The 52,230-nt window shown below is 34.2% G+C and carries 45 protein-coding genes and 1 pseudogene; 21 read left to right on the forward strand and 25 right to left on the reverse strand.

The features are described from left to right. Together HNS40_RS12820 and HNS40_RS12825 are read right to left on the reverse strand one after the other, a co-directional pair. Positions 1 to 3,166 (reverse strand): DUF11 domain-containing protein (locus HNS40_RS12820; protein WP_172281409.1); only part of this gene is annotated, 3,166 nt, incomplete at its 3' end. A gap of 315 nt (positions 3,167 to 3,481) precedes the next feature. Continuing rightward, positions 3,482 to 4,210 (reverse strand): LytTR family DNA-binding domain-containing protein, encoded by a 729-nt coding sequence (locus HNS40_RS12825; RefSeq protein ID WP_172281411.1) that lies wholly within the window; start codon positions 4,208 to 4,210, stop codon positions 3,482 to 3,484. Between the two features lie 828 nt (positions 4,211 to 5,038). On the opposite strand from HNS40_RS12825, the gene HNS40_RS23595 reads away from it, so the two are divergent. Continuing rightward, positions 5,039 to 7,510 (forward strand): helix-turn-helix domain-containing protein, encoded by a 2,472-nt coding sequence (locus tag HNS40_RS23595; RefSeq protein ID WP_172281413.1) that lies wholly within the window; start codon positions 5,039 to 5,041, stop codon positions 7,508 to 7,510. A 4-nt stretch (positions 7,511 to 7,514) separates the two neighbouring features. Here the strand turns inward: HNS40_RS23595 and HNS40_RS12835 are convergent, their stop codons facing one another. The 3 genes and pseudogenes from HNS40_RS12835 to HNS40_RS23605 form a co-directional block, all read right to left on the reverse strand. Beyond that, on the reverse strand, positions 7,515 to 8,651 hold the full coding sequence (locus tag HNS40_RS12835) for an efflux RND transporter periplasmic adaptor subunit (protein WP_172281415.1): 1,137 nt from the start codon (positions 8,649 to 8,651) through the stop codon (positions 7,515 to 7,517). Between the two features lie 3 nt (positions 8,652 to 8,654). Continuing rightward, positions 8,655 to 9,920, reverse strand: a complete 1,266-nt coding sequence (locus HNS40_RS23600; protein ID WP_305847160.1) for a TolC family protein — start codon at positions 9,918 to 9,920, stop codon at positions 8,655 to 8,657. 18 nt (positions 9,921 to 9,938) lie between these two features. Further along, positions 9,939 to 12,991, reverse strand: a pseudogene (locus HNS40_RS23605) (efflux RND transporter permease subunit); the annotation flags it as partial. 239 nt (positions 12,992 to 13,230) lie between these two features. Between HNS40_RS23605 and HNS40_RS12845 the strand changes: the two are divergent. Beyond that, the gene (locus HNS40_RS12845; RefSeq protein ID WP_172281417.1) at positions 13,231 to 14,028 is read left to right on the forward strand and encodes a transporter; all 798 of its coding nucleotides are present in this window, start codon (positions 13,231 to 13,233) and stop codon (positions 14,026 to 14,028) included. Here the strand turns inward: HNS40_RS12845 and HNS40_RS12850 are convergent. From HNS40_RS12850 to HNS40_RS12860, 3 genes are read right to left on the reverse strand one after another with little or no spacing between them, the layout of a single operon-like run. Further along, positions 14,025 to 14,606, reverse strand: coding sequence for a chemotaxis protein CheB (locus tag HNS40_RS12850; protein WP_172281419.1), 582 nt, complete (start codon positions 14,604 to 14,606; stop codon positions 14,025 to 14,027). The two genes, HNS40_RS12845 and HNS40_RS12850, sit on opposite strands and share 4 nt — an antisense overlap. After that, positions 14,606 to 15,427, reverse strand: a complete 822-nt coding sequence (locus HNS40_RS12855) for a protein-glutamate O-methyltransferase CheR (protein ID WP_172281421.1) — start codon at positions 15,425 to 15,427, stop codon at positions 14,606 to 14,608. Before HNS40_RS12855 ends, HNS40_RS12850 begins: the two co-directional genes overlap by 1 nt. Before the next feature lie 6 nt (positions 15,428 to 15,433). After that, positions 15,434 to 19,144 carry a Cache 3/Cache 2 fusion domain-containing protein gene (locus HNS40_RS12860; protein ID WP_172281423.1) on the reverse strand — a complete coding sequence of 1,237 codons (3,711 nt, stop codon included), beginning with the start codon at positions 19,142 to 19,144 and terminating at the stop codon, positions 15,434 to 15,436. Positions 19,145 to 19,312: 168 nt separating this feature from the next. Between HNS40_RS12860 and HNS40_RS12865 the strand changes: the two genes are divergently transcribed. Together HNS40_RS12865 and murB are read left to right on the forward strand one after the other, a co-directional pair. Continuing rightward, the gene (locus tag HNS40_RS12865; RefSeq protein ID WP_172281425.1) at positions 19,313 to 19,915 is read left to right on the forward strand and encodes a hypothetical protein; all 603 of its coding nucleotides are present in this window, start codon (positions 19,313 to 19,315) and stop codon (positions 19,913 to 19,915) included. A 31-nt stretch (positions 19,916 to 19,946) separates the two neighbouring features. Continuing rightward, positions 19,947 to 20,963, forward strand: a complete 1,017-nt coding sequence (murB, locus tag HNS40_RS12870; protein WP_172281427.1) for a UDP-N-acetylmuramate dehydrogenase — start codon at positions 19,947 to 19,949, stop codon at positions 20,961 to 20,963. Between the two features lie 28 nt (positions 20,964 to 20,991). Here murB and HNS40_RS12875 read toward each other — a convergent pair whose 3' ends face one another. The 3 genes from HNS40_RS12875 to HNS40_RS12885 are packed head-to-tail and all read right to left on the reverse strand — an operon-like array spanning position 20,992 to position 22,369. Continuing rightward, the gene (locus HNS40_RS12875; protein WP_172281429.1) at positions 20,992 to 21,612 is read right to left on the reverse strand and encodes a hypothetical protein; all 621 of its coding nucleotides are present in this window, start codon (positions 21,610 to 21,612) and stop codon (positions 20,992 to 20,994) included. A gap of 20 nt (positions 21,613 to 21,632) precedes the next feature. Beyond that, positions 21,633 to 21,812: a (2Fe-2S)-binding protein gene (locus tag HNS40_RS12880; protein WP_256367542.1), complete on the reverse strand. Its 180-nt coding sequence runs from the start codon at positions 21,810 to 21,812 to the stop codon at positions 21,633 to 21,635. Between the two features lie 41 nt (positions 21,813 to 21,853). After that, on the reverse strand, positions 21,854 to 22,369 hold the full coding sequence (locus HNS40_RS12885; protein WP_172281433.1) for a shikimate kinase: 516 nt from the start codon (positions 22,367 to 22,369) through the stop codon (positions 21,854 to 21,856). Between the two features lie 229 nt (positions 22,370 to 22,598). Here HNS40_RS12885 and rpsF point away from each other — a divergent pair, with 229 nt between their 5' ends. The 5 genes from rpsF to HNS40_RS12910 all read left to right on the forward strand — a co-directional run bounded on the left by rpsF (position 22,599) and on the right by HNS40_RS12910 (position 24,829). Beyond that, positions 22,599 to 22,955, forward strand: a complete 357-nt coding sequence (gene rpsF, locus HNS40_RS12890) for a 30S ribosomal protein S6 (protein ID WP_172281436.1) — start codon at positions 22,599 to 22,601, stop codon at positions 22,953 to 22,955. Between the two features lie 37 nt (positions 22,956 to 22,992). Then, a complete protein-coding gene (gene rpsR, locus HNS40_RS12895) occupies positions 22,993 to 23,259 on the forward strand; it encodes a 30S ribosomal protein S18 (protein ID WP_172281438.1) in 267 nt (88 codons plus the stop codon). A 12-nt stretch (positions 23,260 to 23,271) separates the two neighbouring features. Further along, entirely contained in the window at positions 23,272 to 23,721 is a 450-nt protein-coding gene (rplI, locus tag HNS40_RS12900) for a 50S ribosomal protein L9 (protein ID WP_172281440.1), read from the forward strand. Between the two features lie 66 nt (positions 23,722 to 23,787). Continuing rightward, complete coding sequence (locus tag HNS40_RS12905) at positions 23,788 to 24,534, forward strand: RNA methyltransferase (RefSeq protein WP_172281442.1); 747 nt, start codon at positions 23,788 to 23,790, stop codon at positions 24,532 to 24,534. Positions 24,535 to 24,598: 64 nt separating this feature from the next. Next, positions 24,599 to 24,829, forward strand: a complete 231-nt coding sequence (locus tag HNS40_RS12910; RefSeq protein WP_172281445.1) for a hypothetical protein — start codon at positions 24,599 to 24,601, stop codon at positions 24,827 to 24,829. A 62-nt stretch (positions 24,830 to 24,891) separates the two neighbouring features. Here the strand turns inward: HNS40_RS12910 and HNS40_RS12915 are convergent, their stop codons facing one another. The 6 genes from HNS40_RS12915 to HNS40_RS12940 all read right to left on the reverse strand — a co-directional run bounded on the left by HNS40_RS12915 (position 24,892) and on the right by HNS40_RS12940 (position 30,708). Next, positions 24,892 to 25,629: a tol-pal system YbgF family protein gene (locus HNS40_RS12915; protein WP_172281448.1), complete on the reverse strand. Its 738-nt coding sequence runs from the start codon at positions 25,627 to 25,629 to the stop codon at positions 24,892 to 24,894. Continuing rightward, positions 25,626 to 26,213, reverse strand: a complete 588-nt coding sequence (locus HNS40_RS12920) for an RNA polymerase sigma factor (RefSeq protein ID WP_172281450.1) — start codon at positions 26,211 to 26,213, stop codon at positions 25,626 to 25,628. The genes HNS40_RS12915 and HNS40_RS12920 overlap by 4 nt, the downstream gene beginning before the upstream one ends. An 86-nt stretch (positions 26,214 to 26,299) precedes the next feature. Continuing rightward, positions 26,300 to 27,355 carry an endonuclease gene (locus HNS40_RS12925; protein WP_172281453.1) on the reverse strand — a complete coding sequence of 352 codons (1,056 nt, stop codon included), beginning with the start codon at positions 27,353 to 27,355 and terminating at the stop codon, positions 26,300 to 26,302. An 8-nt stretch (positions 27,356 to 27,363) separates the two neighbouring features. Next, positions 27,364 to 28,578 (reverse strand): alanine dehydrogenase, encoded by a 1,215-nt coding sequence (locus HNS40_RS12930; protein ID WP_172281456.1) that lies wholly within the window; start codon positions 28,576 to 28,578, stop codon positions 27,364 to 27,366. Between the two features lie 27 nt (positions 28,579 to 28,605). Next, complete coding sequence (gene tsaE / locus HNS40_RS12935) at positions 28,606 to 29,034, reverse strand: tRNA (adenosine(37)-N6)-threonylcarbamoyltransferase complex ATPase subunit type 1 TsaE (protein WP_172281458.1); 429 nt, start codon at positions 29,032 to 29,034, stop codon at positions 28,606 to 28,608. A 99-nt stretch (positions 29,035 to 29,133) separates the two neighbouring features. Then, entirely contained in the window at positions 29,134 to 30,708 is a 1,575-nt protein-coding gene (locus HNS40_RS12940) for a bifunctional response regulator/alkaline phosphatase family protein (protein WP_216663735.1), read from the reverse strand. A gap of 171 nt (positions 30,709 to 30,879) precedes the next feature. Between HNS40_RS12940 and HNS40_RS12945 the strand changes: the two genes are divergently transcribed. The 6 genes from HNS40_RS12945 (at position 30,880) to HNS40_RS12970 (ending at position 37,008) form a co-directional block, all read left to right on the forward strand. Then, positions 30,880 to 32,127 carry an HD domain-containing protein gene (locus HNS40_RS12945; protein ID WP_172281460.1) on the forward strand — a complete coding sequence of 416 codons (1,248 nt, stop codon included), beginning with the start codon at positions 30,880 to 30,882 and terminating at the stop codon, positions 32,125 to 32,127. A gap of 59 nt (positions 32,128 to 32,186) precedes the next feature. Then, positions 32,187 to 33,221 (forward strand): UDP-3-O-(3-hydroxymyristoyl)glucosamine N-acyltransferase, encoded by a 1,035-nt coding sequence (gene lpxD / locus HNS40_RS12950; protein WP_172281462.1) that lies wholly within the window; start codon positions 32,187 to 32,189, stop codon positions 33,219 to 33,221. Between the two features lie 91 nt (positions 33,222 to 33,312). Next, complete coding sequence (locus tag HNS40_RS12955) at positions 33,313 to 34,704, forward strand: bifunctional UDP-3-O-[3-hydroxymyristoyl] N-acetylglucosamine deacetylase/3-hydroxyacyl-ACP dehydratase (RefSeq protein ID WP_172281464.1); 1,392 nt, start codon at positions 33,313 to 33,315, stop codon at positions 34,702 to 34,704. A gap of 12 nt (positions 34,705 to 34,716) precedes the next feature. After that, entirely contained in the window at positions 34,717 to 35,502 is a 786-nt protein-coding gene (gene lpxA / locus HNS40_RS12960) for an acyl-ACP--UDP-N-acetylglucosamine O-acyltransferase (RefSeq protein ID WP_172281466.1), read from the forward strand. Positions 35,503 to 35,511: 9 nt separating this feature from the next. Beyond that, a complete protein-coding gene (gene efp / locus HNS40_RS12965; RefSeq protein ID WP_172281468.1) occupies positions 35,512 to 36,081 on the forward strand; it encodes an elongation factor P in 570 nt (189 codons plus the stop codon). A gap of 3 nt (positions 36,082 to 36,084) precedes the next feature. Beyond that, a complete protein-coding gene (locus HNS40_RS12970) occupies positions 36,085 to 37,008 on the forward strand; it encodes a UDP-3-O-(3-hydroxymyristoyl)glucosamine N-acyltransferase (RefSeq protein WP_172281470.1) in 924 nt (307 codons plus the stop codon). A 13-nt stretch (positions 37,009 to 37,021) separates the two neighbouring features. Here HNS40_RS12970 and HNS40_RS23720 read toward each other — a convergent pair whose 3' ends face one another. From HNS40_RS23720 to HNS40_RS12990, 4 genes are all read right to left on the reverse strand, one after another. After that, a complete protein-coding gene (locus tag HNS40_RS23720; protein WP_172281472.1) occupies positions 37,022 to 38,389 on the reverse strand; it encodes an O-antigen ligase family protein in 1,368 nt (455 codons plus the stop codon). 76 nt (positions 38,390 to 38,465) lie between these two features. Then, positions 38,466 to 39,422 carry a hypothetical protein gene (locus HNS40_RS12980; protein ID WP_172281474.1) on the reverse strand — a complete coding sequence of 319 codons (957 nt, stop codon included), beginning with the start codon at positions 39,420 to 39,422 and terminating at the stop codon, positions 38,466 to 38,468. 116 nt (positions 39,423 to 39,538) lie between these two features. Next, complete coding sequence (locus HNS40_RS12985; RefSeq protein ID WP_172281476.1) at positions 39,539 to 40,564, reverse strand: hypothetical protein; 1,026 nt, start codon at positions 40,562 to 40,564, stop codon at positions 39,539 to 39,541. A 92-nt stretch (positions 40,565 to 40,656) separates the two neighbouring features. Then, entirely contained in the window at positions 40,657 to 42,114 is a 1,458-nt protein-coding gene (locus tag HNS40_RS12990; protein WP_172281478.1) for an oligosaccharide flippase family protein, read from the reverse strand. Positions 42,115 to 42,202: 88 nt separating this feature from the next. On the opposite strand from HNS40_RS12990, the gene HNS40_RS12995 reads away from it, so the two are divergent. From HNS40_RS12995 to tal, 6 genes are all read left to right on the forward strand, one after another. Beyond that, on the forward strand, positions 42,203 to 43,330 hold the full coding sequence (locus tag HNS40_RS12995; RefSeq protein ID WP_172281480.1) for a glycosyltransferase family 1 protein: 1,128 nt from the start codon (positions 42,203 to 42,205) through the stop codon (positions 43,328 to 43,330). Between the two features lie 10 nt (positions 43,331 to 43,340). Next, positions 43,341 to 44,612, forward strand: coding sequence for a phosphoribosylamine--glycine ligase (purD, locus tag HNS40_RS13000; RefSeq protein WP_172281482.1), 1,272 nt, complete (start codon positions 43,341 to 43,343; stop codon positions 44,610 to 44,612). Positions 44,613 to 44,679: 67 nt separating this feature from the next. Continuing rightward, positions 44,680 to 45,684: a hypothetical protein gene (locus tag HNS40_RS13005; protein ID WP_172281484.1), complete on the forward strand. Its 1,005-nt coding sequence runs from the start codon at positions 44,680 to 44,682 to the stop codon at positions 45,682 to 45,684. Continuing rightward, on the forward strand, positions 45,659 to 46,258 hold the full coding sequence (locus HNS40_RS13010; RefSeq protein WP_172281486.1) for a ribonuclease HII: 600 nt from the start codon (positions 45,659 to 45,661) through the stop codon (positions 46,256 to 46,258). The genes HNS40_RS13005 and HNS40_RS13010 overlap by 26 nt, the downstream gene beginning before the upstream one ends. A gap of 86 nt (positions 46,259 to 46,344) precedes the next feature. After that, positions 46,345 to 46,812, forward strand: a complete 468-nt coding sequence (locus HNS40_RS13015; protein WP_172281488.1) for a DUF4268 domain-containing protein — start codon at positions 46,345 to 46,347, stop codon at positions 46,810 to 46,812. 255 nt (positions 46,813 to 47,067) lie between these two features. Further along, complete coding sequence (gene tal, locus HNS40_RS13020; RefSeq protein ID WP_172281490.1) at positions 47,068 to 48,024, forward strand: transaldolase; 957 nt, start codon at positions 47,068 to 47,070, stop codon at positions 48,022 to 48,024. A gap of 51 nt (positions 48,025 to 48,075) precedes the next feature. On the opposite strand, the gene HNS40_RS13025 is transcribed toward tal, so the two are convergent. The 4 genes from HNS40_RS13025 to HNS40_RS13040 all read right to left on the reverse strand — a co-directional run bounded on the left by HNS40_RS13025 (position 48,076) and on the right by HNS40_RS13040 (position 52,106). Continuing rightward, positions 48,076 to 50,034: a histidine kinase dimerization/phospho-acceptor domain-containing protein gene (locus HNS40_RS13025; RefSeq protein WP_172281492.1), complete on the reverse strand. Its 1,959-nt coding sequence runs from the start codon at positions 50,032 to 50,034 to the stop codon at positions 48,076 to 48,078. A 154-nt stretch (positions 50,035 to 50,188) separates the two neighbouring features. After that, entirely contained in the window at positions 50,189 to 50,569 is a 381-nt protein-coding gene (locus HNS40_RS13030; protein WP_172281494.1) for a hypothetical protein, read from the reverse strand. A gap of 115 nt (positions 50,570 to 50,684) precedes the next feature. Beyond that, positions 50,685 to 51,686, reverse strand: a complete 1,002-nt coding sequence (locus tag HNS40_RS13035; RefSeq protein ID WP_172281496.1) for a T9SS type A sorting domain-containing protein — start codon at positions 51,684 to 51,686, stop codon at positions 50,685 to 50,687. Positions 51,687 to 51,794: 108 nt separating this feature from the next. After that, complete coding sequence (locus tag HNS40_RS13040; RefSeq protein WP_172281498.1) at positions 51,795 to 52,106, reverse strand: hypothetical protein; 312 nt, start codon at positions 52,104 to 52,106, stop codon at positions 51,795 to 51,797. Positions 52,107 to 52,230 lie beyond the last annotated feature (124 nt).

Genomic DNA, 52,230 nt, shown 5'->3' on the forward strand with positions numbered 1-52,230 from the left:
TTGGTGTTGCCTCATCTACCGACTTAACGATAACTAAATCTGAAATTGGATTTGGGGTTGTTAAGGCATCATCCTCATTGTTACTTGGGTCTGGATCGTCTTCGGTTCCAGTGAGTGTTGCTGTGTTGGTATAATCTCCAGTAGCATTAACTGTACAAGTGATTTCTAAGCTTGTATCTGCTCCATCGGCTAAATTACCTATGGTCCAAATTCCTGTGGCTGTAGCATAATCTCCGGCTCCATTATCTGATACATAAGTATATCCAGTGGGAAGCTGATCACTAACTGATACGCCAGTTGCGGCACACGGTCCATTATTGTTTACTTTCAATGTGAAAATAACATTGTCTCCTACATTTGCGGCGGCATCATCAACTGTCTTTTCCATTACTAAATCTGCAATTGGGTTATGTATTGAGGCATCAAATTCAAAACTCGCTGAGGCTAAACTCTCACAACTCTCCGGTACTGGAGTAGTAGCGGTTACTGTATATATGTCTCCATCTGTGCCGCCGGTTATAACGCCGCCTGCTTGACTAATTCCATCGGAAGGGCTAAAGGTATATGATAATGCTGCGCTGTAATTCGTTATCGTTACGACTGCAGCTCCATCACAATCCGCTGCTGCTACCGTTACTGTCGGGGCATCTGGTGTTGCAAATTGTGCATCACTGTCAAAGGTGAAACTCGCTGAAGCTAAACTCTCACAACTCTCGGGTACTGCACTGTTAGCAGTTACTGTATATGTGTCTCCATCTGTGCCACCTGATACTAAGCCGCCTACTTGGCTTATTCCATCGGAAGGGCTAAAGGTATATGTTAATGCTGCGCTGTAATTCGTTATCGTTACTACTGCAGCTCCATCACAATCTGCTGCTGCTACTGTTACTGTTGGTACTGCAGGTAAGGCATTGACAATTAACTCCACTTCATCTGAAGTTAAATCTGTACAAACATTTGTTGTACTAGTAATAAGAACTCTATATTTTCTTCCTGAATGAGCTATTGGAGGTGCAGTTAAAGTTAAACTTTCTGTTGCAGTATTACTATATATTCCTCCATCAGATAAATTCGCCCAAGTTCCTGCTCCTATTTTTTCTTGCCATCTATAAACCAGTCCACCACCTGTTACATTTATTGTAAATGTTGCATTAATTCCAAAACAAATTGTACTGACACTGGCTGTTGGTTGAGTTGTAATCACACCTCCTGCGCCATAAGTAGTTACAGCTATATTTGTGCCATCATAAGCACCAGTTACTGGTAAGGTTCCAATAACTTTCCCTTGTGAATCAACTATTGTTGGTAAAACCCCAAGAATTCCATCATTATTTGGATCGGCATTTTCGGCTTCAAGAACATCATTACATAAATCTCCGTCACTATCCAAATCTAAATGATTAGGAATCCCATCACCATCAACATCGAAGGCATCAGGAATGCCATTATTATTGGCATCGGTATAATTAGTTGAAGAACCATCTCCTGTCCCATTGTCAACAGCATCGGCATAATTGAATATTCCATCACCATCTTCATCTCCAAAAGGATCTAATCCTGGATATTCATCTAAATCAAAAATCCCATCATTATCATCATCCAAATCATCTGCATCTAAAACATCATCATTATCTGAGTCTTTTGAATCTCTATAATCTACATCACCACCAGAGTTCACATCACTATCTTCATCAGGTAAAGTACTTGGGTCATTAATAGTTCCATTAGGATCAGTAACATCATCAGTTGTGTCAACAGCATCGTCTAATCCATCCAAATCACTATCTATTCCTAAAAGGGTGATACCAGCTTCAACAGTATCATACAATCCATCGTCATCTGAATCTACATCTAAGAAGTCAGGATTAAGAGTTCCAGTGCCATCTGTATTTGGTATTCCTGTTAAACCTAAAGACCCTGAACCATTACTCAATCCATTGGGAGTAGTATCATACACATTGTCCAATCCATCACCATCATTATCTAAACCACTTGGTGGTGTGTACCCAACTGTAGCTTGACCTTCAACATTATCAGGTATTCCATCATTATCACTATCTAAATCATATGAATTTGGAATTCCATCTAAATCAAAATCAAAATGATCATTTATATTATCAGAATTTACATCAATAAAATCTGGATAATCGGTGTCATTAAAATTAAAAAAGCCATCCCCATCATGATCCCCTGCGGGATCAACTCCAGGATAAAACGGAGATTCATTAATATCTAAAATCCCATCATTATCATCATCAATATCATCATTATTCTCGATGCCATCATCATCCCAATCTAAAGGGTCTGGACCGATTTCACAACCAAAACCATCATTAATACCTGATTTATTTGCCAATAACACCTTTACAGCTGAAACATTAGAAGCTGGCGCATTTAAGATATCGGTAATTTTATAAATGGAACCATTTCCATTATTAAAGAAATAAAAGTTTCCATTTCTATCTTGCCAAGTGGCTCCAAAACCACTACTAGTAGCTACACCGTCTAAAGAATTATCAAAAGAGATTGATTTATTTGTTACAGTAGCAGTACCATTATTAGAAGGGTCAGATATATTCATTACCCTAAGCGAGGTTCCGTTCACACCATATATCTCATCTCCAATTAAAGAATAATCAGCAGGAGCTCCTGACTGACTTGCAAAGGTTTTTTCGGTTACAGATACAGTTACGGGAACTGTTGGAGATAAACTTAAGCCCGTTATATCGAAAAGTACAACTTTAGTTCCATTTACAAAACCTACATTATCCTCATATGCAAACAAAGTATTATTGAAATTTTTAGAATTCCCTGTAATTTTAATATCACCCATATATTTATAGTTATCGGCAGGATCATATACACGAACTGTTGTACTACCAGCACTAGAATAAATCAACTGTGTGGTAGCATTATATGCCGAATTTGAAGCAGCATTATAGACTGATCCTTCTAATTCACCTACTTCAATATAGGTTTGTTGAAAAGCATTGTATCTAAATACTTTAGTTATTGTTTGGTTAACTCCATTAACCTGACCTATTGTTTGGTATAAAGTATTAACTGGTCCACAAACTACTTGAGCCTGCACTCCCTGTGAAAAACTTAAAAACAATAAACATAAAATGGTGAAAAACGAGGCGGTTCGTTTCAATTTTGATATCATAGCTTCAATTTTTTTAATAAATGTGCAATTTCAAAATAAACATTGTGGTTACTTGTGATTTATAAAAACTTAAACTCATTTAAATAAATACACATCGTTTGAATAGAAATAATAAATTGGTCGTAAAGAACAAGTCCCTTAATAAAGGTATGAAGAAATTTTAAGCCCTACAATTTATTAGCATCTTATTTTTAGCATTTAATTAACAAAATTAAGAAGTATGTCTTAAGTAGGCATGAAAAATGTTCTGAAATAGTCGATTAATGTTCTAAAATCAGAGAGTATTGAATTGAAAAATAGAAAAGATTTATGTATTCAATTATTTATGTGCTTGTTAAATGATTCTAAGTACTTTTCGCCAATTGGTAGGCTTTGATTATCAATAACAACATGACGTTTATTATAAGATTCAATATAGTCTTTATTAATAATATAAGACCTTTGAGTTCTAATGAAAGAACTTCCTAATTGTTTAATAATATCTTTCAAACACCCTCTAACTAAATGCTTCTTGCCATTAGAGAGAAAAATGCTCAAATAAACATGTTCACTTTTGATGTAAAATATACTATTCTGATCAATCTTCACAAAAGCTTGTTCTTGCTTAATAAATAAACTTTTTTGCTTAATTATCTGTGATTGATTCTCCCAATTGGGCTCCTGATTGGGCTCCTGATATTGACTAAAACAAATTTCAAGCGCGCTATACAAATCATGCATTTTAAAAGGTTTTGCCAGGTAAGCTGACGGTTTTGTTTTAACAGCCCTATCAATTAAGCTCGTACAGGTCTCGGAGGTTAAAAAAAGAAAAGGCTTTTGAATAGAATTTTGAATGATTTTGCCTAGTTCGATACCATCCTTCTCCCCTTGTAAATGAATATCAAGAAGAAATACATCTGCCACATTATCCTCAATAAGAGCAATTCCTTCCTCAAAAGTACTGGCAGGAGGAAGAGCCACATAACCATGCTTTTCCAACATGCGAACAATCATTTGAGCAATAATTTCATCATCTTCAATTATGGCTATTTTTTTCATCTCCATATACAATCACACTAAAATATACCTTCTTATAAGTATAGTATTTATAAAAACTATTTTATTTCCTTTTTTTTCAACTTTCAAAATTAATCTTTCCAAGTCAAATTCCTAGTAATTCATTGGATGATTTGTGGTTTAAGTTTCTTGAGATACAAGACAGTCACTATTCATCATATACTCATTTATTCATCTGCTTAATTTCTTAGCTCAGTACAGCGATATAAATACATGTTCATTAAGCATTTTCTCCATTAATTCTTGTAACCTGATAACTTTTAGAACTTCAAACCCTCTGCCGTTGGATTTCCAATTTAAAGGTTGGTTGGCTAATTCACTAAAGATATAAATCGGCATTCATTGTTCATGCTTCTCTATAACAGAAACAATTTGTGTTTCTGAATATCTTGACTTTTGCATTATAAATATTTACAGATAAATATTAACACTAATTCTAACGTATTTTGGTGGATTTATAAAACCTCAATTAAAATGGCCGAAGTTTGGGGAACCATACCTTTCTAATTGATTTTGAAGTATATATATACTTCAAATTACGCATGCTTAGATCTTATCTAAATAGAAATATTCTGAGATTACAATCTGGAATTTACATGAGCTTAAATATGCAATCGAAAGTGTATTCTCAACTTCTGATTAAAAGTGTACTCCTATATTTTTCTAATCATTTCTGTATCAGATGGCATAAAATCACATATCAATGAACATTAGAAAACTACCGAAGCACTTTGGTTATAAAAGCTCCATCGTTTGTTCATTTCACCATTTTTTCCAAGGAATAGTTTTAACTTTGTAGACTAAAGCATTCCTATTATGAAAGTGAATCCAGAATTAGACTTAGCTTGGCAATTTGTAGAAAATACCAATCGTAATATTTATCTGACCGGTAAAGCTGGAACTGGGAAAACCACTTTCCTCCACCAAATAAAAGCCAAAACCAATAAACGAATGGTGGTGGTAGCTCCAACGGGTGTAGCTGCTATTAATGCCAAAGGCGTAACCATACACTCTTTCTTCCAAATGCCATTCGGACCCATCCTACCCAATCAACTCTATGCTGGCCCCGGAAATAAAAACACTAAAAATACAGGAGTTCAAAAGTTCAACAAGAAAAAAATAGATATTATTCGCTCTCTCGACCTCCTCATTATTGATGAAGTGAGTATGGTGAGAGCAGATTTATTGGATGGAATTGATCAAGTTTTAAGACGATTTAAGAATGGCTCTGAAGTATTTGGTGGAGTACAGGTTTTAATGATTGGAGATTTGCAACAATTGGCCCCCGTCGTAAAAAACGATGAATGGAGTTTACTAAAAGATTATTACGACAATGCTTTCTTTTTTAGCAGCCGAGCTTTTCAAGAAGCCAATGCTATTAGTATAGAATTAAAACATATATATCGACAAGAAAACCAAGATTTCATTTCCATCCTCAATCAAATTAGAAATAATAATATTGATGAGCAATCCTTAAAAAGATTGAATCAACAATACAATCCCAATTTTGTGCCTAAAAATGAGGAGGGTTATATTACACTAACTACCCATAACAGAAGAGCCAAGCATATGAATGATGCTGAGCTGAAGCAATTGAGCAAAACAAGTCGATTTTATGATGCTGAAATTGAAGGAGATTTCCCTGAATATGCTTTCCCCAATGATGAAGAATTAGAGTTAAAAGTAGGTGCACAAGTGATGTTTATCAAGAATGACAGCAGTCCTGATAAGCAATTTTTTAATGGAAAGATTGGCACCATTACCTATATGGATAAAGACGGACTTAATGTGCAATGTCCAGGTGATGCTGAAGAAATTACTGTAGAGCGAGAAAGCTGGCATAATATCAAATATTCTATAGACTCCAAAAACGAAATCAAAGAAGACATCATTGGTGTTTTCACTCAAATTCCTTTACGTTTAGCTTGGTCTATCACTATCCACAAAAGCCAAGGATTAACTTTTGAAAAAGCCATTATAGATGCTGAAGCCTCTTTTGCACACGGACAAACTTATGTGGCTTTGAGTAGATGTAAAACACTGGAAGGAATCGTTTTAAAAAGCCCAATCAATCAGCAAGGAATTATACAGGACAATAGAGTGATTCATTTTTCTCAAGAAGTAGAAAGCCAACAACCCGATCATCAGAAACTCAATGATTCCAAGAAAGAATACCAACTCTACCTACTCGAACAACTATTCAGCTTTAAACAAATTCAATACTTCCTCAATAAATGTCAGAAGGCACATTATAATAGTGGTGGCAGCCTATTGGGGAATTTAGACGGTCCTCTAAAAAAAATGAGAGAGGAAGGCACTCAGGAACTCATTAAGATTGGCGGAGGATTTTCCAATCAATTAAGAACTATGAGCGAAGGGGTCACAGAAGTGGAACAAGTAAACGAGATTCAAGAGCGTATCAAAAAAGCCGTAGCTTACTTTCTTACACATATTGATATTCACATTAGTTCACCACTATCCGAACTCTCCTACTCTAGCGATAATAAAGCCATACTTAAAGACTTTAAAAAAGACTTAAAAGAATTAGAAGACTTGGTAGAACAGAAAATATTTTGCCTTAAAGGTTGTATCAATGGCTTTGAAACGCAGAATTATTTGAAGCTTCGGGCCGATTCTATTTTCCAAAAGAAGGTCGTTTCCAGAGTAAAAGAAAGTCGCCCAGCGGATGATTTAAGCGCCCATCCAGATCTGTTTAAAACCTTGAAGAAATACCGCAACACCATGGCTACTGATGAAGATATTGAACATTTTCAGGTCTTCACTCAGAAATCACTATTTGGCATGTGCGAATCTTTACCCACAACTTTAAACGAGCTGAAAAAGGTACACGGAATAGGCAAAGCTAAAATTAATAAATATGGTGATGATTTGGTGGATATTATCCGAGAATATTGCATACAGATTGGTAAAGAATTTTCTACTGAAGAAAAATTAGAGCTTGTAGAAAAGCCTAAAAAGAAATCCAAAAAACCCACCAAAGAAATCAGTCTCGAAATGTTTCAAAGTGGCATGACCGTAAATGAAATAGCCAAAGAGCGGGGATTGGTAACTACCACCATCGAAGGACACTTGATACAATATTTACCGACAGGAGAAATTACTGTAGAAGATTTGGTTGACGAAAAAATCATAAATGAAATCATCAGGACTATCAACGATATGGAGTTTAAAAGCTTAACAGAATTAAGAAAAGCATTAAATGACCAATATAGCTATAGCCAGTTAAGACTGGCTTTGATGAAAAAGGGCATGGAGGAGCCTTTATAAGCTTTTACTCTTCCAAATTAACATAATAAGCGCCTTTGGTTAATATTTGACCCTTAATCTGAGGCGTTTTGATTTCGGTAAATTCATCATTTGACTCCCCTATTTTTACTTCTGTTTTCTTGAAATAATATCGCATTTCATCTTCTTTTTCCAACACTACAACGTAATATTTATTTTCAGCTTTCAAAACTGCCTCATGGTCAATAGCGAAAAGATTGATATTATTATAAAACAGTTCGAGCATTACTTTACTCCCTGGAATTAAAGACTCTTCGCCCATTATACTGGCCTGACATACCACACCTTGTAATTCTGAATTCATAGATTGCCCCACTGAAATCACTTTAGCCTCATAATCTTTAGTTCGATCGACTGAAGTGAAAAAATGTAAATGTTGACCGACTTCTATATTGCTTGCAAAATCGGCATAAATCACAAACTCCAATAAGGCATTTTTTCCATTTACAATATGCATGAGTACATTCTGTGGCTCAACATACTCGCCAATTTGAGAATTGATTTGCTGTATTTGACCTTCAATGGGAGCGTAAATATTGAAGTAATTCTGTATTTTTCCACCATTCAGCAATTCCTTAGAAAGCTGCATATTCTCAAGCTGTGCCCTACTGGCATCTACTTCCGCTAAAAGGATTTCATATACTGACTCTGCTTCTAAAAAGGCTTTTTCAGAAGAAATATTTTCTTCAAACAACTGCTTTTGTCTCAAATAATTTGATTTGACAGGCTTTAGTTGCGCCAATGCAACAAGGTAATTCTTCTGTAATTCAATAAATTCATTGCTCTCTACAGTACACAATACTTGCCCTTTTTCTACATTTTGATTCAAAACCACTTTTACATCATTTATTTTACCAGAAATAGATGTGTTTACCATGGCTGAAGATTGATAGTTTGTAATAATCTTTCCTGTGGTTTGATAGGTTTTTGAGAAGTTTTGCGCTTTCATGGTTTCCAACTTCATATGCTCGGCCTCAAAGGCCTGCTTTTCTATGACAATCCATTCCTCAATGGTAGTTTCACCTTGAGCCTCCTCCTCTATAACGGTGTTATTTTGACAGGAAATAAAAAATAGGGAAATGATAATATTCCAATAGATCGCATTATATGTCTTGATTTTCATTCTTTATAAGTTTAAATACTTTAATTCAACCATAGCATTTTGCTTTTGCCACAAACTATTCAAATAATCTAATTGTATTTGCACAGCTGTTTCTAAACTGATAATATATTGATAGATACCTATCTCACCAGTACTTCTGAAAGTCTGAGTGGCTTGCATCAATTCTTCATACATGGGTTTGGCAAATAGTCTATAGTTCTCAATATACTCGTCTTGCTTTTGTAACTCCAATTGCCATTCATTTTTAGTAGAAGTCATTATTTTTTTCAGATTCTGGTATCTCTCCTCCTCTATTTCAATTCCTATTTTTCCTGATTTTATTCTGGATCTTTGTTCACCAAAAAATATAGGAATCCCCAACCCAACAGTATATCCATTGTAATTTTTTGAATTTTCAAATTGATTACTCCCATTATAATACCCTAAATTGATACTGGGCAATAGGGTGTTTTTATTCCATGATAATTCTGCTTTCTTAATGGCTATATTTTGTTCGAACATTAGCTGATAAGGATTGCTTATTGTAAAAACATCAATAATAACCTCATCTAAACCTATTTGAGTAAATAGCAAAATTGTGTCTGTATTACATAATTGCTTCAAACTCTCTTTGCATTTGGCCAAATCAAAATCCAACTCCTTAAGCATTAATAATAACTCATTTTTACGAGCTTGTGCATTTAATTTCTCCAAAGCACTTACTCCTCCTAACTCATACTCTTTTTCTATTGACTTTACAAAATGACTAAATATACTATCCACATAGTTTAAATATTCAGATTTGTTTAAATGATATTGCAACTCAATATACTTCAATGAAACTTCTCGTGACAATCTACTTTTCTCAATCTCATATTGGGTTTGTACCAGCTCTGTATTTAGTTTATTCACTTTCTTTCCTATAAAATACAAAGTAGGAAATAGAAAACTCTGCTCAATACCAAAAACATTTAGAGGATGCCCATTATCCGCCATATTATTCTGATCAAAATCATAATAAATATTGGTAGGGTCAATTGAAAAAGCACTAGGCTCCATAGCCTCAGCTTCCTCCACTCCCAATTGAGCAGCTTTAAGTCCAGCATTGTTTTCATAAGTCATAGATAATAATTCATCTAGACTATTAATCTGAACTTGTGCAAAAATCTGATTGGTCAATAGGAAGAAAGCTCCAAATATTACAATTGAATTTCTAATTAATTTAGGAGGAAATAATTTCACTGTTTTCACATCATGAAATACCGAGAAAAGAAGAGGAAGTAGAATCATGGTTAACAAGGTTGCTGTCACCAAGCCCCCAATCACAACTGTAGCCAATGGCCTTTGAACTTCCGCTCCAGAAGAGGTGGAGATAGCCATGGGCAAAAAACCCAATGCTGCTGCAGCTGCTGTTAACAGGACAGGTCTCAACCTTTCTTTAGTAGCCTTAAAAATCAATTCTTTAATATCCTTAATCCCAGATTCTTTTAAATGCTTTAGATGCTCCAATAAGACGATTCCATTTAACACGGCAACCCCAAAAAGAGCAATAAATCCAATTCCTGCCGAAACACTAAAAGGCATATCTCTAATCCAGAGCAGTAAAACACCTCCAACCGCAGAAAGAGGAACTGCAGAAAATATCATAATGGCTTCTTTAAAAGATTTGAATGCAAAATGAAGAAAGATAAAGATTAAAATCAATGCTATGGGAACTGCTACCATTAAGCGGTTGGTGGCATTCTTCAAATTCTCAAACTGTCCACCATACTGAACATAATAACCGGAGTCTAGTTTAAGCTTAGTACTTAAAATTCCTTCCACATCTTTAACTACGGATTCTAAATCACGATTTCTCACATTTACACTGACCACTACCCTTCTCTGTGTATTTTCACGCGATATTTTTGCTGGAGCTGTGGTATGATAAATCTTAGCTACTTGGGAAAGTGGAATCAATCCTCCATCGGGTAAACCAATTTTCAACTGCCTGATATTTTCGATGTTTTGCCTGAATTTTTTATCTAACCTAACGACTAAATCAAACCTTCTTTCCCCTTCAAATACTTTTCCAGCCACAGCACCACCAAAAGCACTAGATAGTTGCTGGTTGAGCTCTTCTATGGTTAAGCCATAATGAGAAACCATATTTCTTTTATAATCTACCACCATTTGAGGAAGGCCTGCTGTTTTTTCAACTATTACATCAGCTGCACCTGGAACATCTACAATCAAAGACTTGATTTCCAAAGCTTTTTGATTTAAGTAATCCAAATCTTCACCAAAAAGCTTAATGGCTAAATCGGCTCGTACTCCTGTTATCAACTCATTGAACCTCATCTCAATGGGCTGAGTAAATTCATAATCTATCCCTGGGATAATCATCAACTCCTCCTTGAAAAGGTTGGCCAGCTCTTCTTTTGAGGAGGCCTTAACCCATTGCTTTCGAGGATTTAGCTTAATAATCATGTCTATTTCTTCCATGGACATAGGGTCGGTTGGAACTTCTGCTGCACCAATTCTACACACAATTTGATCCACTTCATCCGGGAACTTAGTTAAAATAATATCCTCCATTTTAGTGGTCAACTCAATGGTTTTAGATAATGAAGTTCCGGTTTTTAATACAGGTTGAATCACAAAATCGCCTTCATCTAAAGTGGGAACAAATTCACCTCCCATTTGTGAAAATAGGTAGCCTGTCAATAGGAGAGATAAAATGGCCATAGCAAAAACTACATTTTTAAATTTATATGCCAGTTTAAGAACTGGTGCATAGGAGGCATAAAGCCATTTCATGATGGTGGCAGTCCATTTATTCTCTTTTTTTTCTGCTTTTAAAAACATGGCTGATGCAGCAGGAATCCATGTTAATCCAAATATCATAGCACCAATAATGGCAAAGCTAAAAGCAGAAGCCATCGGACGGAACATTTTGCCTTCTACTCCTTCAAGTACAAAGACAGGAATCAATACAATAAGAATAATCACTTGCCCAAAAATAGCTGAATTGATCATTTTAGAGGAGCCCTCGAAAGTAATTTTATCTTTAAGAATTTTAGCCTCTGATTTCGGCAAACCAGCCAACTCCTTGCCCGCCATACTAATTCGAAGCGCTACAAATTCCACAATAATAACTGCTCCGTCTATAATAATACCAAAGTCTAAAGCCCCTAAGCTCATCAGGTTGGCATCAATTCCCATTAAATACATCATACTGATGGTAAAAAGTAAGGAAAGTGGAATGATTGATGCAATAACTAAAGCAGACCTCATATTCCCTAACAAAAGAACCACAATCAATATCACAATGATACATCCCAAAAGCAAATTCTCAATGATGGTAAAAGAAGTCTTACCTATCAACTCACTTCTTTCTAATACAGGATTGATAAAAACACCTTCTGGTAATGATTTTTGTACTTCCGCCACACGTTGGATTACTGCATCAATCACTTCTTTTGAATTGGCATCTTTGAGCATCATGATTTGTCCCATCACTTTTTCACCTTCAGCATTGGCGGTAATGGCGCCAAACCTATTGGCATAACCAAATTTCACTTCTGCAATGTCTCCCAATAAAATAGGGTAACCATCAGTGGTTTTCATTCTGATTTTTTCGAGCTCAGTGTTAGAATCGATCATTCCGTTACCACGAATGAAATAGGTAAAGTTTTCTTTTTCAATATAGGCTCCACCTGCCAAACTGTTGTTGGCTTTAATGGCATTATAAATATCGAGTAAAGTAATCCCATAGGATGTTATTTTTTCTGGATCAATAGCAATTTCGTATTGTTTTAAGAAACCTCCCCAGGTGTTTACTTCAACTACTCCCTGAATACCTGTTAATTGTCTTTTTACTACCCAATCCTGTATGGTCCGAAGCTCCATAGGCGAATACTTATCTTTAAATTCGGGTTCAACGTCTAGAATATACTGGTAAATCTCACCTAGACCTGTAGAAATAGGTCCCATTTCTGGAGTTCCAAATCCTTCTGGTATATTTTCAGACGCCGCTTTTAGTTTTCAGAAATTAATTGGCGTGGAAGATAAGTTCCCATATCCTCATCAAAAACAATAGTAACTACCGACAAACCAAACTTTGATATGGATCGAATCTCCTGAACACCAGGCAAATTACCCATTTCTAATTCAACAGGATATGTAATAAATTGTTCCACATCCTGTGTAGATAAATTTTCGGAAACAGTGATCACTTGTACTTGATTATTAGTGATATCTGGAACTGCTCCAACTGGAATATTAAGGACAGAATAAACACCAAAAGCTGCGATACTTAAAGTAAAAAGTATCACCATCAGTTTATTCTTGATGCTAAAATTGATGATTTGATTAATCATTTCTTAGTTTTTAAGAAGAATATAATTTGGTTATGGGTTCTCAACTATATCTAAACCTGAAAAAATCACAATATTTTAGCAGGAAAAAATAATAAAATGAGAATACACAAAGATAGTAACAAAGTCCCCATTATCAAAGCCATACCATATGAAAGAATTCTCCAGATTTCAACATTACTAAATATGGTATTTCAAGTCTCAAATATTATTCTTTTCTTTGAATAATAAAATCAAATCACATGAAAAAAATATTTCTTACAAGTATTATAATTATTTCTTCCTATGTTCTTTTTGCACAAATAGGAGGTGTATCAAACTCAAAATTAGCATCTCTAAATGCGACTACTATTGACCACCATATTGTTGAATTTGAACCTAGTGTTAGTCATATCATTTCTCATAAAGTCTGGAATAATGAGGGGCAATTACAAGATTTATATGGTAGCTCTGATAGTGTTTTTAAAAGTACTGGACTTGGATTTAGGTTTACTTATGGTTTATGGGACAAGGTAGAAATTGGGGGAAGTATTTCAACCGATTTAGCCATGACAGGCCTTGGAGTGAAATATAATTTCTGGGGAAATGATAAAATGGATATTGCAGCCGTGGCAGGAGCAAATATTCCTTTGGGAAATAAAACTATTGATAATACGATAAAATTATCCGACAATCTCACATCAGTGGGTGGTGGATTTATTTACTCTGCTTATTTTAATGAGAAATTCACTCTAGATGCAGCTGCTCAATACTTATTTTTTGCTGAGAAAACTGAGGATGAGCATAAAGGAAGTTTGTACTTAAATACTGATGTGGGCTATTATGTATTTGACCAAAATTTGCAGCTCATTGTAGGAGCAGGATATCAAAATTCATCCTTTAATCAGCTCAATAGCAACACGGTGAGTGTTTACCCTGGAATTACTGTTGAAACAGGTAAAAGATATGTTCTAATTCTCCAAGCTCCTTTTGATATTGCAGGGAAGAATGCTCGTAAGAATTTTGGCATTTCTTTTTCTTTAACAATATCTATAGATTAATTACTCGTTAATCTAATCAGCTCTTCAGCGATATCTTCCAAAAGAAATACCTTTTCTGCAGCTATCTTTTTTTGAGCCGATCGTGGCATCTCAGGAGACTCTGCTGATTCAGGATCTTGAATCACACAGGTTCCTCCACATGCATTAATGAGATCCATACCATAGGATCCATCTTGATTTGCACCTGTTAATATAACGGCTATCAAGTTTTCTTTTTCTTCAAAAGCCGCTGATTCGAAGAACACATCTATTGAGGGCCGGCTATAATTCACCTTCTGATCTGCATTCAGTATAACTCTACCTTCTTCTAATAAAGCGTGATAATTAGGTGGGGCATAATAAACACGGCCTGGCAAAAGTAATTCCATATGATTCGCTTCTTTTACTTTTAAACTAGAGTGTGAATTCAAAAAATCAATAAAAAACATATTCATAAAAGAATTCATATGTTGAATCACAACAATAGGAGCCGCAAAATTCTTTGGAAGGCGAGATACTACCTGTCGTACTGCATTTATACCCCCAGCGGAAGCACCAATAATCACCAGCTTTTGATATTTTTTCTTTTCGTCTAGCATTATTTTTTCTGATAGATTTTATGATTCTGGTGAATGGTTCTGAATTGAGGATAGCTATCCATAAATCTTAAGGATTCCTTTGCACCGAGGCATAATAACCCTTCAGAATCTAGGCTATTAGTTAATATATCTATCACTTGATTTTGTAATTCCTTTTCAAAATAAATCAGAACATTACGACACAAAATCAAATCAAATGAACCAAAATGATGCTCATCCATTAGATTTTGTGTAGCAAAAGTTATTTTCTTAAGAAATTGTTCTTTTAGATGATATTTATCGTCTTTAAAATCGAAAAACTTATAGAAATCAATATTGAAATTTGTAGCTCCAAGGTTTTTCAAATACTCTTTAATATAGGTTGTATCTAAAACTCCTTTAGAGGCTTTCTCAACAATTTGCATATTAAAGTCAGTTGCTACAATACGCTCATAAGGAATTTTAAAATGCTCCATCATCATTAATATAGAATAAGCTTCTTCTCCAGATGCACAGGCAGAAATCCATATATTCAATGGCTTTTGCTCGGGCACCTGAACTAAAAACTGATGCAAACTCTCGTAAAATAATGGATCGCGAAACAACTCTGTAACATTAATAGAAAGATCTTCGAACAAAGCATCAAAGGCTGCTTTATTCTTTATAACATCCTCTTTCATTTCAGTAAAACTGCTATATTTTGCAAAGGTCAATCTATGGCGAAACCTTCTCTTCAAATGAGCTTTCCCGTATCTCCTAAAATCAATCCCATAAGTTTTGAAAATTTTTTCCAAAAAAGATTCTAAAACTTCGTCACTTATTTCTAATATATGATTACTCATCTTGCGCTAATTATTAATTACTCTTTCTAAATCTGGTCTTTTAAATGGCTTACTGATGTATGCATCCATTCCTGCATCGAAACATATCTGATCGTCACCTTTTAAGGCATTGGCAGTCATTGCTGTAATCTTTATGGGATCCAGATTATTTTCCTTTTCATATTCTCTAATTTTTATAGTGGCTTTTAGGCCATCTAAAACAGGCATTTGGATGTCCATTAAAATCATATCAAATTCGCCATCGATATATTTTTGGAATGCAATTTCTCCATTATCAGCTACGGTCACGTTATGCCCCCATGCTTCCAAATTATATACTGCTACTTTCTGATTAATCATATTATCTTCTGCCAATAAGATCCGTAATTTTGGAACATTAGAATCTTCTGGTTTATTAGCATCCTTTTCTTCAATCACATCCACTTCATGACTAATACCGAAAACCACCTCTTCAATAGTATTATATAAGCTCAAGCGTTTTAATGGCTTATTCATATAGGCTGAAATTTCCAATACTTTTTTATCGTCACTACTCACCACATTCTGCTGAGCAGTCAATAACACAAACTTGGTTTTCAAGTTTATAAACTTGCTCTGCAATTCTTTAATAAACTGAGTCCCATTCATTTCAGGCATTTGGTAATCCACAAATATCACGTCAAAAGGATTCATATTCTTTTCATATTCAGCAACAAGCTCTATACCTTGCTTTGTACCAAATGCACTTACTACTTTTGCTTCTTTGGCATCCAAATATTTAGCAAATATCATTTGAGAAGGCTCATGATTATCAACTATCATAATATTTAGATCCTGATAATTTCTATCTTCAATTTGCTTTTGTTGTATTTGATCCTTATCAATATTAAAGGAAGCAGTAAAATAAAAAGTACTTCCTTCTCCAGCTACACTTTCAACACCGAAAGCCCCATTCATCTTTTCAATTAGTTTTTTTGAAATAACTAAACCAAGACCAGTTCCTCCAAACTTTCGGGTTGTAGAAGCATCCACTTGAGTAAAGCTCTTGAATAGTTTCTTCTGGCCTTCTTCTGAAATACCAATGCCTGTATCCACCACTTTAAACATCAAATGAGCTTTATTGTTCGTTACCTTTTGTAACTCACAACTGATAGTAATAGCTCCACTTTCTGTAAACTTTACTGCATTATTAGCAAGGTTCATAATGACTTGTTGCAATCTCACAGGGTCACCTATTAATGAAAGTGGAATCTCATTATCTATATAAGTATAAATCTCATCGTTTTGCTCCGCTGCTTTAAACTGTAATACATCAGCCGTATCTTCAATAATGGTTTTGATACTAAATGGAATACGTTCCATTTCAATTTTTCCAGCTTCAATTTTGGAGAAGTCTAAAATGTCATTAATAATGGTCAAAAGGTTATTTGCGGAGGTGGAAATGAGTTTAATATATCCTTGTTGTTCCACATTCAACTTGGTTTGTGACATGATATCTGAAATTCCGATAACCCCATTCATGGGAGTTCGGATTTCGTGAGACATGTTAGCCAAGAACATTGATTTAGCTTTGGTAGCTGCATTGGCCTTTTCAACAGCAATTTCGAGCTGTTTTTGCGCCTCTTTACGCTTCACATTCTCATTCTCCAAAGCATCTTTTTGCTTTTTAAGCTCCTCTTCACTCTTCATCAAACTTTGAGCTTGTAACTCCAATTCTTCATTAGTCACCTGTAATTCTTCTTGTTGAACCTGTAGGTTTTCTTCGGATACTTGTAAAGATTGAGCTTGCTTTTCAAGAGTTTCATTAGTTACCCGTAACTCTTCTGTTTGAACTTGTATCTGCTCGAGCAAGGACTGAGTTTCTAACCTAGACTGTGTCATAGATAGTGAAATGGCCAGGCTTTCTTTCAAAACACCTGTTAGCTCTAATTCATTTTGTTTAAACTTTTCAAAAGATGCCAATTCTACTAATCCTATAAGCTGATCATTCAATTGCAGAGGAATTAAAACGATTTGAATTGGTTTTGCTTGACCAATGGAGGTCTTCATTTGATAGAAATCAACTGGAATATTATTGATCAGTTGAATCTTATTCATTTTCTCGGCGGATTGTCCTACAATTCCACTTCCCAGCCTTACAGTATTCATCTCAAAAGAACCCTCTACACCAATAGTAGCTTGGGGCTTTAATGTTTTACTAAAAGAGTCGTAGATATAAAAAGCGCCGAGAGGGGCGTGTAAAAATATAGATACTGAATTTAAGGCTTTGGCTGAGAAATCTTTAATATTGGTAGCAAATCTTGTTTTATCAAACAAATCATTCTCCGCTTCCCTAATACTCATTTGATGTCGATTAGAACTTTCCAATTCGAGTAGTTTTTGGGCCATTTTATTAAAACTAATCGCTAATTGATCTTTTTGAGATTTCACTCTAACTTTTACATTGTATTTACCATTTTCAATCTCTTTAACTTGCTTAATCAACTCATAATTGCTATTAGTTAAGATATTAAGAATTCGTGCGGTTTTGGCTATTTCATCCCTACCACTTACTCTAATTGGTTTTGGAGTAATCCCTTTACTGAGTTGGTTTAATGAATAAATAATTCTACCTAAACTCTTCCTATAGAATAAGGTGTAAACAAAAAGCAATACTATTGACAATAATAAAGCGAAACTAAATCTACTTAGCATTAAACTAAATAGGATATCCATCTCATCTTTTACAAAACTATTATAAGGAAGCATGATTCCTATATAATAATTGAATAATGGATGATAAGTGTAATAAATCATGACATCGTCACCCAAAGAAGAGTCTTTTAATCGCAACCTGACAATCGATTCATTTTCTACTTGGCCATCACTTCTATTCATTAGATAATTAGATATCAAACTGTTATACAGAAGCAACTGTTTTTTATCATTTGAAGTTTTAATATTCATGCCTTCAAGCTGAGGATGCATGAGCATCTGCCCTTCAAACTTGTTATTATCTGACATGATAAAGGCATAACCATCTTTTAGAAAACGATCGCCTTTAAGTTTCTTACTTACCGTTTTCAACTCCGATTCTTTCTCTCCAACATATAATATGCCTTGAATTTTTCCATCAACGTAAATAGGCTCATAAGCTGTAGTATACCAATCATCTACAACAAATGCCCTACCATTAAAAACCTTTCCTTTTTCAATGGTTTTAATCACTTCTGAAGAGTTTGGAATAAAAGTACCGACCGCCCTTTTCTTACCAAGAGTATAGACATTAGTGGAAATTCTTAAATAACCCTCCTCTATTTTTTGGAAAATAGTAACAGTAGAAGGACCTAGATCCCTAATTTTATCTACAATAAAATAATTGTTTTGAATTGGAATTCCATCCAAAGTCCAAGCATCTACCATAACAACAGTGGTATCTTTAGTGATTTGATTAACCGCTTGATATTGAATTTTGTTTTTAGAATCAACTTTTATTTTCCCAGAATAGTTCCTATAAAATAAAAGGTGAGCAATTTTTATATTGTCCTTCACCTCAACTTGCATATCCTTATAGGCCAAGTCAAACTCACCTACCATACTACTCACATGGTGGTATAGATAATCATCGTTATGTCTTGTGATTAACTCCTTTTGGTGCTTATAAACAATATACCCAGTTATGGAGAAAACTAGAAATAGTAAAAAAGCTATAAATAAAAATAGCTGAATGGTTATTGAAAATCTCTTTAATAAATTCATGTTCGATGTTTTGTGGCTATTCAAATATAATGAATATTTATGAACTTTCCATCCTAAGGTTTGGATTTTATCTCAATATGAATTTTACAATATGAATTAGTGAATATCTTTTGCACCCTTTAGTGCTAGAAATTATTATTTATTCGACATTTGCCAAAAATTTTTAATATGATTGAAATTATAGGATATTTAGGCTCTTTGCTCGTTGCAATGGCCATGATTTTCAACTCTATTGTTCGCCTTCGTTGGTTTAGCTTGTTTGGAAGCACCTTATTTACCATTTATGGCTTTACTATAGGTGCTTATCCTGTTGGAGTTTTAAATGGCTTTATCGCATTAACCAATATTTATTATCTAATAAAAATGTACTCTACAAAAGAGTATTTTAGAACTTTAGAAATTAAAGCCAATAATTATTATTTAAAAGAATTTCTGGACTTCAATTTATCTGACATCCAAAAATTCTTCCCTGATTTCGAAATTAAAAATCATGATATCTCATTATTAGTATTGAGAAATATGCAGGTTGCGGGTGTATTCTTAGCCGATAAAAAAGGGGACGAAATCCATATCAAATTAGACTATGTCACCCCAAGTTATAGAGATTTTAAATTAGGGAAATATTTCTACCAACAGGAACAGTTTAAAAAAGAAGGTTTTAAAACTTTCAAAATAGGAAGCTATAGTAAAAAGCATAATCAGTATCTTAAAAAACTTGGTTTTGAGCTAGACAGCAGTAAAAAAACAAGTACTTTTATCAAGCCGATATAATTAATTCCTGCAAATTATAAAACACTTGATAATGAAGCAATATCAAAACTCATCATTAAAGAATCTTCATACTTTTCACACAGAAGTATCCGCTAAAAAAGTCACTATTTTTCAAACTGAAGAAGAGGCTGTGGAGTATTTCAAACAAAATTCTAAATGCACTAAAAGATTAGTAATTGGAGAAGGAAGTAATTTGCTTTTCGTAAAAGATTTTGAAGGTGAATTATTAAAAATTGAAAACAAAGGTTTTGAAATTATTGAAACCAGAGCTCAATGGGTTTGGGTGAAAGCTGCGGCAGGTGAAAACTGGGACGATTTTGTGGCTTGGGCGGTAAAAAATGGTTTTGGAGGAGTTGAAAACCTCTCCTATATACCAGGAACAGTTGGAGCCTCGCCAGTGCAGAATATTGGAGCTTATGGAGTGGAAGTTCAAAATGTTTTTAATAGCCTAGAAGCAATAGATTTAAATAATGGACATAGGGTCAATTTCTATTTACATGAACTGGAGTTCGATTATCGATATAGTATTTTTAAAGGGCCACTAAAGAACAAATTCTTAGTGACATCAGTTGTTTTTAAACTCGACCGATACCCAAAAGTGAAACTGGACTATGGAAACCTCAGGGAGGAGGCTCTGAAAACAAGTAATAAGTCTTATGCAGATATTAAAAACGTAAGACAAGCTGTTATCAATATTAGAAAAAGTAAGTTACCTGAGCACAATGAGATTGGAAATGCAGGGAGTTTTTTCAAAAATCCAATTATCTGTAATAAAGAATTCGATTCTATTAAAGCATTGTATCCAAATATTGCGCATTATCCTTTAGAGAATGAGCAAACAAAGATTGCGGCAGCTTGGTTAATTGAAAATGCAGGTTTAAAAGGGTATACTATTGGTGATGCTGGAGTTCACCCTAATCATGCTTTGATAATAATAAACAAGGATAAGGCTACAGGTATAGAAATAGCAGAGCTTTCAAATCACATACAAAAGACAGTTTTTACAAAGTTCAAGGTACAATTAGAGCCAGAAGTGATAATCCTCTAGCTCTAGAATTCTTTTGTCAATCTTTTATTTAGAACCCTACACTTACCCCAACACTATAGAAAGGAGCCCAATCTGAATATGGTGAATTTCTATCCTGTAATACATCAAATAATATTTGACCATAAGCAAAAGTATTACGACCTATTCTTTGTGCAAACCCTCCTCCAAGGAAAATAAAAGGAACACCCTGTCTGTATTTTTCATTGTTTAATCTTGAGAGTTCGTAATTGATATAACTAAATTCGGCATGCAGATAAGCCATAGGTACAAAGCGAAACCTACTAAAAACACTACCCCCATAATTACTATAACTCTGACGACCATAACCATAATAATCGTAGCTGTTATATTCATACAAACCCGTAACACCAGTTGTAAGCTTAGGAGTGAGTTTATATCCTAACAATGGATTTATTCTAACCGAAGTAACAGAACCAAAACTAAACCCCAAACTACCTCCAATAATCACTTTATTCATTTTAAATGAAGACTTTTCCTTAGGTTTCTCTGCTTTATTTTTAGGCTGAACTTGGTGTTGACTCGCTTGCTCATGCTGAGCAGGCTCATCTTTTACAAGAGTATCAGACTGTTGAGCCAGTACTGACAAACCAAAAGTAGCTAGTAAAATAATTATTAATAAGTTCTTCATAATATGTGGAATTAATAGATTTATTTTTCTAATTCTCTTTGTAAGATATCTTCAACCTCTTCAGTACATGAACCACAACCAGACATGGCTCCTGTTATATCCTCTATATCTTGCAGGGTCACTGCATCCTGTTTCTCTATAGCGTGAACGATTTCATGCTCGCTAACGCTCATACAATTGCAAATGATATTGTCTTCCATATTTTTTTAATTTTCGGCAAAGTTAATCATTTAGAACAATTCTAAAAGGATAATCCTTTAGACAAAAACAATTCTAAAACATCACTTACCTTCAAATCTTTACTGGGAATAATGTGCTTTGCTTGCTCATAAAAAGGATTTCTTTTTTTTAATAAAGCATCCACAAAACCGGGAAGTTCTTCATCAACTAACTCTGCAATTAGAGGTCGACCAGCTTTCCCTTGTTTTAAGCGACTGGCCAAAAAAGCACTATCTGCATATAGAAAAAGTGTCTCGCCTAGCTGATTCATTAAACTCATATTATCATGATAACATGCCAAACCACCACCTGTACTAATTACACCATTCTCAAGTTTACCAATCTTTTTTAGATGAGAATGTTCTTGAATACGAAACTCTTCCTCTCCCCATATATCAAACAGTTCGCTAATGGTCTTTCCTTCTTCACTTTCGATGGTTTCATCAATATCAATAAAATCATAATCCAGCTGACGAGCTAGTTTTTTTCCTAAGCTCGTCTTACCGCTCCCCATCATTCCAATTATAAAAATCAACATATAACAAAATTAGGAATTAATCTTTAGTTTAAAAAACCAAAAACAAGCAATTTTACTTTTCAAACCAGATATGATAAAGTATTAATAGCTAGCGGATAAAAGCAATATATTTTGTCTTAAAACACTTGGATTTCAGAAATATTTTGTAAATTTGCAGCCCGAAAGAGATATCAAATATCTATTTCGCTTATAATCAATACATTAAAATAATAATTTAAAATTTAACACGATGTTAAAACAGTACGAAACCGTTTTCATTATGACTCCCGTTTTATCTGAAGAACAGATGAAGGAAGCGGTAAACAAGTATCGTGACTTACTAAAAAGCCTAGGAGCTGATGTAGTACACGAAGAAAAATGGGGCTTGAAAAAGTTAGCCTATCCTATTCAAAAGAAATCAACAGGTTTCTATCACCTTTTCGAATATGTAGTAGAAGGTTCTCAAATTCGCGAATTCGAAATTGCTACAAAGCGCGACGAGAAAATGTTAAGATTCTTAACTGTATCTCTCGACAAACATGCTATTGCATATAATGAGAAGAAAAGAGCTCAGAAAAAAGAAAAGGCAACTGAAGCAGCTAGCTAAATTTTATTAATGGCTAAACGCCCCAAAAACTTTAAAAATGGCACAAAATAGTGAAATAAAATATTTGACCCCAATAGCGGTTGATACAAAGAAGAAAAAATACTGTCGTTTCAAGAAAAGCGGTATTAAGTATATCGATTACAAAGACGCCAACTTCCTTTTGAAATTTGTGAATGAACAAGGAAAAATTCTTCCTCGTCGTTTAACAGGTACTTCAACTAAATATCAAAAGAAAGTAGCTCAAGCAGTGAAAAGAGCTCGTCATTTGGCTTTAATGCCTTACGTAGGTGATTTATTAAAATAAGGAGGCAGTATTATGGATATTATATTAAAGAAAGACGTTACTAACTTGGGTTATACCAACGACATAGTAACTGTTAAATCAGGATACGCAAGAAACTATTTAATTCCTCAGGGATTTGCAATAGCTGCTAATGATAGCAATAGAAAAGTACTTGCCGAGAACTTAAAGCAAAAAGCATATAAAGAAGAGAAAATCAGAACAGTAGCTAGTGATAAAGCTAAGTTAGTGGAAGGTTTAACTGTTAAGATTGGAGCTAAGGCTGCAACAACAGGTAAAATCTTTGGTTCTGTTAATGACATTCAATTGGCTGATGCTATCAAAGAACAGCACAATCAAGAAATCGATCGTAAGATGATTACTATTGAAGGTGATGCTGTTAAAGAAGTTGGAACATACAAAGCCACTGTGAAATTCTATAAGGATATCACAGCTGAAATTAGTTTCGAAGTGATTGCAGAGTAAATCTGTTCAAGTTAAGTTATTCAGACCCGTTTCTATTGAGACGGGTTTTTTTTATAATTTAGTGTTATGGAAATAAGTAAATCTGAGATAAAACTCATCAACGCTATTAAAACAAGTCATGGTAGAAAAAAACATGGCGTATTCTTAGTTGAGGGTCCAAAGATGATTGAGGAGCTTCTGCAATCAAATTTTGACATAAAACTGTTAATTGCTACTGATAATTGGTATCTTGAAAACAATAAAATAGTTAACGAGCCTTTTGCACGAGTGGTGAAGAGTAAAGACTTAGAAAGAGTGAGTCAATTATCTACTGCAAACCAAGTTTTGGCTGTCGTCAACTCTCCTATGAGTAACGAACTACATATACCAAATGACGAGCTGATTCTTGTACTTGATACCATACAAGATCCTGGTAATTTAGGTACAATAATCCGCACGGCAGACTGGTTCGGCATCAATACTATCCTTTGTTCAAAAGAAACAACAGATGCATACAGCCCCAAGGTAGTTCAGTCATCCATGGGTTCTGTATTTAGAAAAAAAATTTACTATACTGAATTAAAAACGGCATTATCATCCAACTCACATCAGCTACCAATTTATGGAAGCCTCCTTCAAGGTGAAAATATCTATGAATTATCTTTGAATAAAAAAGGATTTATCGTTATTGGAAACGAATCAAAAGGAATCTCCAAAGAAATTCAAAAGCTGATTACTCAAGCTATTTATATACCACAAGCCGATAATTCCAAAGCAGAATCACTAAATGCTTCTATTGCAACTGGCATCATTTTATCCATCTTTTCTAAATAAGTTAAAAATAGTATCATTTTCAGCTCAAAAGTAGAAAAGCTTTATCTTTGTAAAAAAATAAATCATGATTCTTAAGTTAATATTAATCACCGTAGTTTTAATGGCTGTTGCCTTTGCTTTAATTGGAATAAAAATGTTTTTCGTTAAAGGAGCTGTATTTACAAAAACCTGTAGTTCAGATTTAGAAACGAGCCAAGGTAAAAAGATGAGCTGTATGTGTGAAAAGGATCCTGATTATGTATGTGAAAATTACGAATCACATCATGGTGCTGGAGCAAAAGCGCATTCTCATTAAAAAAAAAGCATAAAAAAAGCCTACTCGAACTGTAGGCTTAAGACTTATTCACTTCTCGAAACTTATTTCATTTGCTTTGTTAATTCTAAAGCTTGTTCTTTATAATAACTATTTGATTGCGAAATCATGGTAAATATCACATTGGCCTCCTGTTTCTTATTTTGTTTTACCAAGCACAAGCCTTTATACCATTGCGCTTGGTCATAAAACACATTTAAATAATTTGATATGACCTGATCAAACTTAAACTCAGCAACCTCGTACTCTCCTATTTCCATATGTGCCACCCCACTATAATATAAAGCGGTAACACTGGTAGGTAGCTGTTCAAAATAATCTATTGACTCCTCAAATTTATTATCTTCAAACAATACCAAGCCTTGTTCTAAAACACTATTACTATGCGTAGAACCACTACGAGTATTTAAAAACACTTCATCAGTATTATAATATTGATCAAATAATTTATCGGATGCTGAATTCTCATTTAGAAATACATAGCTGCCAAATAAAATGAGGGCAACAGCAGCAACTGATGCCACATAGGACCAGTGTCTTCTTAAACTAATCAACCTTTTATTGGAGTTTTTGCTTTTATGCGATTTACTAACTTTTTCTAATTGCCCCCTGAAAACTAACAATTCTTCATTACCAACATAAGTCATCAACTCTTTAGCCATCGCATATTCCTTTGCGAAATCAGAGTCTGATTCTATTAACCGATTAAAGTCAGTCAGTTCAAACTCCGAAAGTTCATTCAGGACTTTCTTTTGGATTAAATTTGTTTTTGACGCTTTCATAATAATTCTCTTGATTTAGGATCTTTTTTAATCATTTCAATCAGAGTCTCGAGACAGATCTTCTTTCTTTTTCTTATATAAGCATCGCTGGATAAATTTAGTTTATTGGCAATTTCAGCAGCTTTAAATCCGGCCATTACCAATTTGAGTATTTTCATACAAGAGTCAGGAATTAGATCGATATATTTTTGGAATAATTGCTCTTTTATTCCTTCAACCGCCAACCTTTCCTCTTCTTCAAAATCACTAGAAATAAATTCCAAATCTTTTAAATTATCTGCAAGAGGCAATGCATCTTTCGAACCTGTAGAGTAGTACTTAAATAGCGTAATTCTACAAACCGAATAGAAATAAGTAAAGAAAGAACTTTTTAATATTTGAAACTCTTCAGTTTTTAGTTTCTTGTAGATAACTACAAGAGAATCTTGAAAAATATCATAAGCAAGATCTTCATTCCCTCTTTTCGACAAAACCAAGGTTTTAATCGAATCGAAATAACTTTGATAGATAAATTGAAGTATAATATTATTACCACTTTTTATTCCATCTAGGATCTCATTTGTTGTATATTTCTCTTTCTTCACTTATTAATACTATTTTTTGTAAAAACGTACCCCTAAATTATTGATTATTTTTAATCTTTTTTTAAAAACTTTTACAAACGCCTGGATTACTGCATCTTATACAGATCCAAAAATATAGGCAAATGATCACTAAATCCTCCATGATATTTATACCCTATAAAAGTTCGATTCGGTTTTAATCCTAAAAACTTTTCATCTTTTTCTAAAAGATATGGCTCAGCAAAAATGGGATTTTGATGGAGGTTAATTTGTAATTGGTTATTGGACAAAAGTAAGAACTTTGAGACAATAAATTGATCTAAAATTCCCCAATTGGCTTGATATTTATGAGTTCCTTTTGATTTATCATTTACTAAAGGCAACATTACATTCACCATTCTTGAAGAACCCTCAGGGCTACCAGCCTCTAAATGAAGCCTTAAACTTTCATCTTCAGGTTCATCATTAAAATCCCCCATCACAAAAATAGAAGGTGTTAATTCTTCATTAAATATGGAATCTATTTTCACCCTTAAGATATCGGCCACATAATTTCGTTTTGGAGCCGATGCCATTTGACCTCCCCATCTACTAGGCCAGTGATTAACAAAAATATGAATTGTATCTTCATTAAATATTCTAAGCTTAACATAAAGAATATCACGAGTCTTTGTTTGTGGAGAAAAATGAAAATCAATCCGAACGGCTTCATGATAAATCAATTCTGCACGCTTAGGATCGAATAATAAACCAACATCAATACCTCTTCTATCAGGGCTTTCTTCATGAACAATTCTATAATCAAATTTTGAAAACGGAGTCTTGTAAACCAATTGGTTCAATACAAACCGATTTTCTATCTCGCATAAGCCGATAATTGCAGGCGGGTATGGATTTCCAACAGCTACTATTGTTTTATAAATATTACTGAGTTTATCTTGATACTTATACCAAGACCAATGCTTCGCCCCTTCCTCTGTAAACTCTTCATCACTCGTTAAACTATCGTCAAAAGGGTCGAATAGATTCTCAACATTATAAAACATCATTCTTAAACTATCTTGAGGATGCCTATCTAATTCCTCTTGAGAAAATACAAAGCCATTTAAAAAAATAGCCTGGATAAAAAGTATTATCCTTATTATTTGTTTTATATTTGACATAGTTTCTACTAATGTAATACTGCCAATAATAAATCTAAATCGCGGTAATTAAAGCCAAATTTTTTCCCAACCCTATTATTAGTTATAATACCATTAAAGACATAAACACCATTTCTAATTCCTGCATTTCGCTTTAAATACTGGGAAACCCCTCCTGCATCAGCCATTTCTAGTAATAAAGGAGTAAAAAAGTTAGAGAGGGCATTAGAAGCTGTATAGGCCACACGAGAGGCAATATTTGGTACTCCATAATGTGTAACTCCAAACTTTTGATAAACGGGATCTTTGTGACAAGTTGGACGAGAAGTTTCGAAAGCCCCACCTTGGTCTATACTAATATCCATTATGACAGAGCCTTTTCTCATATTCTCTACCATATAGCTTGGAACCATATAATGACTTCCAGTCTCTTTTACACGTAGTGCTCCTATGGCTACATCCGCATCCTTTAAAGCCTTCATTAAAACCTGAGGCTGTATAGTTGATGTAAATATATTCTGCTTTAGATTGTTCTGAATCCTCCGAAGTTTATAAATGGAATTATCAAAAATCTTTACCTGAGCCCCCATTCCAATGGCGGAACGAGCGGCATATTCACTAACAGTTCCTGCACCAATAATAACGATTTCGGCAGGTTTTAAACCAGGAACCCCCCCAAGCATAGTACCATTTCCATAATCTGGATGAGATAAATAATGAGCTGCAATTTGAACTCCAGCACTTCCTACAATTTCGCTCATGGAACGAATGAGAGGATACGCCTTGGTGCTGTCTTTTATTCTCTCAAAGGCAATAGCTGTAGCTTTTTTCTCAATAAAATCGGCAAAATACTCTCTTTTCTGATTAAATAATTGAAGGGATGTAACCAATAATTGATTCTTTCGAATCAGGCTTCTCTCTTTTGGGGATAATGGACTTACTTTTAGAAGAATTTGAGCCTCCATTACCTCTTCTGTTGTTTCTATAATTTCGGCTCCCTGCTCAGAATAATCCACGTTAGAATGGCCTGATTTAAGACCAGCATTGGATTGAACCAGTACTTTATGACCTAGTTCCACCAATAGACCTACTGATTCTGGTGTCAGACAAACTCTATTCTCACCCTCCTCTGTTTCGCTAAGCACGCCAATACTAATATTTGATTTTTGGTGCCCAACTTCTAGCATCTCTTCTTTGGGTAGTAATTGCGATGAAATATTTATCAATCCTTCTTCAGAAACCATATACGATATTTTGAGAGCTATTTTTTTTTAAACTTCCCATTTAATTATTCTATCTCCGGTTAGCTCATCTTCCTTAATTTTCAAATATACGCATTCTTCAGGTAAAAGTTTCTCCACTTTTTCCGGCCACTCCATCAAACATAGATTTCCGCTCTCCAAATAATCGTAAATACCAATATCTAGGGCCTCCTGATAAGTTTCCAAACGATAAAAATCAAAATGAAAAACAATATCCCCTTTTAAGGTATCATATTGATTAATAATAGAAAATGTTGGACTATTAACGATCCCATCTACTTGTAAGAACTCACAAATGGCTTTGATGAATGTGGTTTTTCCCGCTCCCATTTCGCCTTTAAAAGCAACTATCTTATGCTCTCCAAGCGATTTTATTAGGCTTTGAGCTATCTTTGAAAGATCCGAAGGACCTTCAGCTTTGAATTCATATTTTGACATGGGGCAAATTAAATAAAAAAAGCAAAGGGATATCCAGTTTTTGACACAAAAAAAAGGAAATGAATAACTCATTCCCTTTTCTTTATTTTATTGTGCCAATTATTTGCTTCGCAAACGAATAATAGGAATCAATAACTCCTCCATGGATATACCACCATGCTGGAAGGTATTCTTATAGTAATTAGCATAATGATTGAAATTATTACGATACGCAAAGAAATCATTTGTCTTTGCAAAAATGTATCCATCATTAATATGTGTCTTTGGGAGAAATACATCCTTGGGTTCTCTAACTTCATAAACATCTTTGGCTTTGTAATTTAGACTTTTTCCAACTTTATATCTCAAATTGGTATTGGTTAGTTTATCTCCAATGACTTGTACCGGGTTCTGAACCCTAATACTACCATGATCTGTTGTTATGACCACATTTACATCTTTTTTGGATAAGTATTTAAACATATCATATAATGGAGAATGTTCAAACCAACTCACCGTTAAAGATCGGTAAGCTGCTTCATCATCGGCAAGTTCTCTGATGATTTCCATTTCGGTTCGAGCATGTGAAAGCATGTCTACAAAATTATAGACAATCACATTCAAGTCATTATTCATTAAGTTTGGAAGTGAATCGACCACTTTTCGACCAAAACTCATATTGAGAACTTTGTGATAAGAGTATTTGTCCTGTCTACCAAAACGCTTCAGCAACTCGCCCATTAGTTGAGATTCGAATTGGTTTTTCGATCCCTCATCGTGCTCTCCTAACCAATATTGAGGATATTTCTTTTCTATTTCTGAAGGTAATAACCCAGAGAACAAAGCATTACGAGCATATTGAGTCGTACTTGGGAGAATACTATAATACAGTTCCTCTTCTTCAATTCGGAAAAGTTCCTCAAAAAAGGGCTGAATGGTTTTCCATTGATCATATCTTAAATTATCAATGATAAATAAGAAAGTAGGTTTATCATCTTTAACAGCTGGTAATACTTTCTTCTTCATCAAAGTATGCGACAATACAGGTGCGTCTGAACTATTCCCACTTAACCAACCTTCATATTCACTCATCACAAATTTTGAGAACTGATTATTGGCGTCGTCCTTTTGCATTTTCAGCACTTCATCCATACCATTATCTCTCGATTTACTCAAACTCAGCTCCCAATGAACCAATTTCTTGTAAATCTCAATCCACTCCTTATGATTTAAACGATTACCTATTTCCATACTCAAAGCCTGAAACTGCTGCTGATAAGCCATGGTGGTTTTCTCCGAAACAATTTTTCTATTATCGAGGTTCTTTTTTAAGCAAAGAAGAATTTGATTAGGCTTAACGGGCTTTATCAAATAATCAGCGATATTTGATCCTATAGCCTCCTCCATGATAGATTCTTCTTCACTTTTTGTAATCATCACAATTGGTAAAGAAGGTGACTTTATTTTCAATCTCTCTAAAGTTTCAATACCACTTAACCCTGGCATATTTTCATCCAAAAATACAATATCGAAATCCGTTTCATCAACCAAATCAAGCGCTTCACTCCCATCATTAGCAGTACCAACCTCATAACCTTTTTGTTCCAAGAACATAATGTGGGGTTTCAAAAGATCTATCTCATCATCAACCCATAATATTTTAGTGCCCATATTTTTTCTTTCTATTAAAAACATAAAATTAGCGATTTATTGCATGGATTTTACTCAACAAAAACAACAATCATATATAGAGCTGAATTACAGATACTTGCTCCTTGTTAAGATTTGTTAATGCTTCTTATCAATTCTCTATTATTCGTTTATAAGAACAAAGAAATACGTAATTTGCAGATTCATTCGAAAACTATGAATACAAACAAGCTTAAAATATTTAACGATCCAATATATGGCTTTATCCAAATAAGTGATGAATCTATTTATGATATTATAGAGCACCCCTATTTTCAAAGGTTAAGAAGAATAAATCAGTTGGGATTAACTTATATGGTCTACCCTGGTGCAATTCATACTCGTTTCCAGCATAGTATGGGAGCAATGAATCTGATGAAAAGCACCTTACTAAGTTTGAAAGATAAAGGAATCAACATTAGCACCGAGGAGGTGTTAGCTGCTCAACAAGCCATTCTTCTGCATGATATTGGTCATGGGCCTTTCTCCCATACTCTAGAGCGCCACCTATTATACCGAACCAGCCACGAAAAAGTAGGTTCCTTGTTATTAGAAGCCATTAATAAGGATCTCGGTGGCATATTAGATACGGCCATCGCTATTAATAAAAACTCCTATCATAAGAAGTTCCTTCATCAATTGGTCAGTAGTCAATTAGATATGGATAGGCTCGACTATTTAAAAAGAGATAGTTATTTCACTGGTGTAAGTGAAGGAGTTATTGGAACCGATAGGCTAATCAAAATGCTCAATGTTATAGATGACCAATTAGTGGTAGAGGCCAAAGGGATATATTCTGTAGAAAAGTTCTTGGTCGCTAGAAGAATCATGTATTGGCAAGTATACTTACATAAAACTGTTCTCAGTGCTGAACAACTGTTGATTGAAATAATTAAAAGAGCAAGAGTTTTATCAAAAACCGATTCTAGAATCAGTTCTAGTCCAGAATTAATTCTTTTTCTTAGAAATAAGATAGATGCTGAACAATTAATAGAAAAGGATTTATTATCCAAATTTGCCAGCATTGATGACTTTGATATTATGTTCGCCATTAAAGAATGGTCCAAACATAAAGATAAAACACTAAGTTTATTATGTAAAAACATTTTAGAAAGACATATTCCAAAGGTTATTATCCAGAAAGAAAAATTCGACCAAAATGCTATTCAAAAGTTAAAGAAAAAAGTAGCTAAAACTTATGAAATAAGCATAGATGAGGCCGCTCATTTCGTATATAGCGGTATTGCTAGCAATAGAGCTTACAACCAAAAGGCGGATAAAATTTTCATTCAAGAAAAAAACAGAACACTGGTAGACATCACAACAGCCTCTGACAACTTCAATATCAGAAGCTTATCGGCTCCTGTTAGTAAGTTCTATTTATGCTATCCCAAAGAATTCCATATTGGAGACACTAAGATTTAGCATTTTTTTAGTTTAGGCAATTTTGAATATATTTGCCCCAAATTCGAAAACTAACACATATGAAGTTTACTGCCGCGCAGATCGCAGGTGTATTAGAAGGCAAAGTGGTTGGAGATGAAAACATTGAGGTGCATGACTTATCAAAAATAGAAGATGGTCAGCCAGGAACCCTTAGTTTTTTAGCTAATCCTAAATATACAAAGCATGTTTATACCACTAAAGCAAGCATTATCATCGTAAATGAAGATTTTATTGCAGAAAAGGAAGTCCCTTGTGCTTTAATTAAGGTTAAAAATGCATATGTTGCATTTTCTACATTATTAGATCTGTACAAAGAAGCTACTAATCAAAAAACAGGAATTTCGTCTCAAGCCTTTATTGCTGAATCTGCCCAAATTGGAAAAAACGTATATATTGGCGAATATGCTGTTATTTCTGAAAATTGTGTTATTGGGGATGGAAGTAAAATATATCCACAAGCTTATATTGGAGACAACACTAAATTGGGTAAAGATTGTATTTTATTTGCGGGAGCCAAGGTATATAATGATTGCAAAATTGGAGATTCTTGTACCTTCCATTCTGGTGTTATCATAGGAAGTGATGGCTTTGGATTTGCCCCACAAGATGATAAAAATTACAAAAAAGTAGCCCAGATAGGCAATGTTATTATAGAAGATTTCGTTGAGGTAGGAAGTAACACTACTATCGATAGGGCCACCCTAGGATCTACTGTAATAAGAAAAGGTGTAAAATTAGATAATCTAATTCAGATTGCTCATAATGTAGAAATCGGAGAAAACACTGTAATTGCAGCTCAAACAGGAGTATCGGGAAGTACTAGAATAGGTAAAAACTGTATGATAGGCGGTCAAGTTGGTATAACAGGCCATTTAGTTATTGGAGATGGAGTGATGATAGCTGCTCAAAGTGGAGTGAGCTCAAATGTTAAAGATGGTAAAGTCATTCAAGGTTCCCCAGCTTATGATATTGCTCCATATAGAAAATCATATGTATATTATAAGAGACTTCCAGATATTGTGAAGCGTATTGATGAGCTAGAAAAGCAGCTTAAAAATTCAAAAAACTCGTAAAGAGATTTTTTCTTAAATTTGCGGCTATTTTAATTGAAAACCAGAATGTTTTCATCAAATAGCTTGATATAAAAATTAGCATAAAGTATTTATGGAAAAACAACGTACCATTAAAAGAGAAGTAAGCATCTCTGGAACCGGATTGCATACCGGACAAGAAGTAACCATAACATTCAAGCCAGCAGCAGAAGGTTATGGTTATCGATTTGTAAGAACAGATGTGAACGAAGATATCGAAATTAAAGCCTTAGTTGACTATGTAGTAGATACTTCTAGAGGAACTACTTTAGAATACAAAGGTTCTAAAGTTTATACCATCGAACATGTTTTAGCTGCTTTGGTAGGATTGCAGATAGATAATGTTAGAATTGAAATGAATGGTGCAGAAACTCCAATTCTTGATGGAAGCTCAAGATTATATATTGAGAAATTAGAAGATGCTGGAATAGAAGAACAAGAAGCCGAAAGAGAATATTACGAGCTCACCGAGAATATTAGCTATCAGAATGCTGATGAAAAAGTTGAATATATCGCCATTCCAAGCGACGAATTCAAAGTTTCAGTGATGATAGATTACGAAAGTGAAGTTTTAGGAACTCAACATGCCAATATGTATCATATTGGAGAATTTAAAAAAGAGATATCCAAAGCAAGAACCTTCGTATTTCTCCATGAACTAGAGTTTCTATTAAAAAACAACTTGATAAAAGGTGGTGATCTTGCTAATGCTATTGTTTATGTAGAAAAACAAGTAGAACAAGATGAACTCAACCGCTTGGCTGAATTATTTAACAAACCTGTTGTTAATGTAACTGAAAAAGGATACTTAAACAACCTGGAACTTTTTGCAAATAATGAGCCAGCCCGTCACAAATTATTAGATGTAATAGGTGATCTTGCATTAATCGGAAAACCTATTAAAGCACATATCATTGCCACTCGACCTGGACATAAGAACAATACTGCTTTTGCCAAAATCCTTAAAAAAAGACAGAAAGATGAAGAGAGCAAGAAAAACATGCCCACTTTCTCATCTGATGTAAAACCACTTTTCGATATCAATGATATCATGAAAAAGCTTCCTCATCGTCCTCCATTCTTACTTATTGACAAGATTATGGAGATGAGCGATACTCATGTTATTGGAAGTAAGAATGTGACCATGAACGAGGATTTTTTCGTAGGTCACTTTCCTGGAAACCCAGTAATGCCGGGTGTATTGCAAATTGAAGCGATGGCCCAAACTGGAGGAATCTTAGTTTTAAGCACGGTTCCCGATCCTGAAAACTATATCACTTTATTTATGAAAATTGATAAAGTAAAATTTCGTAATCAAGTTGTGCCAGGTGATACTCTAAATTTCAGTTTAAAATTACTAACCCCTATCAGAAGAGGACTTTGCCACATGGGTGGAATAGCTTATGTAGGAAATAAAGTAGTAATGGAAGCAGAAATGTTAGCGCAAATAGTGAAGATAAAATAAAAATACAAGATAATGAATCAACCCTTAGCATACGTTCATCCTCAGGCAAAACTTGCAAGTAATGTAGTGATAGAGCCTTTTGTAAATATTGAAAAGAATGTAATCATTGGAGAAGGCACATGGATTGGATCGAATGTTACTATCATGGAAGGAGCACGAATTGGGAAAAATTGTAAGATTTTTCCTGGTGCAGTGATTTCTGCTATCCCTCAGGATTTAAAATACGATGGTGAAGAGACCCTAGTAAAAATAGGTGACAACACCACCATTAGAGAATTTGTGACCGTAAATAGAGGTACTAAAGCCAATATGGAAACCATAGTTGGAAATAACTGTCTGCTTATGGCTTATGTGCATATTGCTCATGATTGTATCGTTGGCGACAATGTAATCCTAGCTAATGGAGCAACTTTGGCAGGCCACATAGATATTCACGATTGGGCTATCATTGGTGGCCTAGCAGCTGTACACCAATTTGTACAAGTAGGAAAACACGCCATGATTAGTGGTGGTGGAATGGCTCGTAAAGATGTTCCTCCTTATACTAAAGCAGGTCGCGAACCTCTTTCATACGTTGGTATCAACTCCGTTGGTTTACGCAGAAGAGGATTTACACCAGAACAAATTCAGCAGATTCAAGAAATCTACAGAATTATTTATTTAAAGAATAAAAATGTATCTCAGGCTGTCAATTATATTGAAGCAACTATTCCTGCAACACCTGAGAGAGACGAAATATTAACTTTTATTGCAAAATCAACTCGTGGTATCATGAGGGGATATTCAAGATTTTTATAAAATACAATTATGGCAAACACTTCAGATTTCAAAAACGGATTAGTTATTGAATTTAATGGAAACTTATTCTCTATTGTTGAATTTCAACATGTAAAACCTGGTAAAGGACCAGCTTTTGTGAGAACAAAACTAAAAAATCTAAAAACTGGGAAAGTTATTCCTAATACTTTTACATCTGGTGTTAAAATTAATATCCAAAGAGTAGAAAGAAGAAGCTACCAATACCTTTACAAAGAAGGTCAAGATATGCACTTCATGAATAATGAAACTTTTGAACAAACATTTTTAGATGAAGCTCTTGTTGGAGCTCCAGGAGCGTTTTTGAAAGAAGGTCAGAATGTTGAGATTTTAATTCATGCAGAAACTGAATCACCCCTCACTGTAGACCTTCCACCTTATGTAACTCTTGAAATTACCTATACTGAACCAGGAGAAAGAGGGAATACAGCTACCAACACTTTAAAAGATGCTACAGTTGAAACTGGAGCTACCGTTAGAGTTCCTCTATTCATCAATACTGGTGAATTGATCAAAGTAGATACCAGAAATGGTGAGTATTCTGAAAGAGTTAAAGCTTAGTGAATGAGATTTCCTAGAAATTACAGCTTAAAAGAAGTCAGTAAACTCATTGGAGTTAACAAATATGTTGGTGCTGACGATTATGTAGTAAGTGGAATTAATGAAATACATATGGTAGAAGCGGGTGATCTAACTTTTGTTGATCACCCAAAATACTATAGTAAAGCATTAAACAGCGCTGCTACAACTATATTAATTAACAAAGAAGTAGATTGTCCTGAAGGCAAGGCTTTAATCATTTCGGACACCCCATTTGACGACTACATGAAACTCGTTAAACATTTCCGACCTTTTGAAGCTTCCACCTCCTCTATCAGTCCTAAAGCAGAAATTGGAGAAGGAACTATTATCCAACCAGGAGCATTTATTGGAAATTATGTAAAAATTGGAAAGAATTGTATTATTCACGCCAATGCATGTATTTACGACCATTGCATTCTTGGTAATGATGTGATCGTACATTCTGGTGCTATCATTGGTGCTGATGCTTATTATTTCCAAAAGAGAGCAGATGGCTTTAAAAAGTTTGAATCTTGTGGTAGAGTTATTCTAGAAGATAAAGTTGAAGTTGGTGCATTATGTGCCATCGACAAAGGAGTAAGTGGCGATACCATCATTGGTGAAGATACCAAAATGGATAACCACAGTCAGATTGGACATGACACCCAAATTGGTAAAAGATGTTTGATAGGAGCTCATGCTGCTATTGCAGGAGTAACAAAAATTGAGGATGATGTTATTATCTGGGGTAGAGTAGCCATAAACAAAGATATTGTTATTGGTAAAGGAGCAGTCATATTAGCCACATCAGCTATTGACAAGTCAGTAGAAGGTGGCAAAACCTATTTTGGTAGCCCAGCTATTGAAGCTAGAGAGAAGTGGAAAGAGATGGCAACCTTAAGGCGTTTAGCTAGAGAAAATAGATAATAAAAAGGACTGCTTATTTAGCGGTCTTTTTTTGGCTTAGGGCTTCTTTATTTCTAATATCCAATATTACTAATATGGCCGCAAAGCCCCAGAAAGGCACAGCAGCTTTATCAGAATCTAAGAAATTATTAAGCAGGCCATGAATGAAATAGGTAACAAAAGCTACCAATATCCCCATAACCATGACTCTATTAGAGCGATTAGCATCTTGCTTATAAACACGAACTCCAGTAGAAATAATTGCGATCCCAATTAAAAGGAAGGTCACTAAACCAAGAACACCTTTATCAGCCAATGGACCCAAATATTCACTATGTGCATTTCCTCCATCACCAAAATCGGTACTAATTATAGTTTTTTCACTTGCTCTTTGCATTGGAGCATACACAAACTGATAAGTACCAGGTCCCCATCCTACTATGGGTCTTTCTTCGAAAAGACGAAGTGCACAAGCCCATCTATTAATACGTTCTAAGTTTGAAGCATCTGTAGCAATATTACTTGCGGAAGATACATGCTCCATAAAATTTGCAGAGGAATCTTGATCATTCTTTGATAATTTATCTAAAATTTGATTTTGAAAAGTAAAGAATAAGCCTACAACGCTAATAATTGTTAATGCTACATATCGTAATTTTATCTTATAATATATTAAAACAAAAACGCCTATTCCACCAATAACAGATAACCATGCTGCACGACTGTAAGATAAATACAATGCAAACAGAATGATTAAAGTAGCAATAATAGAATACATTTTCAGACTCTTAGAATAATCATCTGTAAATATTAAAGCCAAACCAATAGGCAAATAAAACGCAAGGATCATTCCATAGGCTGTATGATCATTATAGAAAGGAGACATCACCCAGTGTCCTGCTTTAGTTTCAAATCCCCACATAGAATGATGAATAGTGGTATAGATAATCACAATGATTAATGGGATAATATAAAGCCAAGCAAACTTTCTGATATCAGAATCTTTCTTGATGATTTTACTAAAAATGAAGTAAAAAGGAACGACAAACCATAGTTGTGAAACAAAGTACTTTAATGATACAATAGGTAATTCACTCGTAAAGGTAGTAAACAAAGTCCAAGTCAAACTAAGAGCTAATGCAATGGTTATCGGGTGTTTTAGAAACCTTTTATCAAAGCTCCAATCAAAAAATATTTTTATAATAAACAATAATAATACCCCAGCCATCAATGGTTCTGTCGGCAGAGACACCCCTACTCCAAAGTCATTATCTTTAAGAATTATTGCTAAAGGAGTAAAGAAAACAATCAACCAGATCAGTTTATCTAAAGCAAAAAAGTAAAGAAGAATAAAGAATAAACCAAATGGAATGGCAAAAGCATAATATTGATTTTTAGCCACAAAGTACATGTTGGCCAAAACAAATAAAATGCTGAGCAAGTAAATAATTCCTATTTTTACTTTGGAGGAGAACAAATTAAATCGCCTTTCTAATTCGTAAATTCTCAATAACACCAATCACAATAACTGAGAGTAATAATGTTGTAAACATCGTTAAGGCCACAATTAACCATCTCACTGGATATGATTTCTTATCAGCAGCAAAAGGCTCTTCAATAACGTTAGTATATGAAAACTGTCTATCATAATTGGCATCGGCCTTATCTAATTCACTAGTTATTTCTCTTAATAATAAAGCTTGATGCTTTAAAGTCTCAAGACTAAGCAATAAGTCTCCACCTTTAGCCTCCATACTTTTTCTCAATCTACTAACTTCGTCTTTATTAATTCGTGTGGAACCTCCTTCTACTGTACCCAACAAACCTTTCATTACTTCAGAAGATTGAGCACCATATTCTATTAACCCATCTTCAGCTGCCAATACATGCAATACACTTTTTATGGAATCAATAGATTGAATTTTTCTTTGTTTAGCTCTTTCCCACATCCCCACAACTTCGCCAAACTTTTCTTCATGCAGCATTTTAATTTTCTCATTATAAGCAAGAATAACCATTTCAACCATTTCTTTGGCTATTTCTGGATCTCTATCTAAAACTTCAATTCTTAGAGCTTCACCAGGGGTCTTTCCAATCTTCACACTCTCTTTATATTCATTTATCAGAGCAGTAGTAAAATACTCATAATCAGGAGATATCTCATAATGCTCAGCAAGATTAAATTCCTCAATAACACGATCTCTCACATAACTAGCTTGAAGAATTTGATACATTTGCTCAGTTTCACTTTCTTCAGAATATGGTGAAATATTAGATGGATATATTACCGCCCAAGATTTAAATTTGGGAGTAATTAACCAAGAGCCTGAAAATACTGCTGAGCCTACAAAAGCTATAAGCAATATGACAGCCAAATGAACCCTCCATCTTAAAAGGGTATTAATGACGTTCAGATTATTAAAATTGCTTTCCATTATAATATGATTTATTCTTATTCTATGCTTATTAAAAACTAATTTCTTATCAATTGAGCTTAACTCTTTATTATTATCTTTTCCATAATACCTAATTTGATTTAGGATTAATTGAATTATGCTTTTTTTTTTATTTGTAACTTTTCTAGTTGCTCAAAAGTAATAATAACTAAAACTGTAAGAAATAATGAACCAAAAATTGATAATATTACAATCAACCATCTTATTGGATATGATTTCTTTTCTGCTTTATATGCATTATTTACAATAAATTTTTGAGGTAAATCTTGTTCAGCGTCTACTTTTGCTTCCTCATATTTAGCTCTAATTTCACTCAGTTGTTTTTTATCATGTTCTAATGCATCTCTAATGGATACATAAGGACCGCCATAATTTGCTAAAATATCTAGTTTACCTTCTAAACGCTGAATATTTGCATTATTGCCCTTGGCTATTTCCATGGCCAACTGACGGTTGATCATCTCTGATTGTGATTCATAATCATGCACTCCTAATTTACGCAATACTGTTAAGGAATCCTCTTTGAGCTTAATTTCTAATCTAAGCTTAAAGTACTCTCTTTCAACTATCTTGAAAGCCTTATTTGCACGTATACGTTTCATATTATTCTTCACTACATCGTATAACAAAGCAATTTCATTAGCTATATCAGCAGCAAATTGAGCGTCTTTATCGTAAACAATAATTTTTACAGCACTATTTTCAGTTCGTTTAAACTTTATATTTGATTCATATAACCTATACAATTTCGTGAAATGATAAGAATCATCATCATTAATCCCATAATGAGAAGAAAGATGATACTTCTGAATGATACTATCACGAATGATATTGGAATTTAGAATCTGTAACATTTGTTCTATTTGCTCATCCTCTCCAAATTCCAATATATCTTCTTTGGCCGCATAGTTGGTGCTCAATAAAGCTTTGGATATAGCATTGGTGGAAGTTGGGAACAATACCACTTGACTTTTATAAAGTGGTGTTATAAAGTAGGGTGTTGAGAATATTACAGACAATATTGCAGCCAACAAACCTACAAGGAGAAATGTTCGTCTCCATTGAAATAAAAACGTAATAAAATTTGAGGAATCAAATCCTTCGTAAGTATTATTATTCATAATCGATATGAACCTTTTAGAAAGCCCAAAAATAGAACTATTTTCTAAATAAGAAAATATAAATATGTAATTAGATCGGAATTAATAAAAAGCTATTTTAATTGGTCGTTTTTTATAATTTCAACAAACTCTTTTATACTCAAGAGCTTCATCAAAACAGCTATTAATAAGGAAGATAGAGAAACAAAAACCAATTTAAGAACCCAGTTATACGTAATTACGAAAGTAGATGTATAACTAATAATTAAAGTAAAAATAATAAAGCCAAATAATCTAATGATAAAATTATTATCAATTTTAAAATTAAATTTACTTTTCACAACATACAATTGGGCGATGGAAGAAAATGACAATGCAGATAAATTTGCAACTGCAGAACCAAAAGCATGATATTTCGGTACTAAAACCAGATTTAAGGTCACACTAATTATAAGACTAATAGCAGCAATAGTATTAAGTTCTTTTAAACTTCCATTAGCAGTTAGTAAAGTACCAAAGATATAGGAGGTTCCCATGGCCATCACACCAAAAATAATAACACTGTAGACCGAGGATGATTCACTTATATGCTCATCGTATAATAATTCCATTATTTCGTAACTATAAAAGAAAGTGCATATTGCCAAAATACTGGTAGCCACAAACAATAAAGAAAAGGATACTCTAACAATATTGATTAAACTCTCTTTTGCCTTGATTAGGTGAGAAAAGAGGGGTAATAACAAAATAGCAAACAAAAAGCTGATTTGATTTGTTGCTTCTAATATTCTATAAGCATGTGCGTATACTCCAGATTGGATATTACCTATTTCATTTGGTAATAATTTGTCAATCATCACCGTATCAATTCTATTATAAAAAGTCATTAATAGAGTAAGTAAGGCAAATGGCATGCTCTTTCGTAAAATCATTAAGAAGAATGGAATATTCCAATTTATGGCTAAAGACTTACTTTTAATGACGACTACTGAATAACCAATAATTGCAGCAATAATATAAGCTGAGGTCTGGGCATAAACAAACCATTCTATTTGAAATTCACCAGAAATAACATGACCCCACAGCAAAACTGCCATGATTATAATCATCAGACTCCTATCTAAGACCGACATAAAACTCTCCGTCCTAAACATGAGCATTCCAGAAATATTAGATCTTATATATAATATAAATGATAGTAAAAATTGATTAAAACCTACTAAAGCCAATAAACTCAGCTGAGAACCCCTATAACCCCAAAGTAAGCCTATCCCTATTGTGACAATAAAATAAAGGAAACCCAAAATTAGTTTTAAGCTCACTATTCCAGAAAAATGTTTAGCTAATAATTGAGTATTCTGAGCAATATTGCGATTATTGAAATTGGTAACTCCTAAATCCAATAAAATATTGAAAAGGAAACTAAAGTTGAGGATGGTATAATAAAAGCCGAATTCCTCTGCTCCCACTACGTTTTGTACTGTCCTATCTATACCAAAAACCCAAAATGGCTTAATCAGCAAATTGAGTAAAAGCAGTAATCCTAGATTAGTTATAAACTTTCTCTGCATAAATTTATAGATCGGCAGTTAAATAATAGTCATTCTTGTATCTTTGCGGCAAATTTAAGGATTAGAATTGGTAATTAATAGTTTCTAAGTGAAAATAGCTGTCAATACAAGATTATTACTCAAAAACAAATTGGAAGGCATAGGTTGGTTTACCTTTGAAAGCCTGAAAAGAATAACTCAACAACATAAGGAACATGAGTTTATCTTCATTTTCGATCGCCCCTATAGCGACGATTTTATTTTTGGAGATAATATCACCCCAGTGGTAACTGGCCCTCCTGCTCGTCATCCCATTCTTTATTATATTTGGTTCAATTATAGTGTTCCCAAAGTATTGTCGACCCATAAAGTCGATCTTTTCTTATCTCCAGATGGATATATCCCTCTGAATTGCAAAGTCAAAACTCTTGCAGTTTTCCATGATTTGAATTTTGAACACTACCCAAAAGATCTGCCATCTAGCGAGCGCTACTACTATAGGAAGTATTTTCCTCGATTTGCTAAGAATGCAACGCGAATAGCTACTGTATCTGAATATTCAAAAAAAGATATTTGTGAACTCTATAAAGTTGATGAAGGTAAAGTAGATGTGGTATATAATGGAGCCAATGAAAAATTCACTCCCCTACCTGCTAATATCAAAAAATTAGTCGTAGAAAAGCACACTGGTGGTAAACCTTATTTCATTTTTATTGGAGCTTTAAATCCTCGAAAGAATTTGGTCAACTTGATGAAGGCTTTCGATTTATTCAAAAAGAATGACCGTTCAAGTGTTCAATTACTGATAGTGGGTGAAAAGATGTTTAAAACAGATGAAATTTTTGAAACATACGAACAAATGTCATATAAAGCCGATGTTGTTTTTAGTGGCAGATTGAATGCCTTAGAATTACATAAAGCCCTGGCCTCAGCACTGGCTCTCACCTATGTTTCTTATTTCGAAGGATTTGGAATTCCAATAGTTGAAGCTTTTTATACAGGAACCCCGGTTATCACCTCCAATGTTACATCTATGCCTGAAGTTGCTGGTGATGCAGCTTTATTGGTAGATCCTTTTTCACCTGAAGATATTTCATTGGCTTTAAAGAAGGTATCGGAAAATGCCGATTTAAGAGCTGAACTTATAGAGAAAGGAAATCAAAGAAAACTTAAATTCCATTGGCAAAATACAGCGGACAACCTCTGGAAATCCATTAATAAAACTGTGAATCAATAAAACCTATAATATGAATATTTTACTTTTAGGATCTGGCGGAAGAGAACATACCATGGCTTGGAAAATGAGCCAAAGCCCCTTATTAAAACAATTATTCATTTGCCCTGGAAATGCAGGCACTTCTAAATACGGAACCAATGTTTCTGTTAATATTGATGACCATCAGTCATTGACAAATTTTCTTCTTACCGAGAAGGTAGATATGATAGTTGTTGGCCCTGAGCAACCTTTAGTAGAGGGTATTCATGATAGAATTGTTGCTGATGAAAAATTAAAACACATCTCAGTTATTGGTCCTAAAAAAGAAGCTGCGGAATTAGAAGGCAGTAAAGATTTTGCTAAACAGTTCATGCAAAGACATCATATTCCGACTGCTGCCTATCAAACTTTTGATAAATACAGTTTGGAAGCTGGAATTGAATATTTAAAAAACACCAAGGCTCCTTACGTTTTAAAAGCCGATGGTCTTGCTGCTGGAAAAGGAGTTATTATCCTCACTGATTTAGAGGAGGCCATTAAGGTGTTTACAGAAATGATCACTGAAGACAAATTTGGTTCTGCAGGTCACCAAGTAGTGATTGAAGAGTTTTTAACGGGTGTTGAACTTTCTGTTTTCGTTCTTACTGATGGGGATTCCTATGTTTTATTGCCTGAAGCCAAAGACTATAAGAGAATTGGTGAAGGTGACACCGGCCCTAATACGGGTGGAATGGGAAGTATTTCCCCTGTACCTTTTGCCGATGAAGCCTATATGAAGTTGGTGAAAGAAAGAATCGTAGAACCTACTGTTTCTGGACTTAAAAAAGATAAACTAGACTACCAGGGTTTTATATTTATTGGTTTGATAAATGTTAATGGAAATCCTTATGTGATTGAATATAATGTGAGAATGGGTGATCCAGAAACAGAAAGTGTTCTTCCTCGACTTGAAACTGATTTAGTAGAACTATTCAATGGAGTTGCAAACAGAAATCTTGGAGAAATGACAACTACTTTCTTAGCTAAAGTAGCAGCTTCGGTAATGTTGGTTTCTGGAGGATATCCAGATGCTTATGAGAAAGGGAAAGTGATCACGGGTTTGGAGGAATCTGATGAAAACATATTATTCCATGCAGGAACAAAAGTAGACGAGCAAAATATAGTAAGCAATGGCGGACGAGTATTAGCCATTACAAGTTTAGCTGATACTATGGAAGATGCCCTAAAAGCCTCTTATAAAAAAGCAGAGAAAGTCGATTTCGAAGGCAAGTATTACCGCAAAGATTTAGGCTTCGATTTATAAAAGATAATTAATATAAAGAGCCTAATCTGCCAATAGCGAAAAGCGAAGTACTAAAAGCCAAATACAAATGTTATTAAGCCTATTTAAAAAAACCTATTTTGTTCAAATTAGTGGAATTATAATTTTCGCTATAGTGATGGCCATACCAGGTTTTTTTCAGGACAAAACTGCTTTTTGGCCCGATAATACACTGTTTTTAAAAGTGAGTTGCTTACACCCTAGCCTACAAATCAATTGGCTATATCAAGGTTTGCAATTTGCTCTATTATTAACTCTTGCATTTTTTGTTAAATTGCTCTTCACCAGGCACCAACTGGTTCATCACCTCAATTTTATCCCTTCCCTATTAATTATTGCTTTATTTAGCTTTCAACAGCCTTTTGAATATCAGCTCATTAATACCATCAGTTTATTTCTTTTAGCCTTTGCTTTTAGCTTTCTTTTGAATGGTTTTGATGATGATAAACCTGATAATAGCTTATTCACTGCCTCCTTATTCATCTCATTATCTAGCTTTTTAAGCTATTCAAATGTATACTTTATTATTTTAGTATGGTTGAGTTTCTTTGTATTTCAAATTTATAGCTGGAGGTATTTCCCTATCACACTCGTTGGACTAATTACCCCTTATCTCTTCTTTTTCACCTGGTTATATTGGAATGACAAACTCCATCTTGTTTTGATAGAATGGGATCAAATATTAGATCAACTTATAGTATTGCCGAAAATTGATAGTCTAGTCCATATTTTCATCTTTAGCATCCTCGGATTTTTAATCTTATTAAGCTTAGCTAAGATTATTCCTGAAGCTCCAGGTAAAATCATTGCCATTAGGAAAAAGATATCTATTAGCCTTTGGTTTCTATTTATCAGCTTATTTCCATTTATATGGAGCCCAGATATCATCTCAAGAAATATCATTCTCATTCCTGTTGCAGGATTAGTGGGTTATTATTTAAAGACAGTGAAAACAAGAAAGTTTTGGGTAGATTTAGTATTTACTATTTTTATCCTCCTCTTAATTTTCAATAAATACTATTTGGCTTATGCTGAAAGAATATTTCTCAACTAAAGTTACTATAGAGGCCGGTTGCGACGAAGCTGGAAGAGGTTGTTTGGCTGGTCCTGTATTTGCAGCTGCTGTTATATTACCATCAAACTTTAAAAATGAGCTCTTAGATGATTCCAAAAAAATAAATGAAAAGAACAGAAATATTCTGAGAGAAATTATTGAAAAAGAAGCTTTGTATTGGGCAGTAGGGACCTGTAGTCCACTTGAGATAGACGAAATTAATATATTAAATGCGAGCATCTTAAGCATGCATAGAGCATTAGATGGTTTAAAACAAAAGCCTGAACTCATCTTAGTGGATGGCAATAAATTCAAACCCTATCATGATATTCCTTATGAAACCATTATTAAAGGAGACGGAAAAATGATGTCCATTGCTGCTGCATCTATTCTTGCCAAAACTCATCGTGATGAATATATGCAGAAAATCCATTTAGAAACACCTTATTACGACTGGAATAAGAACAAGGGATATCCAACCAAATTTCATAAGAAAGCCATTGCCGAACATGGAACAACAATTCATCATCGAATGACTTTTAATATGACGGAACAATTGAAATTAAAAGTTTAAACCTGATACCTTCATAATAAAATGATTGCTAATTATCCATTATTTTCTATCCTAATTCATTAGAAACCTTTATTTTTGCAAGCGATTTGTACAAGAAAGAAGAAATAAAAAACACAAGGATTGAATTTTGGGATGAATTCCAAAAATTCTCCGCTCCCAAGAGGCGTAAATTAGGGAAACCTAAAACATGGACCATGCAATATACTGGTGTAAAAGCCTTAGACCTCAAGTTTCATATAGATAGAAAACTGGCCTCTGTTGGCATCGATGTGGTTTCAAAATCGCTTGAAAGCAAGGTGGCATACTGGAATAAACTACTCGGTTTAAAAGTTTTATTAAACGAACTTTTTGAGCAAGAAGTGGTTTGGGATGATATGTTTACGCTTGATAGTGGAAAAGATATCATTAGAATAGCTGTTTACAAACACAATGTCAATATCATGAATAAGGAATGCTGGCCTGAGGTTTATGAATTCTTTTTTGAAAATATGATTAAGTTTGAAGATTGGCTGGAGGAGTATAAGGATATTTTAAAGGTACAGAGAGAAATTTAGTTAACAGTTGATAGTGAACAACTAACAGTTAACAGTGAATAGTTAGGTTTGAAACAGTTAATCTAAGTTGCCTGAGTCTACCTAGTCGTTAAACAGGCATGTCGAAGGTGATGCAACAAAAGAGAGCTAACAAGTGATAGTTAATAGTTAAAACTAAATGTCTATTACGGAGAAAGTGCTCATCAGGCTCCCTTTAGGGTTGGGGCAAAACTGATGAGATAAAAGCTATTAAAAAACAACAAAAAACAACATATAATGAACAGCTTAGAACAATTAAAGAAATTCACAAAAGTAGTGGCAGACACTGGAGATTTCGAGTCTATTAATCAGTTTAAACCATTAGATTCAACTACCAATCCATCATTAATTTATATGGCGGCACAGGATAGTAAATATGCTCACCTGGTAGATCTAGCTTTAGAAGCTGCTAAAAAATATAGCGATGATAAGGCTCAACAATTGGAGCATGCATTAGATGTTTTGGCTGTAAACTTTGGATTAGAAATTTTGAAAATCGTTCCCGGTCGTGTGAGTACAGAGGTGGATGCTCGTCTTTCTTTTGATACTCAAAAAACCATTGCAAAAGCTCATCAATTGATTGAACTTTATGCTGCCGCAGGAATTGATAAAGAAAGAATCCTCATAAAAATAGCTGCTACTTGGGAAGGAATTAGAGCAGCAGAAATACTTGAAAAAGAAGGCATCCATACTAATCTTACTTTATTATTTAGCAAGGTTCAGGCTGTTGCTTGTGCTGAGTCTGGTGTTCAGTTGATTTCTCCATTTGTAGGTCGTATTCTCGATTGGTATAAAAAAGATAGAGGAGTCAGTCATATTGCAGCTCCTGAAGACCCAGGCGTTTTATCTGTTACTGAAATTTTCAATTATTATAAGAAATTTGGCCATAGCACTGAGATTATGGGTGCTAGTTTCCGTAATAAAGAAGAAATTATTGAATTAGCAGGTTGTGATTTATTAACTATTTCTCCTAATTTATTAGCTGAATTGGAGCAAAACGAAATTGAAATCACACAAAAATTAAATCCTGAAACAGCTAAAGATTTAGAAATTGAGAAGATATCAACTGATGAAGCTTCTTTCCGTTGGCAGATGAATGAGGATGCCATGGCCACTGAAAAGCTCTCCGAAGGTATTCGTAAATTTAGCGTTGATTTAGTGAAACTAGAAGTATTTATAGCCGCTAAGATGTAAGATATATTAAATTTAGAAAGAAGGATTTGTTTTCTCAAACAAGTCCTTTTTTTATACCCTAGAATAAGGGATGCTAAAGTAAAAGGCGGAACCTTTACCAAATTCACTTTCAGCCCAAATTCTTCCCTCTAACATCTCCACATAGGCTTTACAAATAGTCAAACCTAGGCCTGCTCCTTGTCGCGCTGAAACATCAATAACTTCTGCCTGAATAAACCTTTCAAAAATAGCTTCTAATCTATCCTGTTTCACCCCTATCCCCGTATCTTTTACAAAGAACTCTAACAACTCTCCTCTTAATTCATAGCCAAACTCTATCTGGCCTACATCGGTATATTTCAGCGCATTTTTAATCAGGTTAGCAAGAATGGCATCTAGTTTATGACCATCTGTAGAAATTATGACTTCATTATCTTTCAAACTTCTACAAGATTTTAAAATAAGTCCTTTTAAATCAGCCTCAGGCTTAAAAAAGGCATAAATATCATCTAGACTTGCGTTTACACTTATCTTGGATTTATTTAACGACATTAATCCAGATTCAATTTTAGAAATATCAACAATATCGTTGATGATATTCAACATGCGCATCCCGCTCCTCTCTATCACCTTGATATACTCCTTTTGCTCTTCGCCGCTGATATCTGGATCCTTCAATAGTTCTGAGAATCCTAATATTCCATTCATGGGAGTTCTGATTTCATGGGACATATTAGCTAAAAAGGCAGACTTTAATCTATCACTCTCCTCTGCCTTTTCCTTAGCTTCAAATAACTCACTTTCTATTTCTTTTTCCTTAGAAATATCAAATGAGATTCCTCCTATAGAAGGTTCCTCATCTGGAAAATTTAATACAAATTTAAAATCATGAAGCCAAACTTTTTTCTCATTAATCACACATGGATATCTTAAATCGACCCTAGTCATGGCCCCATCCAAAAGGTTTTTTTCATATCTATCGATTTGAGCTGCAACACTAGAATCAAAAACTGGTTTTAATAGGCTGCCATTCTTGGATTGCTTTAATCCTGAGATATTATTAACCATATCGTTCATATAAACTAGATTTTGATCATGGTCTTTTATATAAACAAAAGCAGGAGTATGATCCATAAAACTTTTAAAAACAGACTCGCTCTTTAAAACTTTTTGTGTGATTTGCTTTACTCTATACCTTAATAAGGCAATAAAGATAACTAATGCTAAAATCACAAGAATGATAAAAATGATTAATTGTTGCAACCATTCCGGAAATACAACTAAAGTCCCAATTTCCCCATGAGCCCATTTCTGACGAGCTACATTATAAATGGAATTTCTATCATGCTGCCATTTTAATAAATAGGTATTGAGTGTATTGATTAAGTCTTCATTCTCACCTTTCTTCACAGCAAAGAAGATATCAAAGGGATTAAAAACAATTCCAGTGGACATGAGGCCATATTGCCTGTGATTTGGAGCTCCATAGGTATTGTTAACAACACCAGCATCCACATCTCCCGATGCAATGAGCTGAAATACAGAGGGAGAATCTGCTGTTTCGAAAAAGGTACAAGATATGGAGAGCTTACTTACTAGCTCTTTTAAATGCGCTCCATTTTGGTCAGACTTCATTACTGCAATCACCTTTCCTTCCAAATCTAAAACACCTTGAATTTCGCTATGTGGATCCACATAGACTTCGCTCCAAACCGTAAGTAAAGGAACAGAAGAATAATCTAGGAACTCGGCTCTATCTTCGGTATAAGCAACGCTGGTTAATAAATCGACCTCCCCATTTCTAATTCGTGTTAAACCTTCGTTCCAGGTTCCAAACACATAAACGAATTGGATATTTTCTTTGGTAGCAATCTCGTTTAATGCATCCACATAGAATCCCTTTATTTCACCATCCTCATCTTGAAATATACCAGGATGAAAACTAAAAGCTCCTACCTTTACTATTCTTTGGGCATCAACATTCCATGTGACTAATATCAATAAAGCTAATATGGTAAGTACTCTTTTCAATTATTTTAGTTTATAGATAAATGAGCATTCTATTATTCAAAATATTAAAATTGGTATTCAAATATAATGAAAAATATTCAGAACTCTTAATTTAAAATCATTCAAAATAAACAATTCACACGAAAAAAGAGGTTAAAAAGCAGCTATAAAACACCTACCACGTACCTGCTGGAGCAAAAAGAAAATCAATTGGGTTATCAATATCATAAAGAAGCTGATGAGCTTTAGTTTCCTTTTCACAGAAAGGTTGAATAAGCTTTACCATATTTTGGTATGTTTCTTTGGTCAGAATACAAAAGAAGGTTTCATTGTCTTTAGTAAGAATGCCATCATCTTCTTTACCAATGCCCATAATCATATTACAATTACGTGGCTCTATAAAATCTATCGCAGCTAAATTCATCTTTTTATTCTGTTTAATGATAAGCTCCTCTATTAACTCCTTAAAAAGTAGGGATTCCGAACTATCAAAATCATAGAGACGGATTAGACTCTCTCCAAACTCATTAATATTTTCTATAAAATCTAGCTGCATAGTATTTCTTGCTTTATGGTTGAGATTTTGCAAAGGTAATAAGTATGCAATAGCTCAATTAAAAAGCCCAATAAAAAATACTGGACTTTTAAAGAATCTTCTAAACACTACTTGACTACTTTTTGACAAAGATCTCTCCAGCAATTTCATTCTTCGATTTCACTTGGATATAATAATAGCCAGGAAGTAAATCTTGCACAACAATACTTTCAGGGAGCTGTTCAAAACTTTGAATAGTCTGCCCCAGCGAATTGAGGAGGTTAAGTTCTAAAACTTTTTCTGGATTTTGTAAATCAAGTTTTATATAGCTCTGAGCTGGGTTCGGATACAGTGACAAGCCTTTGAGTTCAACAAGTTCTTGGAGTCCTGTTTGTGAACCATTGGCTTTACTTCCAAAAATGATGTAATTATTTGGACTACCATTATATTTCACTTCTAACAAGGGAATTTCACCACCTTGTTTATACCATAAATAGGATATATAGGTAATGGAACTTTGAGTAACAAAGGTGGTATCTTTTTCTACTCGTTTTACTCTAAACACATTGTTATGAGTTTTATTATCGGGCATTTTTAAGGTTCCGAAACCATCATATTTTACCTGTGCCCTCCTCTCACCTGTAGCCAAATCACCATAGTAAAAAGTAGAAGTAATATCTGAAGTTTCACCATACTCTAGTGGGAAAGCCATTAATGCAATAGGAGGAAACCAACCTGATGCTGATGGTGGACGATAACGATACATCATCAAAGTATCATTCTGAAAATCATAATAGCCCAAGAGTTCTCCACTCACTCCATTGGTATGTCGTTCGAAAGCTGCATCAGGAAAGTATTCTGCCATATCGTGTTGTTTCTCTCTATATGAATCCACATTCACAAAGCTGGCATAGCTTTCAAATGGCAAATAAGAAAAATCCCAAGTATAATCAGGTCCAGTTTCCAATTCTAAATCATGCTGAAAATTACTCTCTGGAATAAAAATAATAGAGTCACTATCTCCAATATTAGGCATATCAGAACTTGTGAAAGCAGGCTGTGCATAGGAATCGCCAATGATAAAAAAAGCCATTGAAAGCAAAAGCATTCTCAAATGAGTAAAATAGATTTTCTTCATAATTTTTGTTTTAGGATGAATAATAAAACAAAAGAAGAAAAAATGAAGAGCCCAAACAATACGACAGATGTCGTATTATTTGGGCTCTAAATAATTATACTTGATAGTTTAAGCCTTATTCGTTGTCATTTTACCAGCAAAATAAGCCATTGGAATATAGGCTAGAACCAAATCAACCACGATAAACCAAGTTGGAGAAGGGACCGATAAAACCATCATAATCCCACCTATTAAAAAAACAAGTCCAATAGACAATGCAAAGGTCATTTTATGAGTCGCTGCAATAAGTCCTGCTATTAAAGCTCCAACAAATGCACCCAAAGCATGTGCTAAAAATGGCATTAAATAATGAATGGGTTGCAATAAGTCTGCAGCAGCTATCAAGCCCTCTTCCGTAGTTAAGTCAGTCCCTTCAGGCATTAGCGTTAACTTAAGCAAAAAGCTCTTTCAATTTGTTGCTCAAAATTTAATCGATTTTTCCTTTTCTCATAAGTACAATACCTTGATAATTTAGCTAATGAGTCGCCTGGGATATTTGGGCTGT

Origin of the sequence: Lentimicrobium sp. S6 (genome assembly GCF_013166635.1) — a bacterium.
Taxonomy (GTDB): Bacteria; Bacteroidota; Bacteroidia; order Bacteroidales; family UBA12170; genus UBA12170.

Excerpts from the sequence above, each read along its gene's own strand:
- HNS40_RS12825 (WP_172281411.1), bottom strand. The coding sequence starts at position 4,210 with ATGGAGATGAAAAAAATAGCCATAATTGAAGATGATGAAATTATTGCT.
- HNS40_RS23595 (WP_172281413.1), top strand. The coding sequence starts at position 5,039 with ATGAAAGTGAATCCAGAATTAGACTTAGCTTGGCAATTTGTAGAAAAT.
- HNS40_RS12835 (WP_172281415.1), bottom strand. The coding sequence starts at position 8,651 with ATGAAAATCAAGACATATAATGCGATCTATTGGAATATTATCATTTCC.
- HNS40_RS23600 (WP_305847160.1), bottom strand. The coding sequence starts at position 9,920 with ATGATTCTACTTCCTCTTCTTTTCTCGGTATTTCATGATGTGAAAACA.
- HNS40_RS12845 (WP_172281417.1), top strand. The coding sequence starts at position 13,231 with ATGAAAAAAATATTTCTTACAAGTATTATAATTATTTCTTCCTATGTT.
- HNS40_RS12850 (WP_172281419.1), bottom strand. The coding sequence starts at position 14,606 with ATGCTAGACGAAAAGAAAAAATATCAAAAGCTGGTGATTATTGGTGCT.
- HNS40_RS12855 (WP_172281421.1), bottom strand. The coding sequence starts at position 15,427 with ATGAGTAATCATATATTAGAAATAAGTGACGAAGTTTTAGAATCTTTT.
- HNS40_RS12860 (WP_172281423.1), bottom strand. The coding sequence starts at position 19,144 with ATGAATTTATTAAAGAGATTTTCAATAACCATTCAGCTATTTTTATTT.
- HNS40_RS12865 (WP_172281425.1), top strand. The coding sequence starts at position 19,313 with ATGATTGAAATTATAGGATATTTAGGCTCTTTGCTCGTTGCAATGGCC.
- murB (WP_172281427.1), top strand. The coding sequence starts at position 19,947 with ATGAAGCAATATCAAAACTCATCATTAAAGAATCTTCATACTTTTCAC.
- HNS40_RS12875 (WP_172281429.1), bottom strand. The coding sequence starts at position 21,612 with ATGAAGAACTTATTAATAATTATTTTACTAGCTACTTTTGGTTTGTCA.
- HNS40_RS12880 (WP_256367542.1), bottom strand. The coding sequence starts at position 21,812 with ATGGAAGACAATATCATTTGCAATTGTATGAGCGTTAGCGAGCATGAA.
- HNS40_RS12885 (WP_172281433.1), bottom strand. The coding sequence starts at position 22,369 with ATGTTGATTTTTATAATTGGAATGATGGGGAGCGGTAAGACGAGCTTA.
- rpsF (WP_172281436.1), top strand. The coding sequence starts at position 22,599 with ATGTTAAAACAGTACGAAACCGTTTTCATTATGACTCCCGTTTTATCT.
- rpsR (WP_172281438.1), top strand. The coding sequence starts at position 22,993 with ATGGCACAAAATAGTGAAATAAAATATTTGACCCCAATAGCGGTTGAT.
- rplI (WP_172281440.1), top strand. The coding sequence starts at position 23,272 with ATGGATATTATATTAAAGAAAGACGTTACTAACTTGGGTTATACCAAC.
- HNS40_RS12905 (WP_172281442.1), top strand. The coding sequence starts at position 23,788 with ATGGAAATAAGTAAATCTGAGATAAAACTCATCAACGCTATTAAAACA.
- HNS40_RS12910 (WP_172281445.1), top strand. The coding sequence starts at position 24,599 with ATGATTCTTAAGTTAATATTAATCACCGTAGTTTTAATGGCTGTTGCC.
- HNS40_RS12915 (WP_172281448.1), bottom strand. The coding sequence starts at position 25,629 with ATGAAAGCGTCAAAAACAAATTTAATCCAAAAGAAAGTCCTGAATGAA.
- HNS40_RS12925 (WP_172281453.1), bottom strand. The coding sequence starts at position 27,355 with ATGTCAAATATAAAACAAATAATAAGGATAATACTTTTTATCCAGGCT.
- HNS40_RS12930 (WP_172281456.1), bottom strand. The coding sequence starts at position 28,578 with ATGGTTTCTGAAGAAGGATTGATAAATATTTCATCGCAATTACTACCC.
- tsaE (WP_172281458.1), bottom strand. The coding sequence starts at position 29,034 with ATGTCAAAATATGAATTCAAAGCTGAAGGTCCTTCGGATCTTTCAAAG.
- HNS40_RS12940 (WP_216663735.1), bottom strand. The coding sequence starts at position 30,708 with ATGTTTTTAATAGAAAGAAAAAATATGGGCACTAAAATATTATGGGTT.
- HNS40_RS12945 (WP_172281460.1), top strand. The coding sequence starts at position 30,880 with ATGAATACAAACAAGCTTAAAATATTTAACGATCCAATATATGGCTTT.
- lpxD (WP_172281462.1), top strand. The coding sequence starts at position 32,187 with ATGAAGTTTACTGCCGCGCAGATCGCAGGTGTATTAGAAGGCAAAGTG.
- HNS40_RS12955 (WP_172281464.1), top strand. The coding sequence starts at position 33,313 with ATGGAAAAACAACGTACCATTAAAAGAGAAGTAAGCATCTCTGGAACC.
- lpxA (WP_172281466.1), top strand. The coding sequence starts at position 34,717 with ATGAATCAACCCTTAGCATACGTTCATCCTCAGGCAAAACTTGCAAGT.
- efp (WP_172281468.1), top strand. The coding sequence starts at position 35,512 with ATGGCAAACACTTCAGATTTCAAAAACGGATTAGTTATTGAATTTAAT.
- HNS40_RS12970 (WP_172281470.1), top strand. The coding sequence starts at position 36,085 with ATGAGATTTCCTAGAAATTACAGCTTAAAAGAAGTCAGTAAACTCATT.
- HNS40_RS12980 (WP_172281474.1), bottom strand. The coding sequence starts at position 39,422 with ATGGAAAGCAATTTTAATAATCTGAACGTCATTAATACCCTTTTAAGA.
- HNS40_RS12985 (WP_172281476.1), bottom strand. The coding sequence starts at position 40,564 with ATGAATAATAATACTTACGAAGGATTTGATTCCTCAAATTTTATTACG.
- HNS40_RS12990 (WP_172281478.1), bottom strand. The coding sequence starts at position 42,114 with ATGCAGAGAAAGTTTATAACTAATCTAGGATTACTGCTTTTACTCAAT.
- purD (WP_172281482.1), top strand. The coding sequence starts at position 43,341 with ATGAATATTTTACTTTTAGGATCTGGCGGAAGAGAACATACCATGGCT.
- HNS40_RS13005 (WP_172281484.1), top strand. The coding sequence starts at position 44,680 with ATGTTATTAAGCCTATTTAAAAAAACCTATTTTGTTCAAATTAGTGGA.
- HNS40_RS13010 (WP_172281486.1), top strand. The coding sequence starts at position 45,659 with ATGCTGAAAGAATATTTCTCAACTAAAGTTACTATAGAGGCCGGTTGC.
- tal (WP_172281490.1), top strand. The coding sequence starts at position 47,068 with ATGAACAGCTTAGAACAATTAAAGAAATTCACAAAAGTAGTGGCAGAC.
- HNS40_RS13030 (WP_172281494.1), bottom strand. The coding sequence starts at position 50,569 with ATGCAGCTAGATTTTATAGAAAATATTAATGAGTTTGGAGAGAGTCTA.
- HNS40_RS13035 (WP_172281496.1), bottom strand. The coding sequence starts at position 51,686 with ATGAAGAAAATCTATTTTACTCATTTGAGAATGCTTTTGCTTTCAATG.
- HNS40_RS13040 (WP_172281498.1), bottom strand. The coding sequence starts at position 52,106 with ATGCCTGAAGGGACTGACTTAACTACGGAAGAGGGCTTGATAGCTGCT.